This window comes from Rhodoferax saidenbachensis, from assembly GCF_001955715.1.
GTDB lineage: Bacteria > Pseudomonadota > Gammaproteobacteria > Burkholderiales > Burkholderiaceae_C > Allorhodoferax > Allorhodoferax saidenbachensis.
On the sequence record NZ_CP019239.1, the window covers coordinates 165,626 to 222,562 of the forward strand.

Annotated in this window: 48 protein-coding genes and 2 riboswitches (2 of these 50 only partly in view); of the genes, 26 read left to right on the forward strand and 22 right to left on the reverse strand. The window is 62.7% G+C overall.

Annotated elements, in window-relative coordinates; translation table 11 throughout:
• The 3 genes in view from RS694_RS00860 to RS694_RS00870 are tightly spaced (at most 5 nt apart) and all read left to right on the forward strand, a layout consistent with a single transcriptional unit that may run on beyond the window.
• Positions 1-396, forward strand: the 3' end of a protein-coding gene (locus tag RS694_RS00860; protein WP_029707983.1) for an ABC transporter permease. The gene continues 567 nt to the left of window position 1, outside the view; only the last 396 of its 963 coding nucleotides appear in the window; its start codon lies off the left edge, out of view; the stop codon is at positions 394-396.
• On the forward strand, positions 393-713 hold the full coding sequence (rhaM, locus tag RS694_RS00865; protein WP_029707981.1) for an L-rhamnose mutarotase: 321 nt from the start codon (positions 393-395) through the stop codon (positions 711-713). Before RS694_RS00860 ends, rhaM begins: the two co-directional genes overlap by 4 nt.
• Before the next feature lie 5 nt (positions 714-718).
• The gene (locus RS694_RS00870; protein WP_081708639.1) at positions 719-2,167 is read left to right on the forward strand and encodes an acetate and sugar kinases/Hsc70/actin family protein; all 1,449 of its coding nucleotides are present in this window, start codon (positions 719-721) and stop codon (positions 2,165-2,167) included.
• A gap of 20 nt (positions 2,168-2,187) precedes the next feature.
• Here RS694_RS00870 and RS694_RS00875 read toward each other — a convergent pair whose 3' ends face one another.
• From RS694_RS00875 to aptA, 5 genes are all read right to left on the reverse strand, one after another.
• Positions 2,188-2,643 carry a hypothetical protein gene (locus RS694_RS00875; RefSeq protein WP_037247385.1) on the reverse strand — a complete coding sequence of 152 codons (456 nt, stop codon included), beginning with the start codon at positions 2,641-2,643 and terminating at the stop codon, positions 2,188-2,190.
• Positions 2,644-2,680: 37 nt separating this feature from the next.
• Entirely contained in the window at positions 2,681-4,642 is a 1,962-nt protein-coding gene (locus RS694_RS00880) for an ATP-binding cassette domain-containing protein (RefSeq protein WP_029707976.1), read from the reverse strand.
• Positions 4,643-4,816: 174 nt separating this feature from the next.
• The gene (locus tag RS694_RS00885; protein ID WP_076069205.1) at positions 4,817-5,992 is read right to left on the reverse strand and encodes a GGDEF domain-containing protein; all 1,176 of its coding nucleotides are present in this window, start codon (positions 5,990-5,992) and stop codon (positions 4,817-4,819) included.
• Positions 5,993-6,226: 234 nt separating this feature from the next.
• The gene (locus RS694_RS00890) at positions 6,227-7,732 is read right to left on the reverse strand and encodes a CoA-acylating methylmalonate-semialdehyde dehydrogenase (RefSeq protein WP_029707974.1); all 1,506 of its coding nucleotides are present in this window, start codon (positions 7,730-7,732) and stop codon (positions 6,227-6,229) included.
• Between the two features lie 94 nt (positions 7,733-7,826).
• Positions 7,827-9,203, reverse strand: a complete 1,377-nt coding sequence (gene aptA / locus RS694_RS00895) for an omega-aminotransferase AptA (protein WP_029707973.1) — start codon at positions 9,201-9,203, stop codon at positions 7,827-7,829.
• Between the two features lie 108 nt (positions 9,204-9,311).
• Between aptA and RS694_RS00900 the strand changes: the two genes are divergently transcribed.
• Positions 9,312-10,253 (forward strand): LysR family transcriptional regulator, encoded by a 942-nt coding sequence (locus RS694_RS00900; RefSeq protein ID WP_029707972.1) that lies wholly within the window; start codon positions 9,312-9,314, stop codon positions 10,251-10,253.
• A gap of 3 nt (positions 10,254-10,256) precedes the next feature.
• On the opposite strand, the gene RS694_RS00905 is transcribed toward RS694_RS00900, so the two are convergent.
• The 5 genes from RS694_RS00905 to RS694_RS00925 are packed head-to-tail and all read right to left on the reverse strand — an operon-like array spanning position 10,257 to position 15,268.
• Complete coding sequence (locus RS694_RS00905; RefSeq protein WP_029707971.1) at positions 10,257-10,718, reverse strand: MarR family winged helix-turn-helix transcriptional regulator; 462 nt, start codon at positions 10,716-10,718, stop codon at positions 10,257-10,259.
• Positions 10,719-10,760: 42 nt separating this feature from the next.
• Complete coding sequence (locus tag RS694_RS00910; RefSeq protein ID WP_029707970.1) at positions 10,761-11,747, reverse strand: tripartite tricarboxylate transporter substrate-binding protein; 987 nt, start codon at positions 11,745-11,747, stop codon at positions 10,761-10,763.
• 42 nt (positions 11,748-11,789) lie between these two features.
• The gene (locus RS694_RS00915; RefSeq protein ID WP_029707969.1) at positions 11,790-12,575 is read right to left on the reverse strand and encodes an SDR family NAD(P)-dependent oxidoreductase; all 786 of its coding nucleotides are present in this window, start codon (positions 12,573-12,575) and stop codon (positions 11,790-11,792) included.
• 11 nt (positions 12,576-12,586) lie between these two features.
• Positions 12,587-14,455, reverse strand: a complete 1,869-nt coding sequence (locus RS694_RS00920; RefSeq protein WP_029707968.1) for a feruloyl-CoA synthase — start codon at positions 14,453-14,455, stop codon at positions 12,587-12,589.
• Between the two features lie 30 nt (positions 14,456-14,485).
• The gene (locus RS694_RS00925; protein WP_029707967.1) at positions 14,486-15,268 is read right to left on the reverse strand and encodes a crotonase/enoyl-CoA hydratase family protein; all 783 of its coding nucleotides are present in this window, start codon (positions 15,266-15,268) and stop codon (positions 14,486-14,488) included.
• Between the two features lie 122 nt (positions 15,269-15,390).
• On the opposite strand from RS694_RS00925, the gene RS694_RS00930 reads away from it, so the two are divergent.
• The gene (locus tag RS694_RS00930; protein ID WP_029707966.1) at positions 15,391-16,254 is read left to right on the forward strand and encodes an amidohydrolase family protein; all 864 of its coding nucleotides are present in this window, start codon (positions 15,391-15,393) and stop codon (positions 16,252-16,254) included.
• 18 nt (positions 16,255-16,272) lie between these two features.
• Here the strand turns inward: RS694_RS00930 and RS694_RS00935 are convergent, their stop codons facing one another.
• Positions 16,273-17,574, reverse strand: a complete 1,302-nt coding sequence (locus tag RS694_RS00935) for a D-amino acid dehydrogenase (RefSeq protein WP_076069222.1) — start codon at positions 17,572-17,574, stop codon at positions 16,273-16,275.
• Positions 17,575-17,706: 132 nt separating this feature from the next.
• Between RS694_RS00935 and RS694_RS00940 the strand changes: the two genes are divergently transcribed.
• Together RS694_RS00940 and RS694_RS00945 are read left to right on the forward strand one after the other, a co-directional pair.
• Complete coding sequence (locus tag RS694_RS00940; protein WP_051391902.1) at positions 17,707-18,675, forward strand: LysR family transcriptional regulator ArgP; 969 nt, start codon at positions 17,707-17,709, stop codon at positions 18,673-18,675.
• 47 nt (positions 18,676-18,722) lie between these two features.
• Complete coding sequence (locus RS694_RS00945; protein ID WP_029707963.1) at positions 18,723-19,340, forward strand: TetR/AcrR family transcriptional regulator; 618 nt, start codon at positions 18,723-18,725, stop codon at positions 19,338-19,340.
• Positions 19,341-19,383: 43 nt separating this feature from the next.
• Here RS694_RS00945 and RS694_RS00950 read toward each other — a convergent pair whose 3' ends face one another.
• Complete coding sequence (locus tag RS694_RS00950) at positions 19,384-20,301, reverse strand: aldose 1-epimerase (protein ID WP_029707960.1); 918 nt, start codon at positions 20,299-20,301, stop codon at positions 19,384-19,386.
• A 363-nt stretch (positions 20,302-20,664) separates the two neighbouring features.
• Here RS694_RS00950 and RS694_RS00955 point away from each other — a divergent pair, with 363 nt between their 5' ends.
• The 5 genes from RS694_RS00955 to RS694_RS20945 all read left to right on the forward strand — a co-directional run bounded on the left by RS694_RS00955 (position 20,665) and on the right by RS694_RS20945 (position 27,322).
• Positions 20,665-21,630, forward strand: a complete 966-nt coding sequence (locus RS694_RS00955; protein WP_029707959.1) for an ABC transporter substrate-binding protein — start codon at positions 20,665-20,667, stop codon at positions 21,628-21,630.
• A gap of 98 nt (positions 21,631-21,728) precedes the next feature.
• Positions 21,729-23,258, forward strand: coding sequence for a sugar ABC transporter ATP-binding protein (locus RS694_RS00960; protein ID WP_029707958.1), 1,530 nt, complete (start codon positions 21,729-21,731; stop codon positions 23,256-23,258).
• Positions 23,255-24,331, forward strand: a complete 1,077-nt coding sequence (locus RS694_RS00965; RefSeq protein ID WP_029707956.1) for an ABC transporter permease — start codon at positions 23,255-23,257, stop codon at positions 24,329-24,331. The genes RS694_RS00960 and RS694_RS00965 overlap by 4 nt, the downstream gene beginning before the upstream one ends.
• Positions 24,328-25,290: a galactofuranose ABC transporter, permease protein YjfF gene (gene yjfF / locus RS694_RS00970; protein ID WP_051391901.1), complete on the forward strand. Its 963-nt coding sequence runs from the start codon at positions 24,328-24,330 to the stop codon at positions 25,288-25,290. The genes RS694_RS00965 and yjfF overlap by 4 nt, the downstream gene beginning before the upstream one ends.
• 448 nt (positions 25,291-25,738) lie before the next feature.
• Positions 25,739-27,322, forward strand: coding sequence for a methyl-accepting chemotaxis protein (locus RS694_RS20945; protein WP_051391900.1), 1,584 nt, complete (start codon positions 25,739-25,741; stop codon positions 27,320-27,322).
• A 124-nt stretch (positions 27,323-27,446) separates the two neighbouring features.
• On the opposite strand, the gene RS694_RS00980 is transcribed toward RS694_RS20945, so the two are convergent.
• Positions 27,447-27,869, reverse strand: coding sequence for a universal stress protein (locus tag RS694_RS00980; protein WP_029707949.1), 423 nt, complete (start codon positions 27,867-27,869; stop codon positions 27,447-27,449).
• Positions 27,870-27,963: 94 nt separating this feature from the next.
• On the opposite strand from RS694_RS00980, the gene RS694_RS00985 reads away from it, so the two are divergent.
• Positions 27,964-28,875, forward strand: a complete 912-nt coding sequence (locus RS694_RS00985) for a DNA ligase (protein ID WP_076069225.1) — start codon at positions 27,964-27,966, stop codon at positions 28,873-28,875.
• Positions 28,876-28,918: 43 nt separating this feature from the next.
• Here RS694_RS00985 and RS694_RS00990 read toward each other — a convergent pair whose 3' ends face one another.
• Positions 28,919-29,749: a metallophosphoesterase gene (locus RS694_RS00990; RefSeq protein WP_029707947.1), complete on the reverse strand. Its 831-nt coding sequence runs from the start codon at positions 29,747-29,749 to the stop codon at positions 28,919-28,921.
• Positions 29,746-30,702: a LysR family transcriptional regulator gene (locus RS694_RS00995; RefSeq protein WP_029707946.1), complete on the reverse strand. Its 957-nt coding sequence runs from the start codon at positions 30,700-30,702 to the stop codon at positions 29,746-29,748. The genes RS694_RS00990 and RS694_RS00995 overlap by 4 nt, the downstream gene beginning before the upstream one ends.
• Positions 30,703-30,830: 128 nt before the next feature.
• Between RS694_RS00995 and RS694_RS01000 the strand changes: the two genes are divergently transcribed.
• Positions 30,831-31,235, forward strand: a complete 405-nt coding sequence (locus tag RS694_RS01000; protein ID WP_029707945.1) for a hypothetical protein — start codon at positions 30,831-30,833, stop codon at positions 31,233-31,235.
• A gap of 159 nt (positions 31,236-31,394) precedes the next feature.
• Here RS694_RS01000 and RS694_RS01005 read toward each other — a convergent pair whose 3' ends face one another.
• Both RS694_RS01005 and RS694_RS20950 read right to left on the reverse strand, forming a co-directional pair.
• Positions 31,395-33,272 (reverse strand): phosphoenolpyruvate carboxykinase (GTP), encoded by a 1,878-nt coding sequence (locus RS694_RS01005; protein ID WP_029707944.1) that lies wholly within the window; start codon positions 33,270-33,272, stop codon positions 31,395-31,397.
• 409 nt (positions 33,273-33,681) lie between these two features.
• Positions 33,682-33,816, reverse strand: coding sequence for a hypothetical protein (locus RS694_RS20950; RefSeq protein WP_276324434.1), 135 nt, complete (start codon positions 33,814-33,816; stop codon positions 33,682-33,684).
• Between the two features lie 180 nt (positions 33,817-33,996).
• Here RS694_RS20950 and RS694_RS01010 point away from each other — a divergent pair, with 180 nt between their 5' ends.
• Positions 33,997-36,324 carry an ATP-binding protein gene (locus RS694_RS01010; RefSeq protein WP_029707943.1) on the forward strand — a complete coding sequence of 776 codons (2,328 nt, stop codon included), beginning with the start codon at positions 33,997-33,999 and terminating at the stop codon, positions 36,322-36,324.
• Between the two features lie 21 nt (positions 36,325-36,345).
• Here RS694_RS01010 and RS694_RS01015 read toward each other — a convergent pair whose 3' ends face one another.
• On the reverse strand, positions 36,346-37,410 hold the full coding sequence (locus RS694_RS01015) for a DUF2804 domain-containing protein (protein ID WP_206538104.1): 1,065 nt from the start codon (positions 37,408-37,410) through the stop codon (positions 36,346-36,348).
• A gap of 178 nt (positions 37,411-37,588) precedes the next feature.
• On the opposite strand from RS694_RS01015, the gene RS694_RS01020 reads away from it, so the two are divergent.
• Complete coding sequence (locus RS694_RS01020; RefSeq protein WP_029707941.1) at positions 37,589-37,879, forward strand: hypothetical protein; 291 nt, start codon at positions 37,589-37,591, stop codon at positions 37,877-37,879.
• Positions 37,880-37,986: 107 nt separating this feature from the next.
• On the opposite strand, the gene recQ is transcribed toward RS694_RS01020, so the two are convergent.
• A complete protein-coding gene (recQ, locus tag RS694_RS01025; protein WP_420805936.1) occupies positions 37,987-39,888 on the reverse strand; it encodes a DNA helicase RecQ in 1,902 nt (633 codons plus the stop codon).
• A gap of 184 nt (positions 39,889-40,072) precedes the next feature.
• A riboswitch (S-adenosyl-L-homocysteine riboswitch) is annotated at positions 40,073-40,165 on the forward strand.
• A 291-nt stretch (positions 40,166-40,456) separates the two neighbouring features.
• Between recQ and RS694_RS01030 the strand changes: the two genes are divergently transcribed.
• The gene (locus RS694_RS01030; protein ID WP_029707939.1) at positions 40,457-41,533 is read left to right on the forward strand and encodes a homocysteine S-methyltransferase family protein; all 1,077 of its coding nucleotides are present in this window, start codon (positions 40,457-40,459) and stop codon (positions 41,531-41,533) included.
• Between the two features lie 30 nt (positions 41,534-41,563).
• On the opposite strand, the gene RS694_RS01035 is transcribed toward RS694_RS01030, so the two are convergent.
• Positions 41,564-42,922 (reverse strand): vanadium-dependent haloperoxidase, encoded by a 1,359-nt coding sequence (locus RS694_RS01035; protein ID WP_051391898.1) that lies wholly within the window; start codon positions 42,920-42,922, stop codon positions 41,564-41,566.
• Positions 42,919-44,547 (reverse strand): CRTAC1 family protein, encoded by a 1,629-nt coding sequence (locus RS694_RS01040; RefSeq protein WP_241464036.1) that lies wholly within the window; start codon positions 44,545-44,547, stop codon positions 42,919-42,921. The genes RS694_RS01035 and RS694_RS01040 overlap by 4 nt, the downstream gene beginning before the upstream one ends.
• 220 nt (positions 44,548-44,767) lie before the next feature.
• Between RS694_RS01040 and xylF the strand changes: the two genes are divergently transcribed.
• The 6 genes from xylF (at position 44,768) to xylA (ending at position 51,870) form a co-directional block, all read left to right on the forward strand.
• Positions 44,768-45,787: a D-xylose ABC transporter substrate-binding protein gene (gene xylF, locus RS694_RS01045; protein ID WP_029707930.1), complete on the forward strand. Its 1,020-nt coding sequence runs from the start codon at positions 44,768-44,770 to the stop codon at positions 45,785-45,787.
• 137 nt (positions 45,788-45,924) lie between these two features.
• Entirely contained in the window at positions 45,925-47,061 is a 1,137-nt protein-coding gene (locus RS694_RS01050) for a sugar ABC transporter permease (RefSeq protein ID WP_051391912.1), read from the forward strand.
• On the forward strand, positions 47,058-47,846 hold the full coding sequence (locus RS694_RS01055) for an ATP-binding cassette domain-containing protein (RefSeq protein WP_029707926.1): 789 nt from the start codon (positions 47,058-47,060) through the stop codon (positions 47,844-47,846). The genes RS694_RS01050 and RS694_RS01055 overlap by 4 nt, the downstream gene beginning before the upstream one ends.
• A gap of 24 nt (positions 47,847-47,870) precedes the next feature.
• Positions 47,871-49,046: an ROK family transcriptional regulator gene (locus RS694_RS01060; RefSeq protein WP_029707925.1), complete on the forward strand. Its 1,176-nt coding sequence runs from the start codon at positions 47,871-47,873 to the stop codon at positions 49,044-49,046.
• Between the two features lie 18 nt (positions 49,047-49,064).
• On the forward strand, positions 49,065-50,513 hold the full coding sequence (gene xylB, locus RS694_RS01065; RefSeq protein ID WP_029707923.1) for a xylulokinase: 1,449 nt from the start codon (positions 49,065-49,067) through the stop codon (positions 50,511-50,513).
• A 43-nt stretch (positions 50,514-50,556) separates the two neighbouring features.
• Positions 50,557-51,870 (forward strand): xylose isomerase, encoded by a 1,314-nt coding sequence (xylA, locus tag RS694_RS01070; protein WP_029707921.1) that lies wholly within the window; start codon positions 50,557-50,559, stop codon positions 51,868-51,870.
• 19 nt (positions 51,871-51,889) lie between these two features.
• On the opposite strand, the gene RS694_RS01075 is transcribed toward xylA, so the two are convergent.
• Positions 51,890-52,474, reverse strand: coding sequence for a Crp/Fnr family transcriptional regulator (locus RS694_RS01075; RefSeq protein WP_051391897.1), 585 nt, complete (start codon positions 52,472-52,474; stop codon positions 51,890-51,892).
• A gap of 92 nt (positions 52,475-52,566) precedes the next feature.
• A riboswitch (S-adenosyl-L-homocysteine riboswitch) is annotated at positions 52,567-52,650 on the forward strand.
• 22 nt (positions 52,651-52,672) lie between these two features.
• On the opposite strand from RS694_RS01075, the gene metH reads away from it, so the two are divergent.
• The 3 genes from metH to RS694_RS01090 form a co-directional block, all read left to right on the forward strand.
• On the forward strand, positions 52,673-55,432 hold the full coding sequence (gene metH, locus RS694_RS01080) for a methionine synthase (RefSeq protein WP_076069227.1): 2,760 nt from the start codon (positions 52,673-52,675) through the stop codon (positions 55,430-55,432).
• Positions 55,433-55,566: 134 nt separating this feature from the next.
• On the forward strand, positions 55,567-56,313 hold the full coding sequence (locus tag RS694_RS01085) for an outer membrane lipoprotein (RefSeq protein WP_051391896.1): 747 nt from the start codon (positions 55,567-55,569) through the stop codon (positions 56,311-56,313).
• A gap of 47 nt (positions 56,314-56,360) precedes the next feature.
• Positions 56,361-56,937: the 5' portion of a GspE/PulE family protein gene (locus RS694_RS01090; protein WP_276324433.1), read on the forward strand. Its footprint extends 1,187 nt past the window's final position; only the first 577 of its 1,764 coding nucleotides appear in the window; it begins with the start codon at positions 56,361-56,363; its stop codon lies off the right edge, out of view.

Below are 56,937 nucleotides of genomic sequence, written 5' to 3' on the forward strand. Positions count from 1 at the left end.
CGACGCATCTATGCGATTGGCGCCAACCCGGTGGCTGCACGTTTCTCCGGTATCGAGGCCGACCGCTACCGCTTTGCGCTGTTTGTGTTTGCCGGCCTGATGGCGGCGGTGGCTGCCATCTTGCTGACGGGCCGCATTGGCAGCACCCGCCCCAATATTGCGATGGGCTGGGAGCTGGACGCCATCACCATGGTGATTCTGGGTGGCGTGGCCATTGAAGGTGGGCGCGGCAGCATCGTGGGCACCATGCTGGCGGTCTTGCTGTTGGGCCTGTTCACGTTTGGCATGGGCATGGCCAATGTCACCGGCATCGTGATGTCGATGGTGGTGGGGGTTTTGTTGATCGTCTCCATGGTCTTGCCGCGCCTGCTGCGCCGCCGGGGAGCCATGGCATGAGCACGGAAAAAATTGCCTTTCGCATGTTCCTGAACCCCGGCTGCGTGGAGGAATACAAGCAACGGCACGACACCATCTGGCCCGAGCTTTCGGCACTGCTGAAGACAGCAGGTGTGCGTGACTACAGTATCTATCTTGATGAAGAACACCACGTGCTGTTTGCCGTGTTGCGCCGCACTGCGGGCCACACCATGGATACGCTGCCTGCGCACCCGGTGATGCAGCGCTGGTGGGCCTATATGACGGACATCATGCGGTCCAACCCCGACGGTTCACCCGTGGTGGAAGCGCTGCCCTGCATGTTTCATATGGACTGACTGCCGTGGCTCTGAACGACACACTGATCGACGCCCTCACACTGGTCATCGATATTGGAAAAAGCCACGCCAAGCTGCTGATGGTGGATGAGCGCGGCCATGTGGTGGAACGCCATGGCCGTGACAATGCCAGCGTGATCTCGCCGCTGGGCTACCCGGCGTTGGACGTGTATGGGCTCGAAGACTGGATGCGCACCACGCTGCGTGCCTCATCCAACACCGCACGTTGCAGCCATGCCATTGCCTCCACCCACGGCGCTGCACTGGTGGCGCTGGGTGATGAAAGTCTGGCCTGGGCGCCGGTAGATTACGAGTTTGACGGGCTCGCGCAATACCCCTTACTGGCGCGGGCGTTTGATGCGGCGGCCGATGGTTTTACGCAAACCCTGTCGCCCGATCTTCCTGCAGGCCTGAATGCCGCGCGCCAATTGTTCTACGTGCAAAACCTGCACACAGACGCCTGGCGGCGCACGCGCTGCCTGTTGCCATACGCCCAGTATTGGGCCTGGCGCCTGTGTGGGCAGGCTGCCAGTGAGGTGTCTTCCTTGGGTTGCCACACGCACCTTTGGCGTCCGCAGGGAGGTGACTTTTCCGCACTGGCACAGGCTAAAGGCTGGGCCGCATTGTTTGCCCCACTGCGTTCTGCCTGGGAAGTACTGGGCACCGTCAGTCCAGACATAGCCATGGCCTGGGGCCTGCCTGCAGACTGCCAGGTGCATGTGGGGGTGCACGACAGCAATGCCTGTCTGGCACGGTACCTGGACGCCTCGGCGGCAGCATCGTCAGCTTTGACGGTGGTGTCGTCAGGAACTTGGACCGTGTTGATGGCGCCCGGTGCGCCCACGGCCAGCCTGCAGGCCGAGCGCGACATGCTGGCCAATGTGGATGTGCTGGGCCGCGCCACGCCGACCGCACGTTTCATGGGTGGTCGCGAATTTGCGGCGCTCCTGGACGGCGCCGTGCCCGATGCGGGCACGCTGGTTGATGTGCAGGCGCTGGTGGATTCCGCCACGCTGGCCACGCCCTCGTTTGCCGAGCACGGTGGTCCGTTCATGGGGCGCCAGGGGCAGGTGTTGCGCGGTGGACAAGCGCTGCCACGGCCATGGTCAGCCGCTTTGCCTCCGGGCCAGCGCGCCGCATTGGCGGCGCTGTACTGCGCCCAAACGACGGCATGGCTGGTGGACCGGCTTTGGGAGCGTGTGCAGCGCCCCCGCACACTGGTGGTGGAAGGCCCACTGGCGCAGAACCCGCTGTACCTGACGCTGCTGCAAGCCTTGCTGCCCGACTCCCAATGTCTGGTAAGCCACGATGACCTGGAAGGCACGGCACGAGGCGCCTGGGCGCTATGCCGTTGGGGGGTGTCCGCGCCTACCTACCATTTGAAGCCTGTGGCGCCTGTGACCATCCCTGGGCTGGAAAAATACCACGCGGCCTGGTTACATACCTTGGCTTGAACCCGTAGCGTTCAACCGGTTTATGCGTCTGTATCCGCAATGCGGATGGCCGCAAACTGGAGGTGGTGCATGAACTCACGCAAGATCAGTAGCGTGGCCGCGAACTCCCGGGTGTTGGGCAGCCCGGCGCTGGAAGCAGGGCGGCCTTGCACCAGTGCGGCCAGCAGGTCAAACATGCGCTCCACGGCCTCTATCGATAGTTCCATCACGGGCTGATCGCGCACACCGGCCAGCAGCGCAATCTCGCGGATTGCCATGCCCGTGGTCTCTAACGTCGGGTCACCGGCCACCAGACTGCGCGCACGCGTGACCTCGTCTTCCACCGCCATGATGGCGTTTTCCAGCTCGCCCAGTGTGGGGGGTGTGTGGCGGAAAAATGCATGGGCGGTACGGGTGCTGCCCAGGTCCAGCACCAGTGTGGAAGCATCGGATGTGACGGTGGTCTGCTCCTGGCCAATATGCAGCGTGATCGACATGTCCTGCTCCTTGTGGGCCCTTGAAAGGCAACGCCTTTTAGACGCCGCCCAGCGCTTCCCAGCGTTCCAGTGCGGCCATCAGTTCATCGTCGATCTGCGTGTTGCGCTCGGACAGCTGCACGGCACGCGCGTTGTCACTGCCGTACAGGCTGCCGTCTGCCAGCGCTTCGGTGATGTCCTTTTGCTCGGCTTCCAGTGCAGCAATCGTGGCCGGCAAGCTGTCCAGCTCGCGCTGTTCCTTGAAGCTGAGCTTCTTGGCCTTGGCAGGCGCGGGGGCAGCAGGTGCCTGTGCGTTCACCTGGGCGCTGGCTTGCTCCTGTTTTTGTAGCTGCTCACGCTCGTAGTTAAAGGGCTTAGCCGTGGTTTTGCCTTGGGCCGCGTTGATCGCATTGGCACGTTTGGTCTGGATCAGCCAGTCGCTCACGCCACCTTCGTACTCGCGCCATTTGGCGTCGCCCTCGTACGCAATCGTGCTGGTGACCACGTTGTCGAGGAAGGTTCGGTCATGGCTGACCAGGAACACCGTGCCGTCGTAGTTTTGCAGCAGGTCTTCTAGCAGTTCCAGCGTGTCGATATCCAGATCGTTGGTTGGCTCATCGAGTACCAGCACGTTGGCCGGGCGGGCGAACAGGCGGGCCAGCAGCAGGCGGTTGCGCTCGCCACCGCTCAAGGAGCGAACAGGCGAAGTCGCGCGCGCAGGCGAGAACAAAAAGTCACCCAGATAACTCTTGCGGTGCTTCTTCTGGTTGCCGATCTCGATCCACTCGGAGCCGGGGCTGATGAAGTCTTCCAGCGTCGCGTCCAGGTCCAGCGCGTTGCGCATCTGGTCGAAGTAGGCGACGGTGATGTTCGCACCCTGGCGTACCGTGCCCCAGGGGCTGTGGCCGGGTTCTGGCTTGGGCGAGTTGGCGGGTGCCGGGTCGGCCTTGTGGTCGCCCAGGATCAACTTCAGCAGCGTAGTCTTGCCGGCGCCGTTCGGGCCCAGCAGGCCAATCTTGTCGCCGCGCAAAATCGTCGCTGTGAAGTTGTCAACGATCTTGCGGTCGCCGAAGGTCTTGCTCACGTGCGTGAGTTCGGCCACCAGTTTGCCGCTCTTGTCGCCGGTGTTCACATCCATGTTCACGCTGCCGACCACGTCGCGACGGGCTTCGCGTTTGCTGCGCAGCTCGTCCAGGCGCACGATGCGCGCGGTGGCGCGGGTGCGGCGCGCTTCCACGCCCTTGCGAATCCACACTTCTTCCTGTGCCAGTAGCTTGTCGGCTTTGGCGTTGATCACTGCTTCCTGTGCGAGTTGTTCTTCCTTTTGCAGCAGATAGGCGGCAAAGTTGCCGGGGTAGCTCATCAGCTTGCCGCGGTCCAGTTCGACGATGCGGGTGGCCACGTTGTCCAGGAAGGAACGGTCGTGGGTGATGGTGATGATGGAGCCTTTGAAGTCCACCAGCAGGCCTTCGAGCCATTCGATGGAGTCCAGATCCAGGTGATTGGTCGGCTCGTCGAGCAGTAGCACGTCGGGTTGTGCGACCAGCGCCTGGGCCAATGCCACGCGCTTTTTGGTACCGCCGGACAAGGTGTTGACGATGGCATCCGGGTTCAGGTGCAGGCGTTGCAGGGTTTCGTTGACCCGCTGTTCCCAGTTCCAGCCGTCCAGCGTTTCAATCTCGCTTTGCATGGCGTCTAGGTCGCCGTGGCCCAGGCAATACTCTTCAATCAGGCCGATAACCCGCTCCAGACCTGCGCGAACAGCTATAAAAACAGTAGCATCTGCGTCGAGCTGCGGTTCCTGCGCGACGTAGGAAATACGTGTGCCGGTTTGCACCTGCAGCGTGCCGTCATCGGGCCGCTCCATGCCGCCCAGGATTTTGAGCATCGAGGATTTGCCGGCGCCATTGCGGCCAATCAGACCCACGCGCTCTTGCGTTTCGAGGGAAAAATCAGCGTGGTCGAGAAGCGGGACGTGTCCAAATGCGAGTTGGGCGTCGAGAAGGGTAATGAGTGCCATAGGGTTCCGTGTAACCCTCGATTATCCCAGTTGACGTGAAAGGCGGTTGTCAGCGGCTGCGGGGGGCTACAACTTCACCCTGAAAGGGGGGTGTGCGGGGCCGATTTGGGCGCATTTGGCACCGTGCAGCCTCCTTTCCCGGTGCGCCCACCAGAGTAGTTGGGGCGACGGTGTTCAGACCACCCGGTTGCGCCCGCGCTGTTTGGCCAGGTAGAGGGCTTTGTCCGCTTCGGTGTAGAGCGTGTCGAAGTCGCGTTTTTCCTTGGCCGTGGTGCTGGAGAGGCCGATGCTGGCGGTGACCGGGATGCGGGTGCCCTCCCACACCACAACCGAGGCCTCCAGCCGTTCACGCAGTTTTTCGGCCAGCCTGCGCCCGGCCTCGGCCGAGGTGTTGGGCAGCAGCACGATGAACTCCTCACCGCCCAGGCGCCCCACCAGGTCGGTGCTGCGCACGGTGCTGCTGGCCAGCGTGGCCACATGGCGCAGCACGGCGTCACCCGCGGGGTGGCCCCAGGTGTCGTTGACGCGTTTGAAGTGGTCCAGGTCCAGCAGCAAGATGGTGGTGGCACTGCCCTGGCGCTGGGCGCGGTCCAGCTCGCGGCGGCTCAGTTCGACAAAGGTGTTGCGGTTGAACAGCCCGGTCAGGCCATCCTGGCGCGTCAGGCGCTCCAGGTCGCGCTGCTTCTGGTTCAGTTCGGCATTGGCTTTTTCCAGTTGCCGTTGCTGAAGCCGGATGGTGCAGAACTGGCGCCACATGAAACAGGAGCCCACGCACCCCAGCACACAGGCCGCCAGGCCGTTGATGCGGTTGGACAGCAGCAGCTCGGGCTGCAATTGGGTCCACCCCATCACCTTGAAGAAAGCCAGGTACGACAGGGTGTACAACACCGCTGCCACGCGGGGCCGCAGGTACATCACGCCACCCGCCACCAGACAGGCAAGCAGGAAGGCCGTGATATTGGGCGTGATGGCTTGGTCGACAGCCACCAGCAGCAGCCCGATCAGCATGGTGAGCGCTGCATTGCCGGTGCCCAGCCAGCGGGCCACGAGCGTGTGGCGGCGTTGGCCCGCCTTGTGCGCCAGCCAGCCCATGCCCAGTGCCACGGCAACGATGAACAGATGGGTCCAGACCAGCCGCAGATTCCAATCGGCTTGCGCGGGGGGCGGCTCTGTGCCCAGCCAGCGCCACAGGAATACGATCAGGAGCACGCCGTTCAGCGCGACGGCCACGGGCCACATCATGCGCAAGCGGAATAGATTGACGCCTGTTGCGTCGTCTGCAACCAGAGCGTCTTCGGTGCGCCAGCGCGCCGTTGTCTTTCGCAGGGAATTTAGGAAGATTTGGTCCATGGCGGAAGCCGAGACTGTAGCAGCGATGGTGTGACACAACGGAGTCCGCAGTCATAGCCTTGCCTGGATGCCCGTATCCGGTGCCAGCATCCCCGCGTCCAGGACCCAAATGACGGCGTCACTGTCCGCCGCATCCAATGCGCTGGACGATCAAAACGCATGTTTCTGCACCCCTTCAAGTTCAAAGGGCTTGCCGGATGGCAAGCCCTTTGAACGGTTTAGGGAGGTTCCAGTTCAGCGGCTGCTGGGGAAGCTGAACACCGCCCCCTCACGCACGCCAGCCGAGGGCCAGCGCTGGGTGATGGTCTTGCGCTTGGTGTAGAAGCGCACGGCGTCGGGGCCGTAGGCGTGCAGGTCGCCAAACAACGAGCGCTTCCAGCCGCCAAACGAGTGGTAGGCCACGGGCACGGGCAGGGGCACGTTCACGCCCACCATGCCGACCAGGATGTTGTCGCTGAAGTAGCGGGCTGCCTCGCCGTCGCGGGTGAAGATGCAGGTGCCGTTGCCGTACTCGTGCGCATCGATCATGTCCATGGCCTCTTGCAGCGTCTTCACGCGCACCACACCCAGCACCGGGCCAAAGATTTCTTCCTGGTAGATCACCATGCCGGGTTTGACGTTGTCAAACAGGCAGGGGCCGAGGTAGTAGCCGTCTTCGTGGCCCGCCACCTTCAAGCCGCGGCCATCGACGACCAATGTGGCGCCTTCTTTCACGCCCTGGTCCACATACCCCTTCACCTTCTCGAAGTGCGGCTTGGTGACCAGCGGGCCCATGTCCATGCCGGGGGTGGTACCGGGGCCGACCTTCATCTTCGCGATTTCGGTCTTCAGGCCGGCAATCACGGCGTCGGCCGTGGCATCGCCCACGGCCACCACCAGCGGAATCGCCATGCAGCGCTCGCCGCAGGAGCCGTAGGCCGCGCCCATCAGCGCGCTGACCGCATTGGCCAGGTCCGCATCGGGCATGACCACGGCGTGGTTTTTGGCGCCACCCAGCGCCTGCACGCGTTTGCCGTGTGCGCAGCCGGTGGCGTAGATGTATTCGGCAATGGGGGTGGAGCCCACAAAGCTCACGGCCTTCACGCGCGGGTCGGTCAGCAGGGTGTCCACGGCTTCCTTGTCGCCGTTGACCACGTTCAGCACGCCGGGTGGCAGGCCGGCCTCCAGCGCCAGTTCGGCAATGCGCAACGTACTGCTGGGGTCACGCTCCGACGGTTTCAGGATAAAGGTGTTGCCACAGGCCACGGCCATGGGCCACATCCACAAGGGCACCATGGCGGGGAAGTTGAAGGGCGTGATGCCAGCGGTGACGCCCAGCGCCTGGAACTCGGACCAGGAATCAATGGCCGGGCCGACGTTTTTGCTGTGTTCGCCCTTGAGCAGTTCGGGGGCGTAGCTGGCGTATTCGACGTTTTCGATACCGCGTTGCAGTTCGCCCAAGGCGTCGCTCAGCACCTTGCCGTGTTCGGCAGTAATCAAGGCGCAGAGTTCGTCGGCGTGTTTCTCCAGCAGCACCTTGAGGTTGCCCATCACGCGGGCGCGCTTGAGCGGGGGGGTGTTGCGCCAGGCGGGGAAGGCGGCTTGCGCATTGGCAATGGCTTCTTCCACGGTGGCTTTGGGGGCCAACAGCACCCGTTTCTCTGCTTTGCCCGTAGACGGGTTGAAGACGTCTTGTGCGCGCTCGCCGGTGGTGATGAGCTTGCCGCCAATGAGGTGGCCGACGGTTGGGAGTAAGGACATAGGGTGTTTATAAGGAAAATGGGCTGCCAGCCCACATGGAATGTGCGCTGGCAGCTATGAAATTAATAGTAAATGGCGATGCGGTGAAACCGGCTTACGCCGTCTCGTTGATCGCCTCACCCAGCGCGTTGACCAGGCTGTCGATCTCGGCCTCGGTGGTGATGAAGGGCGGCGCCAGCGCAATGCAGTCGCCCGCGTAGCGCACGTAGAAGCCCTTGTCCAGGCAGCGCATGGCCACCTCATAGGGGCGCTTGGCGGGTTCACCGGGCACCGCGGCCAGGGTGAAACCGGCCGACAAGCCGAGGTTGCGGATGTCGGTGATGTGCTTGGCGCCACGCAGGCTGTGCACGGCTTTCTCAAAGTAGGGTGCCAGTGCGTTCACACGCTCGATCATGTTTTCCTTGACCAGCAGGTCCAGTGCCGCAATGCCGGCCGCGCAGGCCACCGGGTGGGCCGAGTAGGTGTAGCCGTGGGGGAATTCCAGCATGTAGTCCGGCCCGCCCTGGTTGATGAAGGTGTCGTAAATCTCTTTCTTGGCCACCGTCACGCCCAAAGGCTGCGCGCCGTTGGTGATCTGCTTGGCCGCGTTCAGGATGTCCGGCACCACGCCAAAGTAGGCCGCGCCGGTGTAGGCACCCAGGCGGCCAAAGCCGGTGATGACCTCATCAAAAATCAGCAGGATGTTGTTCTGCGTGCAGATCTCGCGCAGGCGCTGCAGGTAGCCCACGGGTGGCACCACAATGCCGGCCGAGCCGGACATGGGCTCGACGATGACGGCGGCAATGTTGGACGCGTCGTGCAGCGCGATCAGGCGCAGCAGCTCGTCCGCCATGTCACCGCCTTTTTCGGGCAGGCCCTTGCTGAAGGCGTTGCTTGCGAGCTGGGTGTGGGCCAGGTGGTCGGCCTCAATGCCCTGACCGAACGTCTTGCGGTTGGCCGGCAGGCCGCCCACCGAAATGCCGCCGTAGTTCACGCCGTGGTAACCCTTCTCGCGGCCGATCAGGCGGGTTTTGCTGCCCATGCCCTTGGCACGCCAGTAGGCGCGGGCCATCTTGAGCGCGGTGTCGGCCGACTCGGAGCCGGAGCCGGTGTAGAACACATAGTCCAGGCCATCGGGGGTGAGCTCCACAATCTTGTTGGCCAGCTCAAACGACAGCGGGTGGCCGAACTGGAAGGCAGGCGAGTAGTCCATCGTCGCCATCTGCTTGCTCACCGCCTCGGTGATCTCGCGGCGGCCATGGCCCAGGCCCGCGCACCACAGACCGGAGAGGCCATCAAAAATCTTCTTGCCGTTGGAGTCGGTGAAGTAGGCGCCCTGGGCGCTCACCATCATGCGCGGATTGGCCTTGAAATCGCGGTTGCCGGTGAAGGCCATCCAGTGCGACTCCATCCATTCGCGGCTCATGGGGAAGGTGGATGCGCTGGTGACGGCTTCACCAATGGCGGGGCTGCTGGTGTCGTTGAGCTTCATGGGGAACTCCAGTGGGTGGGATGGGTAAGCCTGGTCGGGCGATGGTGCATTGTGGGTGGCTCTGTTACTCTTATAAAGTTACAAATATCACTATTTACTTCGCAATTTATGAAAGTAACCTCCCCCACGAAAGCTAGGGCGGTCTTAGGCCAGATCAGCGACATGGACCTGCGCCTGTTGCGCGTGTTCAAGGCGGTGGTCGATTGCGGGGGCATGGCGGCGGCGGAGCTGGAACTCAATATAGGCACGTCCACCGTCAGCCGCCACATCAAGGATCTGGAAACCCGGCTGGGGCTGACGCTGTGTCGGCGTGGACGGGCCGGTTTTGCGCTCACGCCCGAGGGCGAAAAGATCTACGCCCAGACCACCGCTTTGCTGGCCGCCACCGACGCTTTCCGCAACAGCGTGGACGAAATCCACCAGCGCATGGGCGGGCAACTGCAGGTGGCGGTGTTCGACAAAACTGCCAGCAACCCGGCCAGCCACATTGCAGAAGCCATTGCGCACTTTCATGTGGAAGCACCGGATGTGGGATTGAACCTGCACGTGGCCACGCTCACAGCGATTGAGCGCGGCGTGCTCGACGGCCAGTTCCATGTGGGCATCATCCCCGGCCACCGCAGCTCCGACGTGCTGGATTACACACCGCTGTTTGACGAAGCCATGCTGCTTTACTGCGGCACACGCCACGTGTTGTGGAATGCCGACCACAGCGCGCTGAACTGGGACACCTTGCCCAAACACGAATTTGCCGGGCTGGGCTACCACTCACCCAATATGGAGTTGAGCCAGCGCATGCGCCTGCCGCGCCGCGCCACAGGGTTTGACCAGGAGTCGATTGCCACGTTGATCCTGTCAGGCCAATTTCTGGGCTTTCTGCCTGACCACTACGCCGAGAGCTTTGTGCGCCGCGGCCTCATGCAGGCCGTGCGGCCCGATCTGCTGAACTACGCCTGCCAGTTTTTTGCCATCACGCGCAAATCACCCCAAGCCAGCCGGGCGACACGGGCGTTTCAGGAGTGTCTGGCGCAGGCGCATGCAAGCGTCTGAACGTCAGACATAAATCTTCCGCAGCAACTGCATCAGCGTCTTGCGTTCCGCCACACTGAGCCGGGCCGTGGCTGTTTCTTCCAGCTCGAACGCAGTGACCTCGGCCTGTTTCATCATTTTTTTACCAGCGGGCGTCAGGTGCAGGCCCATGGCGCGGCCATCGTGCGGATGGGGCCGGCGCAGGATCAGTTCACGGGTCTGCAACTGGTTCACCATGCCGACCAGGTTGGGCGGCTGCAGGTTCAGGGTCGCACAGAGTTGGCGCGAGGTGATGCCGGGGTTGTGCCCGATCAGCGAGAGCACGGAAAAGTCGACCGGCCGCAGGCCGTAAACCGCCATGTTGCGCAAAAAAGCGTCGACAATGACCAGCGTCGCGCGCCGGGCGTTGTAACCCACCAGGCTGTCCAGGAAGCCGGTGTCTATCTGTTCGACGCTGGGGTCGGGAGAGGGCTTGCGGGTGGCCATGGCCGATCATAAAGGGCCGCAAATCTGCGGCCCTTTTTCCCATCAGGATTCGGCGGTGAAGCCGATCTGCTTGACCAGAGGCCCCCAGCGTTCGTACTCGGCCTTTTGGTCTGCGGCCATTTCCTGCGGTGTGCTGCCGCGGGCGACCAGGCCGACGATGGCGAGCGCATCGATGACCGTCTTGTCTTTCAGCGCTGCCGTGATGGCGGCGTTGGCTGTGGCAATGGTGGCGGCCGGTGTCTTGGCGGGCGCGTAGAAGCCGAACCATTCTTCCGAGGTCACGTCTGGGTAGCCCAGTTCCGTGAAGGTGGGGACATCAGGCAGGTAGGGCGAGCGCTTGCGGCCCGAGGTGGCCAGTACGCGCACCTTGCCGGTCTTCATGTGTTGCAGGTAGTCGCCGCTCGGGTTCATCGCAGCGGCGATCTGGCCACCGACCAGGTCGGTGATGCTGGGCACCGTGCCGCGGTAGGGGACTTGCTTGAGTTCCACGCCGGCACGCAGGCCCAGCAGCGCACCCAGCAGGTGGGGCATGGAGCCCGCGCCCGGCGTGCCGTAGTTGGCCTGTGTGGGGTTGGCCTTGGCCCAGGCGAGGAAGTCCTTCAGCGTCTTGACTTCAGCGGGCACGGCCGGACCGACGGCCAGGCCGTGGAACATGATGGCGCCGATGGACACTTGGGTCACGTCTTCCGGCTTGTAGGTCAGGTTGGGGTAGATGTAGGGGTAGACGGCCAGGGCCGATACGGGCGCCAGGGCCAGGACCGAGCCGTCGGCGGGCGAGTTCTTCAGCGTTTCGATGGCGATGCGGCCGCCGGCGCCTGGTTTGTTTTCCACGAAACCGGAGATCTTGCTGTACGGTGTGCCGGCGAGTTTCTCGGCGACGCGACGCGCCACGCTGTCACCAGCGCTGCCGGCCGGGAAGCCGTAGAAGATCTTGACTTGGTCCACCGCCTGGGCGATGGCTGAAAAAGGGGCCAGTGCCCCGAGGGCGGTGGCGCTGGCGGCGGCTTGGATGAGTTGACGGCGTTGCATGGTACTTGTCTCCTTGTAATAGATCGTGGGTCGGGAACGGGGTCAGCGCGGCGCCATGCGCAGCGCACCATCGAGACGGATCACCTCTCCGTTGAGGTGGCCGTTGGTGACGATATGGCAGGCCAGTTGGGCGAACTCTTCAGGGTGGCCCAGGCGTGGCGGGAAGGGGATGGAGGCGGCCAGCGACTGCTGCACGGCCTCAGGCAGTTCTTTCATCAGCGGCGTGGCGAACAGGCCGGGCGCCACGGTGCAGACGCGGATGCCGTGCTGCGCCAGGTCGCGCGCCATGGGCAGGGTCATGCCGACCAGGCCCCCCTTGGAGGCGCTGTAGGCCTGCTGGCCGACCTGGCCGTCGAAGGCGGCGACCGACGCCGTGAACATCATCACGCCACGCGCGCCGTCTTCCAAAGGTGGCAGCTTCACGCACTGGGCCGCGAAGAGGCGGCTGATGTTGTAGCTGCCGATCAGGTTGACTTTGATCACGCGCGCAAAGTCTTCCAGCGGCGCGGGGTTGCCGTCTTTGCCGACGATGCGTTTGGCGCTGCCGATGCCGGCAATGTTCATCAAAATGCGCGCGGGGCCATGGGCGGCTGCGGCCTGCGCCAGTGCGGCGGAGACGCTTTCGGTGTTCGTGATGTCACAGACGCATGCCACGGCGCAGCCGTTACCGTATTGCGCGCCGATGTCGGCAGCCACTTTGGCGGCCAGTGCGGCGTTCACATCCAGCACGGCGACCTTGGCGCCCAGGCGTGCCAGTTCGCGTGCCGTGGCCTCACCCAGGCCCGAGGCGCCGCCGGTGACCAATGCTGCTTGTCCTTCGATCTTCATGTTGTATGTCCTCAGGGCTGGGGCTGCAGGATACCGGGTGCGCTGCCGTCGTGCAGGGCCTGTACCAGTGCATCGCGGTGCTTGAGCACGGCGCGCTGGTTGATCGAACCCTTGTCGGTGACCTCACCCTTGTCGATGGAGGGCGGCTCGGCGAGCAGCAGCGCGCGCGCGATGCGGTTGGCGCTGCCAGTCGCCTGGCGGGCCAGTTCGTTGAGCACCGCCTGGAGCCGATCACGCACGGGGGCACTGGCCAGCACGTCCGCCCAGGGCGCGTCGGCTGGCAGGCCACTGACGGCGCGGCAAGCGGGCGAGGGAAAGATCAGCGCGCCGACTTCTTTCATGTTCAGGCCCGTGAGCACCACGTCCTGCACGTAGGGGGCTCCGGTGACGATGAGCTTGGCACGCATCGGCCCCACGCTGACGAAGGTGCCGGTAGACAGCTTGAAGTCTTCGGCGATGCGGCCATCGAATTTGAGGCCGCGGTGCAGGTCGTCGGGGTTTATCCATTGCACGGCATCGCCGGTGCACAAATACCCTTCCTCGTCGAACGTGTCGCGTGTGGCCTGTTCGGAGCGCCAGTAACCGGGCGTCACATTGGGGCCTTTGTAGCGGACCTCGATTTTGTTGTCCACCTGCACCAGCTTGAGCGTCATGCCCGGCACCGGCACACCGATGTCGCCAGCTTTGACATTCGGGCTGTTGACAAACATGGCCGAAGGGGCGGACTCGGTCATGCCCAGCCCTGTGGCCATGACGATGCGTTCGCCCACCTCGGACTCGGCGGTCTGGTGCAGGCTGTCCCAAACGGGTTGCGCGAGTCCCGCACCCGAATAGAAGAACATGCGCACGCGCGACAACAGGTTGCGGCGCAATGCGGCGTCGGTCTGCATCGCCTGGGCGATCATTTCGAACCCGGTGGGTACGTTGAAGTACAGCGTGGGGGCAATCTCGCGCAGGTTGCGCAGGGTCTCACCGACCAGTGCAGCGGTGGGCTTGCCATCGTCGATGTAAAGCGTGCCGCCGTGCTGCAGGGTCAGCCCTACATTGTGGTTACCACCAAAGGTATGGTTCCATGGCAGCCAGTCCACAAAGATGGGGGGCGCCTCTGCCAGCACGGGCAGGGACAGCGTGATTTGCTGCAAATTGGCACACCACATGCGGTGGGTGTTGATCACCGGCTTGGGCATCTTGGTCGAGCCCGAGGTGAACAGGAATTTGGCAATGGTGTCGGGACGTACCGCATGCATGGCAGCATCCACCGCCGCACTGGCAACGGTGTTGCGCAGCAGATCAAACGCCGTGGTCTGGCGGCCTTCGATGGCACCTTGTGCCAACACCACTTCCACGTCCGCACCCACGGTGGCCTGGATGGCGCGTCCGTAGCGCGCACCGTCGGCCGCGAACACCATGCCGGGTGTCAGCGTGGTCAAGACATGGCGCAGCTTGTCGTAGTCCTGGCTGACCGTGGCATAGGCCGGGGAGACCGGGCAGTACGGAATGCCGGCGTAGATGCAACCCAATGCGAGCAATGCATGTTCGAGCGTGTTTTCGCTGAGGATCACCACAGGGCGTTCGGCGTTCAGTTGTCGGTCCAGCAGGGCCTGGCCGATGCGGCGCGCGCTGTCCAGTGCCTGCGCGTAGCTGATGTGCTGCCAGTCACCCGTACGGCCTTCGCCGAGTTGCGCGCGGCGGGCCATGAAGCTGCGATCGGGTTCCGCTTCTGCCCAGTGCACCAGAAAGTCGCTGAGGCGCCGGGCATAGGCGCCCAGGGGTAAATCGGCTTGCACGTAGTGCGTGCCAGGCGTGCCTTCGCGTACCGAGACGCGGGTGACCCCAAAGGGCACCGGTCGGTAACGCGGGGTGGTGGATGTCTCGCTCATGGGTTTTCTTTTTGTTTGCGGTGGCGGGGATCAGCCTTTGCTGACCTTGGCGGCCTTGCCGTCTAGGAAGGCGCGTACGCGCTGTTTGGCTTCAGGGGCGCTTTGGGCGATGGCGGCCATCATGGCTTCGGTCAGGAAACCCTGGTCGGCCGGTTGTTCGGCAATGCGTGGCAGGGCATGGATCAGTGCATAGTTGGTCAGCGGGGCGTTTTGTGCCACGCGTACGGCCAGTTCCAACGCCTTGTCAAAGGCCGTGCCTTGTGGGACGAGGTACTGCGCGAAGCCGACTTTTTCACCGTCAACGGCGTTGTAGACGCGGCCGGTCAACATCATGTCGCTCATGCGCGCCGCACCGATCAGGCGCGGAATGCGCACCGCCCCGCCGCCTCCGACGAAGATGCCGCGCGAGCCTTCGGGCAGCGCATAAAAAGTGGACTCGTCGGCCACACGAATGTGGCAGGCGCTGGCCAGCTCCAGGCCGCCGCCCACCACGGCACCATGCAGGGCAGCGATTACGGGCACCGGGCCGTACTGCACGCGTTCCAGCGCGCTATGCCACATGCGGGAGTGGTACAGGCCCTGGCCTGCGTCACGCTCTTTGAGCTCGCTGAGGTCCAGGCCGGAGCAGAAGTGATCGCCCTCGCCGGTGAGGACCGCAGCGCGTACGCCTTCGGGCATGTTGTCAAACAGGTCACGCAGGGCGAGGACGAGTCCGTCGTTGAGCGCATTGCGCTTGGCAGGGCGCGTCAACCGGATGACGGCTACTTCCTGTTGCTCGCCGCGGCGTTCGAAATGGAGGTCGGGGTTCTTCATGTTGCGTTTCTTTCTGGAATTGATTATGGTTATAAAATATAACCATATCAAGCGCTAAACGCTCGCTTTTACTAGCGTTTTCCCTAGGGTGCCAACACGGCATCTGCTGCAAGGATGCCGTCATGGACCACAAAAACCTCGTCGCCATTGATATCCACACGCACGCTGAAGTCAGTTGCCGGAACCCGTTTGACAACTACGGTGAGGAGTACGACCGCGCGGCGGACAAGTACTTCCGTTCCAGCCAGCGTCCGACCATTGCGGAGACCATTGCCTACTACCGCGAGCGCAAGCTGGGTCTGGTGATGTTCACGGTGGACAGCGAGTCGCAACTGGGGCGCCGCCGCATCCCGAACGAGGAAATCGCTGACGCGGCCAAGGCCAACAGCGACATGATGATCGCCTTCGCCAGCATCGATCCGCACAAGGGAAAGATGGGTGCGCGGGAGGCACGCCGCCTGATTGAGGAACACGGCATCAAGGGCTTCAAGTTCCATCCCACGGTGCAGGGCTACTACCCGTACGACAAGATGGCCTGGCCAATTTACGAAGTGATTGCGGAGTACAAACTACCGGCCATCTTCCACACCGGCCACAGTGGCATTGGCAGTGGCATGCGCTGCGGCGGTGGTTTGCGTTTGGAGTACAGCAACCCCATGCACCTGGACGATGTGGCCATCAGCTTTCCTGACATGCAGATCGTCATGGCGCACCCCAGCTTTCCCTGGCAGGACGAAGCGCTCTCCGTGGCCACGCACAAACCGAATGTCTGGATCGACCTGTCAGGCTGGAGTCCCAAGTACTTTCCCAAGCAGTTGGTGCAGTACGCCAATACGCTGCTGAAAGACCGCGTGTTGTTCGGCTCGGACTACCCGCTGATCACACCCGAGCGCTGGATGAAGGACTTCGAGGAAGCCGGCTTCAAGCCCGAGGTGATGCCTGGCATCCTCAAGGGCAACGCAGTGCGCTTGCTGGGCCTCGCTTAAGCCGCGCGGCCAGCACGCTTACATGCCGTAGAACTTGAAGTTCATCTCTGGCCGGTTGCCGTGGATCAGTTCGGCAATGGCCTTGCCGGACCCCGCGCCGTGCGTCCAGCCCAGCGTGCCGTGGCCGGCGTTGACCCAGAGTTTTTGCACCTTGGTCTTGCCGATGTAGGGAATGTTCGTTGGTGTGGCGGGGCGCAGGCCAGTCCAGAAGCGCGGGTTGCCACCTTCGGATTCCAGACGGGTGTCGCACACGCCGGGGAACACGGTCTCCACGCGGCGCGCGAGCATGTGGCAGCGCGCCTGGCTGAGCGCACTGTCCAGCCCGGTGTCGTAGCCGCCCACTTCGATGGTGCCGGCAATACGCAGCTCGTCGCCCAGACGGCTCATGGCGCACTTGACGGAGTCGTCGATGAAGCTGACTTGCGGCGCGAGTTCAGGCTTGAGGATCTTGAAAGTCGCGCTGTAGCCCTTGCCGGGGTAGATCGGCAGGTTCACGCCCACGGTGCGCAGCAGCGGCGCGGTGTAGGAACCCATGGACAGCACAAACTGATCGCTTTGCAGATCGGTGGTCTTGCCGGTGACCTGGTCACGCACGGTGACGGACTGCAACTGGTGGTTCTGCTGGTTGAGCGCCATCACGTCGTGTTGCCAGAGGAACTGCACGCCACGCTCAGCGCAGCGTTTGGCCAGTTCCTGCGTGAAGACGCGCGCGTCACCGCTCTCGTCGCTGGCGGTGTAGGTACCGCCCACGATGTGGTCGGCAAACTGCTTGAAGGCCGGTTCGATCTGCAGCAGTTCTTGTTTGCTGACCACGCGGCGGTTCACGCCGTATTTGATCATCAGCGCCGCGGCACCCGCAGCGCCGTCAAAGGATTCCTGGTCCACATAGTAGTGGGCAATGCCTTTTTCGAGGCGGTTGTATTCAATGCCTGTTGTATTCACCACGTCCTTGAGCGCGGCGTGGCTGTAGGAGCCCAGCGCCACGAGCTGCTGCACATTGCGCTCGAATGCAGCGTCATTGCAGTTGGCCAAAAACTCCAGGCCCCAGCGGTACTGGTGCCAGCCTTCGCCGATAGGGAATTGCGGCCGGAACAGCAGCGGAGCTTCCTTGCTGAACATCCATTTGAGGGCTTTCCACGGGGCTTCCTTGTTGGCCCAAGGCTCGCAGTAGCTCACTGAAATCTGCGCCGCGTTGGCAAAGCTGGTTTCCAGGGCGGCGTCGGCCTGGCGGTCGACCACGGTCACCTCGTGCCCGCGCTCGGCCAGGTGCCACGCGGTGCTCACGCCAATAATGCCTGCACCAAGAACAGTAATTTTCATCTTTGGAGTGTCCGACAAAGCTGCCTGAACTAAAAGCAAAATCACCGGGTTTGCGAAAACATTAGCATTGCTAATAATTCTGCGGGTCAGATCTTCAGCTCTGCCCCCTGCTGATAAAGGATGTTTAAAGCGATGCGCAACTTTGATACAGATGCCCTGGAGTGCCTGGCGGCCATTGTGGAGGAGGGCGGCTTTGAGCGCGCTGCAGTGCGTCTGTCCATCACCCAGTCGGCTGTCTCCCAGCGCCTGCGCGCGTTGGAGGCCCAGGTGGGCACGGTGCTGCTGGTGCGCAGCCGCCCGCTCAAACCCACGGCGGCAGGGCGCCTGCTGATACGCCATGCGCTGCATATGCGCCTGCTGCGCGCCGATCTGGACACCGATTTGCAGGACCTGACGCCAGGCATGGGCGCGGCGCGCGAGGAAGACCGTGTTTCGATCGCCATCAACGCCGATAGCATCGCCACCTGGGCGCTGCCCGCGCTGGGCCCGCTGGTCACCGCCGGGCTGCCGCTGGAGATCATCACCGACGACCAGGACTTCACCCATGAATGGCTGCGCGAAGGCCAGGTGCTGGGCTGTGTGACCACGCTCAAACAGGCGCTGCGCGGCTGCAAGGTGCTGCCGCTGGGGGCCATGCAGTATGTCGCCGTAGCCAGCGCGAATTACGCAGCGACGCATTGCCCGCAGGGCCTCACGCCACACAACTTCCGTGACATCCCGTTCATCGCCTTCAACCGCAAGGACGATTTGCAGACCGAGTTTGTCAGCCGTGCCTGCGGCCTGCGCCGCGTCAAGCTGAGCCAGCGTTTTGTACCCAGCTCGGAAGGCCAGGTGCGCGCTGCGCTGGACGGCTGGGGCGCCACGGTGGTGCCGGAGCTGCAGGTGCGTGCGCTGCTGGCCAGCGACGCGCTGGTCAACCTGGCGCCCGGCGTGACGCTGCCGGTCGACCTGTATTGGCACTGCTGGAACCTGGATTCGGCCGTGATTGACAGGTTGACCGCCGCGCTGGCCGGGGCCGCCGCGTCGGCACTGGCACTGAAGCCGGGCAAGTCCGCCAAACCAGCCGCACGGTCGACTGCCAAGAAAACTGCACGGTCATAAATTAACCCCACACTCCACATTTCGACGCCAATGGCTAAACTGTGGGCATGAAATCCAGCAACGTGGTCAAAGTGTCCTTCAAGGAGCAAATGCTCCAGGCGCGTGAAGACGCCATCATCCGCACCGTGAATCGCCTGCTCGCCGAGAAGGGCTTTGAGGCCATGACGGTGGACGAAGTCGCCGCCGACGTGGGCATTGCCAAGGCCAGCCTGTACAAACATTTCCCGAGCAAGGAAGACTTGGCCGCTGCCGCCATGGTGGGCGTGATGCGCCGGGCGCAGGACTACATCAAGGCCCTGCCTGCAGACGCCACGCCGCTGGAAAAGCTGCGCACCGTGGTGCGCTGGACCATGGAGCTCAAGCTGGCTGGCGAGATGCCTTCGCTGCCGAGCCAGAACTCCACGCTGCGCGCCACCCTGATCGCCAACCGGGACTATATGGACGGTCTGATGGAGGTCAGTGACCATCTGGGCGCGTGGATCGAAGCCGCGCAGGCGCACGGCGCGCTCAACCCGCAGTTGCCCGCCATCGCCGTGCTCTACACCCTGTACGCACGCGCTTGCGACCCGGTGCTGGAGTTCCTCAAGATGGGCGGACAACACAACGATGCGCAAATCATCGAACTCGTGATGTCCACCTGTTTTGATGGTCTAAACGCCCGTTAGTCCTGATGGAATCTGCGCAAGCAGCTATCAAAAGCAGAGCGCTTTAGGGCAAATTGGAGAAACGCCACTCCGTGTGCAACGTGAGTGTTTCACCGGTTTGCAGCACCCGCAGGCCCGGCTGGCCGTCCACATGGAACGCATCGATCGGGTGGGTGATGGGCTCAAAACAAAACGCCGGGCCTTGCGCCGGGCGGTAGAGCAGGCAAAAGCCGTCGTTCTGTTTGCGCGCTTCAATCTCGGGTACCCGCATCTCCAGTTGCAGCTGGTGTTCGGGCCAGGTGATGCGCGCCGCGCCGGACCAGCCGGTGTAGGCGTTGTCTACCAGCGTGCCGTTCACATTCAGCCCGTCACACGGGTCCCAACTGGGCGGAAACGCGGTGGTGTGGGCCACTGGCAGCGGGTCTACACCGCTGAGCCATACCCCTTGCACTGGCGCATGCAGGCGCGTGGCCGGCGTGCGTAAAAACCAGGGGTGTTGGCCCAGGCCGTAGGGCAGTGGTTGCGCGCCGGTGTGGGTGACGCTCAGGGTTTGGTCCATGCCACCTTTGCGCAGCACAAATCGCTGCAGTGCGCGGTAGGCATACGGGTTGCCTTCGAACTGCTGGGAGTGCAACGTCATCTCCAGTGTGTTCGCCGCGGGCTGCTCCAGCTTCCAGGCCTGCAGCCAGCCGTCGCCATGGATGGGGTAGGGCTCGCCGATGCGGTTGACCCGCATGCGGTGGAACACGTCGCCCTGGGTAAACCCACCCTGGCTAATACGGTTGGACCATGGCACCATGGCAAACGAGGCCAGCGAATAACGGTCCGGGTTGCGGCCGTCCCAGGGGCGCCACAGGTCCAGCGCACCCTGCGCGCGTTCGAGTTGCCAGGCGGCGACACCGCCGCCCAGACTGGGCACCAGCCCCAGCCGCTGCCCCGCGTGTTGCAGCCAGTGGATGGGGTGGGGATTGTTCGCGGACATCGGTGCAGCCTGTGGTGTGTGGGGTGGGACTGGCGCATGCTAGCAATCCGCTGCGATAAAAGAAAATCAAATAAATGGCATATCACATACGTAAACTGCAATGAATAAACGAGTGAATTCGGCCAATTTTTTGCGCCCTTCAGGAGAGAAGTACAAGGGTTTTCCTGAATCCCGTTTCCCATATCGATGGGCCTGAAATATCTATTGGATAGATATACGTTACCTCCGTATCATCCGCCCAACTTCTCTACGGCAACACCGTGCGACCACGGACTTGCAGTGCTTAAGTTGGGGGTGCTGGACACGGGCAACATCCCTTCGAAGATTGATCCCGTTTTTAACTACATACACGAGGAGACTTTGATGACACAGAAACGACGTACCCTGATTGCCACTATGGTTGCCGCTTCCTTCGCGGTAGCGCTGCCCATGAGTGCCATGGCCCAGAAGAAAATTGTGCTGGGCTTCAGCCAGATCGGTGCCGAAAGCGAATGGCGCACCGCCAACACCAACTCCATCAAGGAAACCGCTGCCAAGGAAGGCATCGACCTGAAGTTCTCCGATGCGCAGCAAAAGCAGGAAAACCAGATCAAGGCCCTGCGTTCCTTCATCGCGCAAAAGGTGGACGTGATTGCTTTCGCCCCCGTAGTCGAATCCGGTTGGGACACCGTGCTGAAAGAAATCAAGGCTGCCAAGATCCCCGTGATCCTGACCGACCGTTCGGTGGACTCCAAGGACACTTCGTTGTACGTGACCTTCATGGGCTCTGACTTCACCGAAGAAGGCCGCAAGGCGGGCCGCTGGTTGCTGGAAAAAGTGAAGAACACCAAGGGTGATGTGAACGTGGTGGAACTGCAAGGCACTGTGGGTTCCGGCCCCGCTATCGACCGCAAGAAGGGCTTTGAGGAAATCATCAAGTCCGAGCCCCGCATCAAGATCATTCGCTCGCAAACCGGTGACTTCACCCGTGCCAAGGGCAAGGAAGTCATGGAAGCCTTCCTGAAGGCCGAAGGCAAGAAGATCAATGTGCTCTACGCACACAACGACGACATGGCCATCGGCGCGATCCAGGCCATCGAAGAAGCCGGCCTGAAACCCGTCAAGGACATCACCATCATCTCGGTGGATGCCGTGAAGGGTGCGTTTGAAGCCATGATCGCTGGCAAGATGGACGTGTCCGTCGAGTGCAGCCCACTGCTCGGACCCCAGCTCATGGCTGCCGTCAAGGATCTGGTCGCTGGCAAAACCCTGCCACGCCGCATCGTGACGCAAGAAGGCATCTTCCCGATGGAAGTGGCCGCCAAGGAGTTCCCGAACCGCAAGTACTGATATCGTGATGTCGGTATAGCGTGGGTCCGCAGCGCAGGCTGCGGACAGATGGAAAGACAAGCCGCTTTGCGGCTTGTCTTGTATGAGGCACAAGAACAATGACCCAACAACCACAGGCCCAACCGGTGCTGGAGCTCTCCGGTGTGGCCAAGCACTTTGGCAGTGTCCAGGCCCTGCGCGGCGTGGACCTGCGCCTGTTTGCCGGCGAAGTGCATGCCCTGATGGGCCAAAACGGCGCGGGCAAATCCACGCTGATCAAGGTGCTGACTGGCGTGTACCAGGCCGACCAGGGCGAGATGCGCCTGTTGGGTCGCAGCATCCGCGCAGCCTCGCCCGTGGATGCGCAGCACCTGGGTATCAGCACCGTGTACCAGGAGGTCAACCTCTGCGCCAACTTGTCGGTGGCGGAGAATATTTTCGCCGGCCGTTACCCGCGCAAAGGCGCGCGCGGCGCCTGGGCCATCGACTGGGCCCGCATGCATGCCGAGGCCGCTGCACTGCTGGCACGCCTCAATCTGGATATCGATGTCACGCAGACACTCTCCAGCTACTCGGTGGCGGTGCAACAGATGGTGGCGATTGCCCGGGGCCTGAGTATTTCGGCCAAAGTATTGATCCTGGATGAGCCTACTTCGAGCCTAGACGATGAAGAGGTGGAGCGCCTGTTTGGTGTGTTGCGCCAGTTGCGTGACCAGGGGCTGGCGATTCTGTTTGTCACCCACTTTCTGGACCAGGTCTACGCGCTGTGTGACCGCATCACCGTGCTGCGCAATGGTGAGCTGGTGGGCGAATACCCCGCAGCCGAGCTGGGTCACAGTGCGCTGATTGCGGCCATGGTCGGGCGCGACATGGTGGCAGGGCTGGCACCCGTTTCCAGTGCGCAAGCCGACGCGACGGCGCAAGCCCCTGCGGTGCTTACCGTGACCGGTTTGGCACGGCGCGGGCAGGTGAAGCCGATGGACTTGACGCTGCACCGCGGTGAAGTGGTGGGCTTGGGCGGCCTGCTGGGCTCGGGGCGTACCGAGCTGGCGCGTTTGTTATTTGGCCTGGACCGCAGCGATGCGGGCGCCATGACGCTACAGGGCGATACCGTGCGCATGGATTCCCCCGCCACGGCCATCAAGCTGGGCCTAGGCCTGTGCCCCGAGGACCGCAAGGCAGAGGGCATCATTGCCGAGCTTTCGGTGCGTGAAAACATTGCACTGGCGCTGCAGGCGCGCCAAGGCCTGTGGCCTTTCATTTCCATGGCCCAACAAGTCGCCATGGCCGAGCACTATGTGAAGGCGCTGGGCATCAAGACCGCCAGCATCGACACCCCCATGGGCCAACTCTCGGGCGGCAACCAGCAGAAGGCAGTGCTGGCGCGCTGGTTGGCCACCAAGCCCTGCCTGCTGATACTGGACGAACCGACCCGCGGCATCGACATCGCGGCGAAACAGGAAATCATGAACGAAATTTTGACGCTGGCCCGCGATGGCATGGCTGTGCTGTTCATCTCGTCCGAGATGGAAGAGGTGGTGCGTGTCTCCGACCGCATCGTGGTGATGCGCGACCGCGCCAAGGTCGGTGAGCTGCCCGGCGGCAGTGCCGACCATGCGGTCTACGCCATGATTGCGGGGCAAGCATGAGCAGCACCAAAAAACTTCCGCTGTGGAAGCGCGCACAGGCGCACTCCCTGTTCTGGCCGTTGGCCACACTCGCGCTGATCCTGGCCGTCAATGCCAGCCTGAACCCCGGCTTCTGGGTGCTGCAATGGCGTGACGGCCACCTATATGGCAGCCTGATCGACATCCTGAACCGTGCCGCGCCGCTGATGCTGGTGTCGCTGGGCATGACGCTGGTGATTGCCACGCGCGGTATCGACATTTCGGTGGGTGCGGTAGTGGCCATCAGTGCCTCAGTGGCCGCACTCATGATTGGCGGCACACTGGTCATCAACAACGGTGTGCCCACGCATGTGAGCCGCTTTCCCATGCCGCTGGCGATTGGCTGCGCGCTGCTGGCCGCGCTGGCCTGCGGGCTGTGGAACGGTCTGCTGGTCGCCAAGATCGGCCTGCAGCCCATCATCGCCACGCTGATCCTCATGGTGGCCGGGCGCGGCATTGCGCAGCTGGTCACGGGCGGGCAAATCGTCACCGTGTATTACGCGCCGTATTTCTTCATTGGCAACGGCTTTTTGTGGGGCCTACCGTTTGCGCTGTTTATTGCGGCGGCGGTGTATGTGCTGGTGCACCTGGCGGTCACGCGCACGGCGCTGGGCCTGTTTATCCAGGCCATCGGTATCAACCCCGCTGCGGCGCGCCTGGCCGGTGTGCGGGAGCGGCTGATCAGCGTGTGTGTGTATGCGTTCTGCGGTCTGACCGCAGGCATTGCGGGACTGATCATCAGCTCCAACGTGAAGAGCGCCGATGGCAACAACGCCGGCAACCTGATGGAGCTGGACGCGATTCTGGCGGTCACGCTGGGCGGCACGCTGCTCACCGGCGGTCGCTTCAGCCTGGCTGGCAGCCTGATCGGCGCGCTGATCATCCAGACGCTTACCTCCACCATCTATTCGATCGGCGTGCCGCCCGAGATCAACCTGGTGGTGAAAGCCGCCGTGGTGTTTGTGGTCATGCTGCTGCAGTCGGCCGACTTCCGCCAGGCCGTGCGCGGTTGGGTGGTTCGCCCCCAAGCGGCCAATAAGGGAGGCCAGGCATGAAGCTGGAACCCAAATACATGCCACTGGCCGCCACGGTGTCGCTGTTTGCGGCGATGGTGGTGTTCGGCTCGGTGTCGTACACCGGCTTCTTCTCGGCCCAGGCCTTTTTGAACCTGCTGATCGACAACGCCTTCCTGGTCATCGTGGCGGTGGGCATGACCTTTGTCATCCTGACCGGAGGTATTGACCTGTCGGTGGGCTCGGTGGTGGCGCTCTCCACCATGGTGCTGGCCGCGTTGGTGGAAAAGCAGCACTGGAGCTTGTGGGTCGCGATTCCGCTGGTGCTGCTCATGGGCACACTATTTGGCGGCTTCATGGGCTGGCTGATCCAGCGCTTTCGGCTGCAGCCCTTTATCGTCACGCTGGCAGGTATGTTTCTGGCGCGCGGGCTGTGTTACCTGATCAGCATCGACTCCATCAGCATCACCGACGAGACTTACACCGGCATGGCCCAAATGCGCATACCCGTGTGGGGCGATGCCTTCCTGTCGCTCAGCGCTGTGCTGGCCTTGTTGGTGCTGGTGGCCGCGATCTTCATTGCCCGTTCCACCGAGTTCGGCCGCACGGTGTATGCGATTGGTGGCAGTGAACATTCGGCCACACTGATGGGCCTGCCGGTGGCGCGCACCACGGTGCTGGTTTACACGCTGAGCGGCTTTTGCTCGGCGCTGGGCGGCGTGGTGTTCACCTTCTACATGCTGTCGGGTTACGGCCTGCACGCCGTGGGGCTGGAGCTGGACGCGATTGCCGCCGTGGTGATCGGCGGTACGCTGCTCAGCGGCGGTGTGGGGTATGTGGCGGGTACGCTGTTTGGCGTGCTGACGCTGGGCATCATCCAGTCGCTGATCATGTTCGACGGGTCCTTGAGCTCCTGGTGGACACGTATCGTTATTGGCGCGCTGCTGTTTGTATTCTGCGTGCTGCAACGGGTCTTTGAAACCCGGCGCAAGCAAGGCTGATTTTCAAGAGAAATCGGGCTATAGCCCCGATGGATATTGCGCAAGCAGCTACTAAAAACATAGCGTTTTAGTTGAGGTGGCGGCATCTTGCATGCCCGCTGCCCCAAGGCCCGGACCAGGCGTACCCGAGCGCTCTTCCGCCCGTGGCGAGGCCGCGCCAAATAAAGTCCCCCAACCCGGCAGTTGTTGGGTACCATTTTGCTGTGTTCAAAAAATGACACGCGACCACCTCCCGCGGCAACGAAGCCAGCGGGACGACAAAGAGGGTTGTGTGGACAACAACAGCGATCACGTCGCTTGGATGCCAAAGGATTGGCAGGTAGTGGGCATACATAGAAAGCCGCAGGGCCGGGACTCTCCTGGAAGCACTGTGGATCCGTCGTTGGGGGGGGGCTTGGGCCCAGCCAGTGGGATACAGAAAGCCGTACCAACCAAGGGAGTCGATACCATGGACAACCACGCCACATCCGGTTTCAGTCTTGGGACCATCAAGGCCCGTCTCATCTTCAGTTACCTGATCCTGGCCCTGGCCGTGGTGCTGGTTTCAATGATGGCGATTCGCAACCTCAGCACCGCGCAGGCGAACTTCGAGCACCAGGTCACCGTGGTGGAGAAGGAGACAGCGCTGCTGGTCACCCTGTTCGATGCGGTGAACGCCCGCGCCGTGGCGGCCCGCAACATCGTGCTGCTGGACGATGCCGCGCAAATTGCGATCGAGACGAAAAGCATTGAAGTCTCGTTTGAGCGTATCAATACCTCGATGAAATCCCTGAAAACGGCATTGGCTGCGGAGGGGGCGGGTGCGGCGGATTTGCTGCGCAAGGTAGAAGCGATTGAGGCCATCGAAACCCGATACGCCGTGGTGGCCACCGAGATCGTGAAAACGGCGTTGGCGGGCAACCGGGAGCTGGCGTCCAAAAAGATTGCTACCGAATGTCGCCCGCTGCTGATGTCCCTGGTCGCTGCGGTGGAGTCTGCCAAAAAGGAAATTCGCGATATCGGTGAGCGTGATGTGGCGACTTCGCTGGCCCAGAACCAGAGTCTGCGCATGCAGATGTTCCTGGCCATCGCCGTGGCCCTGGTGGTGGCGGGCGTGCTGGCCGCCGTGATGACCCGCAAAATCACACGCCCGATTTCGCAGGCTGTGGCGATTGCACAAACCGTGGCTGCGGGAAACCTGACTTCGCATATCGATGTGAGCGCCAGCGATGAGACCGGCCAACTCTTGCGCGCGCTGCGCACCATGCAAGAGGGCCTGGTGACCGTGGTGTCCAGCGTACGCAACGGCTCTGAATCGGTGTCCACCGCCAGCAGCGAAATTGCCCAGGGCAACCATGACCTGAGCGCCCGTACCGAACAACAGGCCAGTGCCCTGGAAGAAACGGCGGCCAGCATGGAAGAGCTCAATTCTGCAGTCCAGCAAAACGCCGACAGCGCACGCCAAGCCAACCAGCTGGCCCAAAGCGCCAGTGCGGTGGCGGTCCAAGGGGGAGAAGTGGTTGGCCAGGTAGTGACGACCATGAAAGGCATCAACGACGCGAGCCACAAGATCAGCGACATCATCAGTGTGATTGATGGCATCGCTTTTCAGACCAACATCCTGGCCCTGAACGCTGCCGTCGAAGCCGCCCGCGCGGGTGAGCAAGGCCGGGGTTTTGCCGTCGTGGCTAGCGAAGTCCGCAGCCTGGCCGGACGTTCTGCCGAGGCAGCCAAGGAAATCAAGCAACTCATCAGCACCAGCGTAGAGCGCGTGGAACAGGGCACGACCTTGGTGGACAAGGCAGGTGAAACCATGACGGAAGTGGTGGCCTCTATCCGCCGGGTGACTGACATCATGGGGGAGATCAGCGCCGCCAGCACTGAGCAGAGCGCGGGCGTGTCGCAGGTAGGAGAAGCCATCACGCAAATGGACCACACCACCCAGCAAAACGCGGCACTGGTGGAGCAGATGGCCGCCGCCGCCAGCAGCCTCAAGGGTCAGGCCAGTGAGCTGGTGCAGACCGTGGCGGTGTTCAAACTAGCGATGGCTTAGAGGGGTCGCTCGTGCTGGCGAAGAGCGAAATTTTGATCAAAAAGGCCTCTAGCCCTTATGGGGTGTACGCAAGCGGCTATCAAAAAGAGAGCTGCTTGCGCGCCTGGAAATGCGTTTGATGCGTTCAGCGTACCAGCAGCACCGGTACGCCGCTGTGCGCCAGCACCTGGGTGGCCACCGAGCCCATCACCAGGTTGCCCAGCGCGCTGTGGCCGTGGGAGCCCATCACCAGCAAATCAAACTTGCCGGCATCGGCCAGCTTGGCAATGGTAGTGCCAGCGGGGCCGACTTTCCAGTCGGTCTTGGCGTTGATGCCGTGGCGCAGCAGGAACTTGGACACCGGGGCCAGCACCTTTTCGCTTTCTTCGGCGTGGTAACGCTCCACCACTTCCTTGCCCAGCGCCGTGCGCGCCCGCGGCGGCAGGGTGGGCTGGATGGTCAGCACGGTGTACTGGTGCACGGGGGAGAGCAGGGCCTCGTGGGTGCTCAGGTAGGCGAGCATTTTCTTGCTGTAGGCACTGCCGTCAACGGCCAACAAAATCTTCATGGAGGACTCCCGGGCAAAAAGGCCAGTGTAGTGGTGCGCCCCGTACACTGGAATTGCGCCATATCAAGAAGCCTTCATTTTTCAAGGAGTCACGATGCCTGTCACCATCGCCCCCGCTGATCTTCCGGCCCCCCATTTACAACGCCGCCAACTGGTGTTCGGTTTGGCCGCATTACTTCCCGCCACATTTGCTTGGGGTGCAGCCGCCAGCACACCACCGGCACTGATGCTGGCCAAGAACTTCGAGGCTGGCACGCCATTGGCCGGCTTTTGGGTCAGTGAGAAATACGATGGTGTGCGCGGTTACTGGGACGGCCGGCAGTTGTTGACCCGTGGCGGCAACCCAATTGCGGCTCCGGCCTGGTTCACCGCGGGCTGGCCCGCCACGCCACTGGACGGCGAGTTGTGGGCCGGGCGCGGCCAGTTCAGCCAGGCCGTGTCCACGGTGCGCCAGCAAACGCCGGATGATGCCGCGTGGCGCGCCATCCGTTTCATGGTGTTTGACCTGCCCGTGCACAGCGGCACGTTTGCCGAGCGCCTGCCGGCCTTGCAGGAGACCGTGGCTCGCATCGGCCAGACCTGGGTGCAAGCCGTGGCGCAGTCAACGGCCACCACCGCGCAGGCGTTGCAAACCCGGCTCACCGAGACAGTACGTGCCGGGGGCGAAGGGCTCATGCTGCACCGCGGAGCCGCCCACTACCGCGCGCAGCGCAGTGATGACCTGCGCAAACTCAAACCCTTTGTCGATGCCGAAGCCCGTGTGGTCGGCCACGTCGCGGGGCAGGGCAAACATGCGGGCCGGCTCGGCGCGTTGTGGCTGGAGTTGCCGCAGCCGGATGGGCGCGCGCCACTGCGCTTCAAGTTGGGTACGGGATTCAGCGACCCGCAACGCACAGATCCGCCAGCGGTAGGCCAATGGGTGACGTTTCGTTACCGTGGCGAGACGGCGGCGGGCGTGCCGCGGTTTGCCAGTTTCCTGCGGGTGGCGCCTGATCCGGCTATGTAATTTGCTACTAATTCAGTAGCGGCTCGCGCATATCCCATGAGGGCTAGGGGCTGATTTCTATCAGAATATCAGGCACAAACGCGGCCTGCTCGTTCTTGCGCGCATACCCCAGCGGATTGGCCACCACGCGGCAGCCGCCCGCCGTGTAGTCGCTGGGCGCGTGCAGGTGGCCGTGCAGCCAGAGCTGCGCGTGCGGCAGCAAATCGTCCAGCGCGTTGCAGAAACCCGCCGTGCCCGGTGTCAGGCCGTAACGCGGGTCGGCACTGCGCAGGCTGGGCGCGAAATGGGTGATGGCCACGGTGGGGCCGTCAAACGATGTGGCCAGTGCGCCGCGCAGCCACTCCTGGCATAACAGGCCCTGCGCGCGCACGCCCTCGGCCAGCCAGGGCACGCCGTCGCGGGTGGTGCCGGTTTTTTTGAGGTAGTAGTTGGCCGCGCGGCTGGCCTTGTCGCGTGCCTTGAGCTGTTGCGCCAGGGCATGGTCGGCACGTGGGCCACGCACCGCCTCGGCCGCCAGCGCGTCAAAGTCGGTCCACAGCGTTGTGCCCAGCAGGCGCACGCCCATGAACTCCAGGCTTTCGCGCTCCAGCCACAGCAGCCCCAGGCGCGCGCAGGTGGCCTGCAGGCGCGCGTGGGCCACGTCAAAGTCCATGCCGTCGTATTCGTGGTTGCCCGGCACAAACACCACCGGTGTGGGCCAGCCGTGCAGCGGCGAGAACTGGCCCAGGCCAAAGTCGTCGTCCAGCAGTTGCGAACCCGGCTGGTACGAGCCCACGTCACCCGCCAGCACCAGCAGGTCGGCGCCAGGCGCGGGATGGGCCTTCCAGTGCGGGTGGGCTTCAAGGTGAAGGTCGGACAGAAGCTGGATTTTCATGGGGGAAAGGCTTGGGCCGCGAGTGTGGCGATTTGCGTGCGCAGCCAAGCGTGTGCATTGTCGGCGTCCTTGCGCTGGTGCCACAACGCATCCACCTGGATGGGAGATACGTTCAGCGGCAACTCGCGTTGCACCAGCTGGTCGGCAAAGCCGGTGACTTTGACAAAGTGACGCGGCAGTACGGTCAGCAGGTCCGAGTGGGTGACCACCTTACCCGCGGTGAAAAACTGGTTGACCGTGAGCACCACGTGGCGGCTGCGGCCTACGGCGGCCAGGGCTTCGTCGATGAAACCAAAAGCCCGCCCGGAAAAACTCACCAGCAGATGGCGTGCGGCACAGAAGTGGTCCAGCGTGAGCGGGCCTCCGGCCAGCGGATGGTCCTGGCGCATCACACAGACGTAGTCGCCCACGAACAGGCGGTGGTGGAGGTAGGACGGTGTTTCGCCTGCCTGCACCCGTGCGGTCAGGTCGGTCATCACGGCGGGGAAGTGGCCTATGGCCAGATCGGCCTGTCCTTCGTCCAGCAGGCGGCGCGGGTCGCGGGTGGTCAGCGGCACCACGCGCAGCGAAACGCCGGGGGCCTGTGTGGCGATGGCTTCCACCAGGCCGGGCAGGAGTTCTGCTGCGGTAGCGTCGGCCATGGTCAGTTCAAAGCTGGTGGTGGCCGTGGCCGGCTCGAACACGCTGGGCAGCAGCGCACCCTGCAGCCTTTGCAAGGTGTCACGTACGGCGGGCCACAGCTCCAGCCCGCGCGGTGTGGGTTCCAGTCCGCGGCCCTTGCGCACCAGCAAATCATCACCCAGTGCCTCGCGCAGGCGGCGCAAGGCGTTGCTTACGGCCGGCTGGGTTAGCGCCAGGTGGTGCGCCGCACGCGTGAGGTTGCGCTCGGACATGACCACGTCAAACACCTTGAGCAGGTTCAGGTCGAAAGTGCGGAGATTGAGCGGTGTCATGGTCAATCATTAGTTTAATGAATAGTTGGCATCACTAACATAAAGTTGAACAATACTAGTAAAAACCCTAGTATCACGCCATCTTCACGTCGAACCCGCATTCCGCTTCCCCGTCCAAGGAGTTCACCATGGCACGTTTCATCTCTTCCCCGCTGGTCGCTTCGGCTTCTGCTGGCTCGTCTACGGGCGCGCGCACTGCGCGCCGTGACCTCGATGGTTCCCGTACGCTAGCCGGCATGTTGCTGGCAGCTGTGTTGGCGGCCTTGCTGGTGGTGGCTGATCAGGTGATCGATACGTGGGCCGACGGCCACTTGCTGGTGGGCTGGGTTGCCTTGTGGACCGTGGCGTTTGCCGCGCTGGCCATTCTGGCACCTCCGCTGCGCCAACTGGCCAGCAGTATGGCCGCTGTGGTGGCCCGCTGGAGCCACGCGGCCCGCCAGCGCCGCATGGAAGAAACCATGTGGGAACATGCCAAGCAAGACCCACGCATCATGGCTGAGTTGCAAGCCGCCATGACACGCGAGCGCAGCTAAGCGCTTAGGCGATTCTTCGCTCCCAACAAAAAAGCCACCGGATCGGTGGCTTTTTTGTTGTCAGGTGCACCGGGTATTGTCCGATTCACCTTTCAGACTGTCTGCAGCGCAGGGTGTGTGCCGCAGAAGCAATGGCGGAAGTCTTGTTATTCCCGTGGATCAGGCTGCCAGGCGCTGTTCCAGCTGGGTTTTGGTCTCTTCGAGTTCCTTCGGCAAATGGTAGGCAAGCTGGGTGAACAGCTCGGTGTGGAGTGCGATTTCCGCTTTCCAGTCGGCCTTGTTCAGGCTGGTGACAGAGTCAAACTGGGCTTGCGTGAAGTCCAGCCCGGTCCAGATGATTTCGGAATACTGGGGCGCGACGCCAAAGCCGGTTTCAGTTCCGGTGGCCTTGCCTTCAATGCGGTCGATCATCCACTTCAGCACGCGCATGTTCTCGCCGTAACCGGGCCAGACGAACTTGCCATCTTCACCCTTGCGAAACCAGTTGGTCGTGAAGATCTTGGGCTGTTTGGCGCCGGACGTGGCCAGTTTGTTGCCGATGTTGAGCCAGTGCTGGAAGTAGTCGCTCATGTTGTAGCCCATGAAGGGCAGCATGGCGAACGGGTCACGGCGCACCACGCCGGCCTGGCCGGTGGCGGCGGCTGTGGTTTCGGAGCCCATGGTCGCGGCCATGTAGACGCCTTCGGTCCAATTGCGCGCTTCGGTCACCAGCGGCACGGTGGTCGAGCGGCGGCCGCCGAAGATGAAGGCGTCGATGGGCACGCCATTGGCGTCGTCCCACTGGCTGTCCAGCGCGGGGTTGTTGCCGGCGGCCACGGTGAAGCGGGCGTTGGGGTGGGCGGCTGGTTTGAGTTTGCCGTCCACGCCGGTTTCCTTGGCAATCGCGGGGGTCCAGTCCTTGCCTTGCCAGTCGATCAGGTGCGCAGGCAGGCCGCCGGTGTCTTTTTCCATGCCTTCCCACCAGACGTCGCCGTCATCGGTCAGTGCGACGTTCGTGAAGATCACGTTTTTGTCCAGGCTGGCCATGCAGTTGGGGTTGGTGTGGAAGTTGGTGCCTGGTGCCACGCCAAAGTAACCCGCTTCGGGGTTGATCGCGTAGAGCTTGCCGTCGGCGTTGGGTTTGATCCAGGCGATGTCGTCGCCGATGGTGGTGACCTTCCAGCCTTCGAAACCTTCCGGTGGTACCAGCATCGAGAAGTTGGTTTTGCCGCAGGCGCTGGGGAAAGCGGCTGCCACGTGGTATTTCTTGCCTTCGGGATTCGTCACGCCGAGGATCAGCATGTGTTCGGCCAGCCAGCCCTGGTCACGGCCCATATTGGACGCGATGCGCAGCGCAAAACACTTCTTGCCGAGTAGCGCGTTGCCGCCGTAGCCGGAGCCATACGACCAGATTTCGCGTGTCTCGGGGTAATGCACGATGTATTTGGTCTTGTTGCAAGGCCACTTCACGTCAGCCTGGCCAGCTTCTAGTGGCGCGCCCACGGTGTGCACGCAGGGCACAAACGCACCGTCCACGCCCAGCACGTCATACACCGCGCGGCCCATGCGCGTCATGATGCGCTGGTTCACCGCCACATAGGCGCTGTCGGAGAGCTCAATACCAATGTGGGCGATGTGCGAACCCAGTGGGCCCATCGAGAACGGCACGACATACATGGTGCGTCCGCGCATGCAGCCGTCGAACAGCGGTTGCAAGGTCGCGCGCATCTCGGCCGGGGCCATCCAGTTGTTGGTCGGGCCCGCGTTTTCTTTTTTCTCGGAGCAGATGTAGGTGCGGTCTTCCACGCGGGCCACGTCGGTCGGGTCGGAGCAGGCCAGGAAAGAGTTGGGGCGCTTGACAGGGTTGAGCTTTTTGAAGGTGCCGGCATCGACCAGTTGCTGGCACAGGCGCTGGTATTCCTCGTCGGAGCCGTCGCACCAGTAAATGGCGTCGGGCTTGCACAGGGCCGCCATATCGGCGACCCAGGCGATCAGGTGTGCGTTTTTGACGTAGCTTGGCGTGTTCAGCTTCAGGCCTTGCATTGCGGGTGAGTTCATGAAAAAGCTCCTAAGTTTGAAAATCGTCTTTTCAAAACGGGCTAGGCAGCAGAGCAAGCCCCGGACTTTGAGAAAACGGCTTCCAACGAACCGCCAGATAGGCCCAAGCCGTACTGGTCAGTTTGAATTTTAAGAACTGGTACCGGAGTTACATGGCGATTACATGTAAAAGATATGCAAAACTTGCATGACTTTATGTTTGTGATTTGACGCGCCAGAGACGGGCGGTGGTCCGGCGACCAAGAGAAGTGCGGGGGGATGTGTGCGGTCGCTGACCGCAGGGTATCTGGCGGTACGCCAGAACGGGCCTATTGCAGGACCGGTATACCTATAAGAACAAAAGAGAAATTACTGGTGCAACCGCAGCGTGCGCTACACCAGCCAGGACGGCGCGGAGCGCCCGTCCCGTTCAGGCCATGAAGACGGCGATAAAGGCCAACAGGAAAATCAGCACAGCGCCAGCGATGGGCAAGACGATGGGCATCAACGGCACGACGGCCTCAACGGCGTCGACTTCGTGGGCTTCGTTGTGGGGTGCAGACATGGCGCTTCTTTCAGAATTTCAAAGGGATTGGCGTGGATTTTAACTACAAGCCATCGAAGCGGTGTCGGGGAGTGGTGCGCAAGGCGCGGCACCATGGGACAAATTTTTGCCGCGGCACTTCCATCTTGGTGCAGTCTGCGTTATCGTAAAACCGGCACGACACCGTGCTGGAGGCGTTTGATGGCCAAGCGTTCGCTGTTCCAGCCCCTCAATGGGCACCTGATCCCCTCTCCGGGCCTGCTCGAAGCCCCGGTGCTGGATCTGATGTGCTCCCATTTTGTGCTGACCCTGGCCGCCCGCCAGGGGGCGAGCTTCAACGTGCGCCGCGATTTCAATGGCGTGGTGGGGCTGGCCGGGCGGCATTTGTTGTGGCCGGTCTCGGTTTTGGGGCGACTGCGGGAGTTTTTGGGGCGGCGCTGTGTGGGCAATGAACTCTGGCGCGGCCATGAGGCTTTGCCCGCCAACGAATTCCTGGCCCGCCACGGCGTCTGGCGCGGCCCTTACGACGAAGCTACGCTGTTCTTCTTTCTGGACGAATACGCCAAAGACCAGGCCAAGGATTTGGTGTCGGTGTTGTCCAGCACCGGTGAATGGCTGGGCCATGCCCTCAAAAAACAGTCCACGCTGGTTGAAAAAAATATCAATGCACTGGCCGGTTTGCTGCAGCTCAACAAGGCCGAACGCGCGCTGCTGCTGTACGGCACGCTGGCACGCTACCAGCGCGACATGCGCAGCATTCTGGTGGAGTTCAAGGTCAACAACGCGCCCGAGGCCTATGGTGCGCTGGCCGAGGTAGCGGGCGTGAGCCCGCAGGAGCTGGGCGAAGCCTTGCGCGCGGGCTCGCGGCTGGAGCGCATTGGGCTGGTGGAAAACCTGATCTCCGAGCACAACATCACCGACCTGGCCGACCTCATGAAGGTCAGCGAAAAACTGCCACCGGTGCTGATGCGCCACTACCGCGATCAGGCCGAGCTGATGGCGGTGTTCACCCGCCTGTCGACCAAAAGCAGCCTGGTGATCGACGATTTCGCCTTTGTCGCCGAGGACGCGCAGGTGTTGTGCAAGTTGTTGGCCAACGCGGTGGCGCGCAAGGAGGCGGGCGTCAACGTGCTGCTGTACGGCCCGCCCGGCACAGGCAAGACGGAGCTGGCCAAAGTGGTGGCGCAAACCGCAGGGCTGGAGTTGTTTGAAGTGGAGTACGCGGACCGTGATGGCAATTCCCTGAGCGGGCGCGACCGCTACCGTTCGCTGCAAATCGCACAGGTGTTCCTCAAGGGCAGTGCCCAGGCAGCTCTGCTATTCGACGAGGTGGAAGATGTATTTCCACCGCTGTCCAGTGAAGCTGCGCATTTGATTGCCCGGGCCGATGCGTCGGCCACGCCGCCCAACAGCAGCGTGAGCGGCAAGGCCTGGGTCAACCAGATTCTGGAAACCAACACCGTGCCCACTATCTGGGTCACCAACCGGATCGAGCAGATCGACCCGGCGTTCCGGCGTCGCTTTGCCTACCACCTGGAACTGAAATCACCACCACCCGGTGCACGCGAAGGCGTAGTGCGCAAGACACTGGAAGGCGTGCAGGTGTCCGATGCCTTTGTCGCGCGCCTGACCAGCCGCAAAGGCCTCACGCCTGCGCAAATCCGTACGGCAGTGCGCTTTGCCGAACTGGCCTGTGCCAGCCCGGCGCAAGAGCCCCGTGAAAGTCTGGAGGGCTTGATTGAGCGTCAGCTCAAGAATGCCGATCTGGCGCTGGGCAACCGCACGGCGGCTCCGACCAATACCCACGCGTCCACCCAATACGACCTGGCGCACCTGAATGTACAGACCCGTTATGAAATCCCGCGCATGGTGCAAGCGCTGCAGGCGCGGGGCCACGGCACGCTGTGTTTCTATGGCCCGCCGGGCACGGGCAAGACAGCATTGGCCGAGCATATTGCCAGCACGCTGAACAAGCCGCTGATCGTGCGCCAGGCCAGTGACCTGATGAGCAAATACATTGGTGAGACCGAGCAGAACATGGCCGCGATGTTCCGCGAGGCGGAGTCCGAAGGTGCCATCCTGTTGCTGGACGAGGCCGACAGCTTCTTGCTGGACCGCCGGGGTGCCCAGCGCACCTACGAGGTGAGCGAAGTGAATGAAATGCTGCAGGGCATGGAGCGTTTCCACGGCATCTTCATATGCACCACCAATTTGATGGACCGCATCGACCAGGCGGCACTGCGCCGGTTCACTTTCAAGATCCAGTTCAAGCCGCTGACGGCGCCGCAGCGTCAGGCGTTCTTTGTGGCGGAGGCGTGTGGAGGGGACGCGCAGCAGTGCACGCCGGAGCTGGCCGCGCAGCTGGCTTTGCTCGACCAGTTATGCCCCGGTGACTTTGCTGCAGTGAAACGCCAGGCGCTGATTCTGGATACGTTGCTGTCGCCGCAGGAATTCATGGAGCAGCTGCAGGCCGAGCACCGCATCAAGCCCGAAGTGCGCGAGGCGCGCAATATGGGTTTCCTGCAATAACGTGCGCGCAACGCCGCTGGTTCACCACCAGTTCAATACGTCTTCGGCAAACCCGAGGAACCGGTCCACCGTAATGCAGCGTCCGTCGTCCAGCACCACCGTGCCGCTGTAGTACCCAAACACCTGGTGTTGTGTCGAGCGGATCAGGCCCAAATGGATGCTGGAGTTGCGGTCCACGATGGGCGTAAACGCCATTTCAAACCGTTGGTCAGAGCTGGTAAAGCGCCAAGGCTGCGTGTAGTCCTTGGTGTCCATGTGGAAAGTTACGTCCGCCAGCTTGTGCGCCACGCCATCCACAAACAGCATGTTTTCGCTGGCAGGGCTGCGGTCGGTGAAGCCATAACCAATGTTCCAGCCCAGCGCATGGCCTTGGGCGTGGCCAGAGGCAGAGCCCCAGTACCAGCGGTTTTTGTAGGTCCAGTGGCCACGGCCCCAGTCCAGCGCGCCCATGTCGCGTTCCGGCGCAAAGGTGTATTGCTGCTGGCCGATGGTGAAGCCGCCCTGTGCGGGCATACAGTTGACTTTGCGGTTGTAGTAAAAAGCGCGCCGGTTTTCGGCCCAGGAGGTGGCGATGTTCATGCTCTCCATGGCCGCGGGCTGCTCCAGCGTGATGCTGCCGGTGATGCCCTTGTCGCCCTGCGCGTTCACCAGACCGGGTGCCGAAAAATTCAGCACCCGCTGCCCGCCGTTGTAACTAAATTCCACCTGCAGTTTCTTGTCGCCAAAACGGACAGTGCCTTCGTCGCTGCCCGCCGGGAAGCCGGTTTGGCCCATGGGGAAGAGGCTCAGCGTGTCGACCTGGTGGAACGTGCCGCGCCCCAAGTCCAGAAAACAGATGGCCGCCATGCCGATGTAGCCCAGATCGGCCACGGTCAGTGCGATGCCAAATTGCTGGTCGGGCGACAACACGCTGAAGTAATCCCATTCCTTGATGCGCCATTTCGGTGCGCGCACGGCCTGGCGGTCGTATTGCCACAAGGGGTGGCGGGCCCAACCTTCCCGGGTGATATGGCCCTCAGCGTTCAGCAGGGGGAGGGGGGTGGTGATCTCGGTTTGCATGGCGAATAGCTTAGCGGCAGAAGACACAAACCTACCTTGGGGAAGCACCCGATTGGGGAAATTTTAAAAAGACTGTCAACCGTTTTGGGGCGTGGGGCGTGATAGGTGCAGGCAGATGCCATAAAGAAACAGCGCGTTGGATACCGAGCTGAACGTCTTTGAAAGCATTCTTTCTTTCATATTTCATTCATTTTGTACGGCTGATATGCACCAAGACACCATCAAGGTTCCCGAAAAAGGCACTTACAAGTGGCAATTGTTCAACTACTGGTCTGACGAGTTTCGCCAAACCCATGCCGACCATTCGGCCTACATTGCGCTGAACTTTGCCGGTGCACTGGACGCCTGCCGTACCAAGCTGCAGACCCTGGTGCAACGCCACAGCCAATTGGCAGCCGACGCCAGTTGCGGCGCCCGCCACCAGCGCGCCATTGCCCGCCTGCAAAACACCATGTCTGGCGCGGCCATGTCGTACGAAAGCTGCTACCGGAAATAATGGCCCCCGACGCTCCGCCGCTGAGCGTGGTCACTGCCCCCTTCTCAAGGGGGCATTTTTTTGGCAACCCGGTGGAAAATTGCACCGAGCTATCGCCCTAGTCGCTGCTACTGCAGTGACACCACGCGCAACACCTCGTGCGCGTAGGCTTCCAGTTTCTTCGCCCCAATCCCGCTGATCCCCTGCAGGTCGTCCAGGGACTGCGGCGCCCGCTGGGCAATTGCGGCCAGCGTGGCGTCGTGAAAAATTACATAGGCAGGCAGGTTGTGCTCCTTCGCCACTTCGGCGCGCCAGGCTTTGAGCGCGGAGTAGCGCAGCAGGGCCTCGCTGTCCAGCGCGATCGGCGCCTTGACCACCGCACCCAGGCGTGCGCTGCGTTTGCTCTTGCGCTCCGCCGGGCCCGAGGCGGATTCGCGCAAGCCCACCTGCACTTCGCCTTTGAGCACGGCGCGTGAGCCTTCCGTCAACTCCAGCGTGTCGAAACTGTGGCCGTTGTCCATCGCCACCTTGTGCAGGCCCACGGCCCCGGTGGCGATCAGCTGGCGCAGCACGCCGCGCAATTGCGTCTCGCTGAACGAGGCGCCCAGGCCAAAGGTGCTCAAGGTGTCGTGGCCGAACTGTGCGACCTTGTCGGTTTTCTTGCCGCGCACGATGTCCATCAAATGCCCGGCACCAAAGCTGATGCCGCTCATCTGCTGGATGCGGTAAATCGTGGACAGCAGCTTGCGTGCTGCGTCGGTGCCATCCCAAATTTCGGGCGGGTTGATGCAGTTGTCACAGTTGCCGCAAGGCTGGCTTGGCTCGCCAAAGTAGCTGAGCAGGCGCACGCGGCGGCAGTCGGTGGCTTCGGCCAAGCCCAGCAGGGCGTCGAGCTTGCCGCGCATCACCTGTTTGAATTCCTCGCCGGCCGGGCTCTCGTCGATCATGCGGCGCTGGTTCACCACGTCCTGCAGGCCATAGCCCATCCAGGCCTGGGCTGGCAGGCCGTCGCGCCCCGCGCGGCCGGTTTCCTGGTAGTAACCTTCGATGTTTTTGGGCATGTCCAGGTGGGCGACAAAACGCACATCGGGCTTGTCGATGCCCATGCCAAAAGCGATGGTGGCCACCATGACGATGCCGTCTTCGCGTAGAAAGCGATCCTGGTTGGTCTGGCGTACCTTCTGGTCCAGGCCTGCGTGGTAGGGCAGGGCCTTGATGCCGGCGTCCACCAGCGTTTGCGCCATGTCTTCCACCTTTTTGCGGCTCTGGCAGTAGACGATGCCGGCCTCGCCTTCGTGCTCGCGTTCGATAAAACGCAACAGTTGCAGCGTGGCGTCTTTCTTCTCGACGATGGTGTAACGGATGTTGGGGCGGTCAAAGCTGCTGACAAAGGCGCGTGCGTCTTCGAGCTGCAGGCGCTCCAGGATGTCGGCCCGGGTCAGGTCGTCGGCCGTGGCCGTGAGGGCGATGCGGGGAATGCCGGGGTAACGCTCGTGCAGCACCGTGAGGTTGCGGTAGTCGGGCCGGAAGTCGTGGCCCCACTGGCTGACGCAATGCGCTTCGTCAATGGCGAACAAGCCGAGCTTGCCGCGCTCAAACAGGGAATCCAGCAGCGCCAGAAAACGGGCATTGCTCACCCGCTCCGGTGCGGCGTAGAGCAGGGTGATCTCGCCGCGCAGCAATTGCTGTTCGATCTGGTAGGCCTCGTCGCCAGTGAGCGTGGAGTTCAGAAAGGCGGCGCTGACACCGGCCTCGTGCAGTGCGCCCACCTGGTCGTGCATCAGCGCAATCAGCGGCGAGATGACCAGGGTGATGCCGTGCCCGGCCTGCTGGCGCGCGATGGCGGGGATCTGGTAACAGAGCGATTTGCCGCCACCCGTGGGCATGAGCACCAGCGCATCGCCACCTTCGGCCACGTGTTCCACGATGGCCTGCTGCGGGCCGCGAAATGCGGGGTAGCCAAACACCGTGCGCAGAATGTCGTGGCAGGCGTCCAGCGTAGCGGTGGAAGAATCAGAATTTGCTATCAAAACAGGAGCTGGTTGCGCAATATGGACGAGGGCTGGAGGCCTAAAAGACCATTAATTCGGGATGGTGGGCCGCTTGGCCCTGTTGTTCCACCGGGGTCTATTGTCGGGCATGGCCGCGTCCAGCCCTGCGGCCAGCGTGGTCAGGCGGGCCACTGCCAACGGCGGTTGTGAACTAAAATCGATGCTTACCAAGGGGCGCTGCAGCTGGCGCCTGTCCAGACCCCGGTCCGGCAGGTTGTTCGGTCAGGCTTGGGGACTCCAACTGCGCTCACTTGTTTAAAACCAAGAGCCTGTTCAAAGCCTTTATAGGGTCACGTTGGGGCGCAATCGGGATGCGTTGACTGCCAACATTTCGCCGTGTGGGCTCATGCCCACACAAGGAATTTGGTGGGCAAATCGCCCGATTTCGTCCCAACCCGAAGGGCAAGTGCCTTTTCGGGCGATCTGCGGCGTTGCAAAGCCTTGCCGGGCATCAGCCCGGCTGCGTTTTGCGCCTAGCAGCCCATCCCGAAAAGGTACTTGCGTGACCCTATAAAGGTTTTGAACAGGCTCTCAGTGAGCCGCACCCATGAAGCCCATCACCTACACCCGCGCACAAGCCCTGCCAGGCATTCTGGAAAGCCGCATCGCCATCCTTGATGGCGCGATGGGCACCATGATCCAGCGCTTCAAGCTCGGTGAGGCGCAATACCGCGGTGAAGGTTATACCGGCCCCGGCAGCCAGGGCGACCGCTTCAAAGATTTCCATAAGGACGTCAAAGGCAACAACGAGTTGCTGAGCCTGACGCGCCCCGACGTGATCAGCGACATCCATGAGCGCTACCTCGCCGCAGGCGCCGACCTGATCGAAACCAACACCTTTGGCGCCACCACTGTGGCCCAGGCCGACTACGACATGGCCGAGCTGGCTATGGAGATGAATCGGGTGTCCGCCCAACTGGCGCGTGCCGCCTGCGACAAATACAGCACCCCCGACAGGCCGCGTTTTGTCTGCGGTGCCCTGGGCCCTACGCCCAAGACGGCCAGCATCAGCCCTGATGTGAACGACCCGGGCGCGCGCAATGTGACCTTTGAAGAACTGCGCGCCGCCTACTATGAACAGACCAAGGCGCTGGTCGAGGGCGGCAGCGATGTGATCCTGGTCGAAACCATTTTTGACACGCTGAACGCCAAGGCCGCGCTGTTTGCGGTGGATGAGTACTTTGAGGACAGCGGCCACCGCCTGCCCATCATCATCAGCGGCACGGTGACCGATGCGTCCGGCCGCATCCTGAGTGGCCAGACCGTCACCGCCTTCTGGCACAGCGTGCGCCACGCACAGCCGCTGGCCATCGGCCTGAACTGCGCGCTGGGTGCGGCGCTGATGCGCCCCTACATCCAGGAGCTCAACAAGGTGGCGCCTGACACCTTCATCAGCTGTTACCCCAACGCCGGTCTGCCCAACCCCATGAGCGACACCGGTTTTGACGAAACCCCGGACGTGACCGCACGCCTGGTGCGTGAGTTCGCGGCCGAGGGGCTGGTCAATATCGTGGGCGGCTGCTGCGGTACCACGCCCGACCACATTGGTGCGATCGGCGAGGCCGTGTCGCCGCTGGCGGCGCGTTCACGGCAGCGCAGTTTCTTCTACAAGGAAGCAGCCTAGGGCTGAAAGCTGCGTCGCGGCGCCTGGCCGTCAGTGCGCCAGCTTGAGCCCCAACACCTGTTGGGCCACGCAGCGCCCCTGCACCTTGCCGCTCTCGATCGCACTGCGGAAGTGGATGCCCGCGTACATGCGCGAGATCGCGGCCTCATCCGCCGCCGCGCGGAAGCTGGCGAAGGTGCGTGGGCCCCAACCGCGGTCGTTGTGGGTGTTGTCGGTGAAGGGCTTGTTGGCCCCGAACACCGCATCCAGCACATCTGCCGCCGCACCCGACTGCACCGAGTGCCCCGAGGGAAATTCAGGGAAGGCTGGCGTGTGCATCAGCGTGGGTACCCAGTTGCTGTCAATCACCAGTTGCACATAGGTCACCGGGCGGAGCAAATTCACGACGTACTTGGTTTTCCAGCCCGCAATGAAGGCGTCGCCCATGGCCATGTTCAGGCGCACCAGGGTCTGGGCAGCCTGGGCCAGGTTGGCTTTTTGCTGCTTGAGCAGGTCGTTGGCGATGTAGAGCCAGTGGCCCGCGGGCGTGGGGGTCTTGAGGGGGTCATCCGCCCAGTACAAGGCTACCTGGCGCTGCTCCTGGGTCGCCTTGTTGCTCACCTGGTAGACCTCGTTGGCTTCCTTGTAGAAGGCGGAGCCTGGGCTCTCGGAGTAGGGCGGAGGCAGCGGTGCGGCGCAGGTTGTGCTGGCTTTCAGCACAAAGGGGCGCACATCGCCCCACCAGGGCAACAGCGCCGGCGCAAATGCCGGGGGCGTGGCGGACCACTGGCCCTCGCCACTCGGGGGCACATAGTTTTGCTGGTTGCGACGCAGCGGGCCCCAGGCCTCGTGGCCGCCATCGGTGCGGGCCCAGGTCATGATGGCCATGGCCATGAGCTTGCCAAAGGTTTCGGACCGGTTGGTGATCTCGGGCGTGACGGTGTTGGGGTCAAAGTCCTGGCTGTACTTGAGCGGCAGGCTGCGCTCCAGCAGGTCAATGCGGGCCTTGTTCTCGGCACTGGCCGTGGGAAACATCATGCGCGTCATGGTGGCCATGGAGGCATTGGCCACGGTGGGCCAGTGCAGCACTTCATCGGGCTGGGCCCAAGGCAGCGACTGCAACTCGTTGAGCTGGCCGGCCAGGCTCTGGTTCTGCGGCATGCCGGGCACCACCGACTCGTACAGCGTGAGCCCCAGGTAAGCAAAGGCGCGCGACGCCACGGGCGGGCTGAAACCCGGCGTCTGCTGGGTCAGCAGCAGTGCCAGGCTGAACCACTCGGTGGCCACGCTGGCGCTGAAGGCGCTGGCTGGGGCCGCCACGGGCGGGGCCTGCTGAGCGTGCACCGGCAAGAAGGCGCTGGTCCAGGCGCAAGCCCATGCCAGACACAGAGAGAGCAATCGGTGTTTCATGGGGCTTTCCAGTTCACAAGGCCTTGGGGGCTGAGGGTGTAGAAGGCGTCGGCCTTGGCGGGCATCCAGTCGCTCCAGCCGCCATGGGGCCACTGCACGCGCAACTGGGCTGTGGCAGCGGTACCCAGGCCAAAGTGCATCCAGCCCAGGTGGCCGCTGGCGTGGCCACCACCCACCGTGAGTTCCTGGCGGATGACGGGGGCAGCATCACCCTCGCCGAGCTTCACTTCCACCCACGCGCCCACCGCGTCACGGTTGCCGGCAGGCTGCTGCAGGCGCAGCTGCAACCAGTGGCCCGCACCCGCCGTCGCACCGCTGCTGGTCTGGCGCCAGAGCTGGGCCTTGTCCCAGCGGTTCACCACCAGCACGTCCAGCAGGCCATCGCCATTCAGGTCCACCACCATGCCACCGCGCCCGCGCTTGAAGCTGGCCAAGCCGGCCTGGCTGCCCACTTCCACAAAATGGCCATCGGCCTTTTGCAGCAGCAGGTTGTTGGGGTCCAGCGTCGCAAAGTCGGGCATGGTGGAGACATTGCCCTTGACCACAAACAGGTCCGTCAAGCCGTCGTTGTTCATGTCGGCAAACTGCGCGTGCCAGGCGGTGCTGGGGTGCACATCGCCGCCCACATAGGGCCGGTGCGCGGTGACGCCGCGTTTGAACGCCATATCGGTGAAGCGCGGCTGACCAGCACCCGCCTCCAGCGTCTGCAGCTTGTTGTCCGACATGCTGGTCAAAAATACATCGGGGTAACCGTCGCCATTGAGGTCGTGGCTGGCAATGCCCATGCCCCAGATCTGCAGCGGCTTCCAGCCCTGGGCCGCGGTGTAGAGCGTGGGCGTAGCACCTGCGGGCACTTGCCAGAGTTGCTCTTCACCGCCCTTGTAGTACTCGCGGTCATTGCTTACGCGCAGCGCGGCCGTGCCCGAGCGGTTCCAGTCGGAGAACAGCATGGACAGCGCACAGTGGCCGGGCACCAAAGGCGTGGCCGGCTGGTAGCCGCCCCCCTCTTTGGGGCGCAGCAGCAGGCCGGGCGTGCAACTGCCCCAGGGGAACTCGGGCTTGCTGCGGTCGGTATAAGTGCCGATGGCCAGTGTGGGCCAGCTTTGGCCCTGCTCCCAGGTGGCAGATAACGCGGTGTGCCAGCCGTTGCCGGTGTGAATGTTCCAGGCATCGTTGGCGCGCTCGAACTTGCACTGGCCCAGGCCTTTGAAGACCTGCACCTCGCCCACGCGCAGCACCGCCAGGTCGGTCTGGCCATCGCCGTCGATGTCCAGCGGGTAGGCACCAATGGCGTTGGTCAGCTCCAGGCCCGAGCGCTCTTCCTGTAGTTTGAGCGCACCGCCGCGGGTACTGCGATTGCGGTAGAACTTGGCCTTGTTGACGCCGGCGGTGGCATAGACCTCGGGCAGGCCGTCACCGTCGCAATCGAAGGTGGCCACACCGCCGCCCACCATGTATTCGCCCTCACCTTCAAAGCGGCTTTGCAGGCCGGCGGTGTCGGTCTCTTCGGCAAAACGGGGGACGGCCGGCGGTGGTACATCGGCCGCCAGCGCCATCTGGGTCAGGAACAGACCCGCCACAGCGGCGCGCACGGCGGACCGCGAAATCCAATCCAGAGGGGCCACGCTGGAATCCTTTGTGAAAAATGAAAGAACTTTCCAATCTTATTAAGTTCGATCAATAAACTATGTCGGGTTTATCCCTATACGCTTCCATTTCAAGTCTCTTGATAATTAGTTTGTCGTTCTTACTAAATGCACCGTGTTGCATTTACGGCAGCACGATGACTCAGAAGAGTCCGTCCAAAACCATAGGCCTCTCACAGGCCAATTACCGGAGACAACGATGAAACTGAAGACAACATTGACCGCCTTTGCCCTGAGCATGGCTGCGGCTGGCGCATTTGCCCAAGTGGTGGGCGTGAGCTGGTCCAACTTCCAGGAAGAGCGCTGGAAGACCGACGAAGCCGCCATCAAGGCCCAGTTGACCAAAGACGGCGCCACCTACATCAGCGCAGACGCAGGCGGTTCTCCCGAGAAGCAGTTGGCCGACATCGACAGCCTGATCTCCAAAGGCGCCAAAGCCCTGATCATTCTGGCCATGGACAAGGACGCGATCCTGCCCGCCGTGAACAAGGCCAATCAGCAAAAAATCCCCGTGGTCGCCTATGACCGTTTGATCGAAGCGCCCGGCGTGTTCTACATCACCTTTGACAACGTGGAAGTGGGCCGCATGCAGGCACGCGCCATTTTTGCCGCCAAGCCCAAGGGCAACTACGTGATGATCAAGGGCTCGCCGACCGATCCCAACGCCAATTTCCTGCGCGGTGGCCAACAAGAAATCATTGACGCTGCTGTGAAAAAGGGCGACATCAAGATCGTCGGCGAGGAATACACCGACGGCTGGAAGCCCGAAGTGGCCCAGAAGAACATGGAACAAATCATCACCAAGACCGGCGGCAAGATTGACGCCGTGGTCGCGTCCAACGACGGCACTGCCGGCGGTGTGGTGGCAGCCTTGACTGCCAAGGGCATCAAGGGCATTCCCGTGTCGGGCCAGGATGGTGACCACGCTGCGCTGAACCGCGTGGCGCTGGGCAGCCAGACTGTGTCGGTATGGAAAGACGCACGCGACCTGGGCCGCGACGCTGCGGCTGCTGCCGTGGTACTGGCCAAGGGCCAGAAGGTTGCCGGAGCCCAGACCTGGAGCGGTGGCGAGAAAAAGGTGCCGTTGCAGGCCCAGTTCCTCAAACCCATTCCTGTAACCGCTGCCAACCTGGACCTGGTGGTCAAGGCCGGCTGGATCAAGAAGGATGAGTTGTGCAAGGGTGTGGACGCTGCCAAGGGGCCTGCTGCTTGCAAATAATGTGCGTGTCTCTCTGAGTTAGCCACCTCCAACCGCGGGCTGGGGTCAGCCCGCGGTTTTTTTATGTCCTGCGGAGAACGCATGTGAATCCCGTTTTGAATTCGCTCAAGCACGCGGCCATCGATTGGCGCCTGGTGATGATGGGTACGGTGCTGGCAGCCATTGCCATCGTCTTCAACATCCTGTCTGGCGGACTGTTTTTGTCCCCCGAGAATTTGTACAACATCGCCCAGCAGACGGCGGTGGTGGGTGTGGTCGCTACCGTGGTGGTGCTGATCATCGTGGCCCGCCACATCGACCTGTCGGTGGGCTCGGTCATGGGCTTTGTTGGCGTGCTGATTGCCACGCTGATGTACACCGCCAACTGGCACTGGGTGCCGGCCTCGTTGGCCGGGCTGGCCGTGGCGATTGTCGTATCCGTGTACCAGGGCGCACTGACGGCCAAACTGGGCGTGCCTTCGTTTGTCGTCACGTTGGGCGGCCTGATGTCGTTTCGTGGCGCCGCCTTTTTGGTGGCTGACGGCAAGACCCAGCCAGTCAATGACCAGTTTTTCCAGCGTCTGGGAGGTGGCTTTGACGGCGCCATTGGCGTGGGCCCGAGCTGGGTACTGGCCGCCGTGATTGTGCTGGCCCTGGTGGTCCAAATGTGGGCCAAGCGCCGTGCCAAAGCCTCGTATGGCGTGCCCAACAACCCGCTGTGGCTGGACGCCGCCATTGTGTTGGTGCCCGTGGCCATCGTGCTGGCGTTTGTGGCCTCCATGAACAGCTACCAGATCATGAACAAGGACGCCCCCCAGGGCATCCCGATTCCGGTGCTGATCTGGGCCGCCGTGGCCCTGGTGTTGTCCTTTATCGTGCACCGCACCCGTTTTGGCCGTTATGTGTTTGCCATGGGAGGCAACCCCGAAGCGGCCGCGCTGGTGGGCATTCCCGTGCGCAAGGTCACTCTGATGTTATTCGCGCTGATGGGTGTGCTCATCACCATCGCCGCCATGGTGTCGATTGCGCGCCTGAACGCGGGTACCAATTCGCTGGGCACCAGCATGGAGTTGTATGTGATTGCCGCAGCCGTGATCGGCGGCACTGCGCTGGCCGGGGGCAGCGGCTCCATCCTCGGTTCGGTACTGGGTGCCCTCATCATGCAAAGCATAGACAGCGGCATGTTGCTGCTGGACGTATCCATTGGCGTGCGCTACGTGATCATCGGCCAGGTGCTGATTGCTGCGGTGGTGTTTGACGTGATTTACCGCCGGCTGACAGGAGATACGGTATGAGCAGCATCGAACAACAGGCGTCGCAAGAGGTGCTGGTGGAGATGCGCCATGCTGGCAAGTCCTTTGGCGGCGTGCATGCGGTGGACGACGTGAGCATCAAACTCTACCCCGGCGAAGTGGTGGCCCTGCTGGGGCACAACGGCGCGGGCAAGTCCACACTGATGAAAATGCTGGCCGGTGCCTACCCGATCGACAGCGGCGACGTCTTCATCAGCGGCGAGAAGGCCAACATCCGCACCCCTGTGGATGCGCAGCGCTGCGGCATCGAATCCATTTACCAGACCCTGGCGCTGGCCGACAACCTCGACGCTGTGGCCAATCTGTTCCTGGGCCGCGAACTGTTGACGCGCTGGAACACGCTGGACGACCACCGCATGGATGCCGAGGCACGCAAGGTGTTCCACCGCCTGAACAAGAACTTCAAGAACGTGCGCACGCCGGTGCGCCGTCTCTCGGGCGGGCAACGCCAGGTGGTGGCCATTTCGCGTGCGATTTACTTCAACGCCAAGATACTGATCATGGACGAGCCCACGGCCGCGCTGGGCCCCGAGGAAACCGCGATGGTGGGCAATCTGGTGCGCCAGCTCAAGGCCGAAGGCGTGGGCATTTTTCTCATCACCCACGACATGCCCGATGTGTTTGGCCTGAGCGACCGTCTGGCCGTGATGAAAAACGGCAAGTTGGTAGGCACCTACCGCACTGGCGATGTGACCGAGGACGAAGTTCTTGGCATGATCATCGCAGGCAAACAACCCGAGGGCAAAGCGCAAACCCACAGCCTGTGAGGCTGCGCGACTTCCCGCACCACCATGAAAACCATTGGCGACCAACAACTTGTCAAACGCATCAACCGCAGCGTGTTGCTGCGGCTGCTGCGCAACCAGAGTGGCCTGTCGCGCGCCCAACTCGCGCAGGAAAGTGGGTTGACCAAATCTACCGTCAGCCTGCTGGTGCGCGAACTGATCGACGAAGGCTGGCTCAGCGAAACCGATGTGCCCGCAGCCCAGGGGCTGGGGCGCCCCTCCACCCCCCTGCAGATTGACAGCCGCAGCCGCGGCATGATCGGTGTGGAAGTGGCCGTCGAGGCCCTGCGTGTGGTGGGCGTGTCGCTCACTGGCCAGGTGTTGTGCGCACTGGAAGAGGCGCTGGGTGGCACCAAACCCGAAGACGTCTGCAAACAAGCCGCCCGTCTGGTGGCCCGCACCCATGCCCAGCTCACGCAGCGCGGCGTGCAGCTTGCCGGTGTGGGCGTAGGCTTGCCCGGCGCGTTTGACGAGGCCACCGGCATGTTGCGCTTTGCCCCCAACCTGGGCTGGCGCAATGTGGACTTTGTGCCGCTGATCACCCAGGCGCTGGCCCAGGCCGGCTTACCCCCGGTGGCCGTGCATGTGCAAAACGAAGCCGATACGGCCGCTCTCAGCGAATACGAATTCTCCGAGGGTGATGCCAAGGACTCGCTGATTTTTGTGACCTGCGGCGCCGGTGTGGGCGCGGGCATTGTGCTCAACGACCGCCTGTTTACCGGCATGCAAGGCATGGCTGGCGAAATTGGCCACAGCATTTTGCAGATCGACGGGCCCTTGTGTTCGTGCGGACGCAAGGGCTGTGCAGAAACCTTTTTTGGTGCCCGCACCCTGGCCAAGCTGCCCGAACCGGCCCAGGGCGGCCACTACCTGGGCGTGGTATTGCAAAACCTGTGGACCACCTTCAACCCCAGCATGCTGGTGGTGGGCGGCCCCTCGTGCGACACCTACCCCGGCATTGTCCAGGTCGCCCAAGACACCTTGCAAGCGTACGCGACCAGCGCTGGCATGACTGCCCCTACTGTGCGCGCTGCGCGTTATGGCTTGCTGGCTTCTGCCGTAGGTGCTGCCGCGCTGGTACTGCACCACGACCTGCGTCCTATGCATGCCCGCATGTCTGCGTTGGCGGCACGCCCGGCAGACGCAATAGAGATTTCTTCCACATCCACCATCGCGGCATAAATCGCCGCACACGTACGCATGTTTATTGGCATTGACATTGGCACCTCCGAAGTAAAGGTGCTGCTTTTGACCTCCGACCACACCGTGCTCGGCTCGGCGGGCACCGCACTCACCGTGCAGCGCCCGCACCCTGGTCATAGCGAACAGAATCCGCACGACTGGTGGGCCGCCACGCAGTCTGCACTGGCACAGCTGCGTGCTGCCCACCCGCAAGAATTTGCCGCGGTGCAAGCCATTGGCCTGTCGGGCCAGATGCATGGTGCTGTGCTGCTGGACGCGCAAGACCAGGTGTTGCGCCCCGCCATTTTGTGGAACGACACACGCTGCGCGGCTGAATGCGCAGAGATGATGGCCGAACTGCCCACGCTCACTGATCTGGCCGGCACGCTGGCCATGCCAGGCTTCACCGCGCCCAAGCTGCGCTGGGTGGCCAAGCATGAGCCCGCCGTCTTCCAACAAGTTGCCAAGGTGCTGCTGCCCAAAGACTATGTGCGCCTGAAGCTCACCGGCGAGTACGTGAGCGACATGTCCGACGCCAGCGGCACGCTGTGGCTGGACGTACAACAGCGTACCTGGTCAGACGCCCTGCTGGCGTTGACCGGCCTGACGCAGGCCCACATGCCGCGCCTGGTGGAGGGCAGCGCGCCCGGCGGCTACCTGAAGGCCGATGTGGCCCAGGCCCTGGGCCTGAATGCAGGCATCGTGGTGGCCGGTGGCGCTGGCGACAACGCAGCCAGTGCCGTGGGCATGGGTGCGGTGGACGCGGGCCAGGGCTTTTTGTCGCTGGGCACCAGCGGCGTGCTGTTCGTCGTCACCCCCAGCTACCAGCCCAATGCGGCCAGCGCCACGCATGCGTTTTGCCACGCCGTGCCCGGCCGCTGGCACCAGATGAGCGTGATGCTGTCTGCCGCCAGCAGCCTTCAGTGGGTCACCGACCTTCTGGGCGCACCGAACGCCGGTGTGGTGGCAAGCAAGGCCGCCGAGCTGTCGCTGGCGGACCGCGCAGCGTCACCCTTGTTTTTGCCCTATCTCGGTGGTGAGCGCACGCCGCACAACGATGCGAATGTGCGCGGCAGCTTTCACCAACTGAGCTTTGACACCGACGCGGCTCGCCTGGGCTACGCGGTGATCGAAGGCGTGACCTTTGGCCTCAAAGACGGCCTGGCCGCGCTGAATGCCGCAGGCAGCAGCGTGAGCCGCCTGTCTCTGGTAGGTGGCGGCGCGCGCAGTGCCTTTTGGGCGCAACAGTTGGCCTCCGCCCTAAATGCCGAAGTGGTCACCCATGGAAGCTCCGCTGTCGGTGGTGCCCTGGGTGCCGCCCGCCTGGGCTGGCTGGCCACCGGCGCTACCCAAAGCGCCGTGTGCTTGAGCCCCGAGGTAGAAGCCAGCTACCACCCCAACCCCGCCGAACAAGACCTGCTGGCTGTGCGCTACGCGCAGTTCCGCAGCCTGTACCGCCCAGCCTAATCCGACCCCACCCCTCAACACTTTTTTTTATTCCGAGAACACCATGAGTACCTACTTCTCCAACGTCTCCCCCATTGCCTATGAAGGCCCCACCTCCAGCAACCCGCTGTCGTTCAAGTGGTACGACAAAGACCGCATCGTGCTGGGCAAGCGTATGGAAGAGCAGCTGCGCTTCGCCGTCTGCTACTGGCACAGCTTCTGCTGGAATGGCCTGGACCCGTTTGGTGGCGACACCTTCCAGCGCCCTTGGCAACACATGGCCGACCCCATGACCGCGGCCAAGGCCAAGGCGGATGTGGCGTTTGAGTTCTTCAGCAAGCTGGGCGCGCCCTACTACTGCTTCCACGACCGCGACGTGGCCCCCGAAGGCGCCACTCCGCGTGACAGCGTGAATAACCTGCGCGAGATGGTGGACGTGCTGGGCGCCAAGCAGGCCGAGACCGGCATGAAGCTGCTGTGGGGCACGGCAAACTTGTTCAGCCACCGCCGCTTCATGTCGGGTGCGGCCACCAACCCCAACCCCGAAATCTTTGCCCTGGGCGCGCTGCAGGTGAAAGAAGCCATGGATGCCACGCTGAAACTTGGCGGCGCCAACTACGTGCTGTGGGGCGGCCGCGAAGGCTATGAGACCCTGCTGAACACGCGCATAGGCCATGAACTGGACCAGATGGGCCGTTTCCTCAACATGGTGGTGGAGTACAAGCACAAGATCGGCTTCAAGGGCACCATCCTGCTCGAACCCAAGCCGCGCGAACCGTCCAAGCACCAGTACGACTTTGACAGTGCCACGGTGTACGGCTTCCTGTGCCGGTACGGTTTGGAGAAGGAAATCAAGGTCAACATCGAAGCCAACCACGCCACGCTGGCTGGCCACAGCTTCGAGCACGAAATCGCCACCGCAGTCGACCTGGGCATCTTCGGTTCCATCGACATGAACCGCGGTGACATGCAGTGCGCATGGGACACCGATCAGTTCCCCAACAGCATTCCCGAAACCGCGCTGGCCATGTACACCATCCTGCAAGGCGGCGGTTTCGTCAACGGCGGAGTGAATTTTGACGCCAAGGTGCGCCGCCAGTCCATCGACCCCGAAGACATGTTCCACGGTCACATTGGCGGCATGGATGTGACCGCGCGCGCGCTGCTGATTGCGGAAAAAATGATCAACGACGGCAAGCTGGCCAAGCTGGTGGAAGACCGTTATGCGGGCTGGAAAGCCCCGTTCGGCCAAAACGTACTGGACGGCAAGATGACCCTGGAGGCAGTCGCCGCCCATGTGGTGGATCGCAATACCGACACCCAGCCCGTGTCCGGCCGCCAAGAGTTGCTGGAGAACCTGCTGAATACCTACATTTGAGGGGGTGGAAGTCCCCGCTCTAGTGGGCGGGGCCTATGGCCGAAGGGTGGGTGATGTGGGCCAGCTCTTCGCGCATGGTGGTGGCCAGACGGGCATAGAGCTTGAGCTGGCGGTTGGTGTCGCGCAGGCGTTCGGCGATATGGGCTGAAACGCCCAGCAGCAGCCGGGCTGCCACGGCCGGGTCTTTGACAATCATGGCGTCCACGGCCTCCCGTGTCAGGATGGCACACCACACATCGGTGCTGGCGGTGCACGAGGCGGAGCGCGGTTCGTTGTCGATCAGCGCCATCTCGCCGACCAGACTGCCCGGGCCCAGCACCCGCACGGTGACGGGTTCGGTGCGGCTCACGGTAATGCGCTCAATCACCACCTCGCCTTCGACCAGCAAGGCCATGAAACGGTTGTCGCCAACGTCCCCCTCGCGGATGAAGGTGGTGTTGGCGGGGAAAAACCGGGGCGTCATGTAGGCCACAACCGCGCGGGCCTCTTCGAGAGACAGGTGGGTCAGGGCGTCCGGGGCGGCCAGGAGCTCTGCCGCACGTTCTGCCCCCGGTGAGGGATTGCTCACGGGTTCCTGCGTGGCCGGGGACGCGTTTTCGGTCATGGTCCGCTCCTGCAGGAGCCCTCCTGTTGTGGTTTTGCGCCATCCTAGCCCAGACGGTCGCCCCGTGCACGCGGTTCGCCGTTAAAATGACAGCTTCCAAGGAGCGTTGCAGCGGGCCACACAGTGTCCGTCAGGCTTGGATGGCGTTTAACCGACCGCAACGACGCTCACCTGAATGCTGTTTTACAGGTGAGATGCATGCCCTCCAATTCCCCTAGCCCTGCGGCTGTCGCTTCCGTTGCCCCCATGATGCTGTCCGGCCTGGAGCCGGTCACGCTTGATTCTTCGTCGCTGTTTGTCAACATCGGTGAACGCACCAATGTCACGGGCTCCAAGGCCTTTGCCCGCATGATTCTCAACGGCGAGTTTGAGCAGGCCCTGGCTGTGGCGCGCCAGCAGGTGGAAAACGGCGCCCAGATCATCGATATCAACATGGATGAGGCCATGCTGGACAGCCAAGCCGCCATGGTGCGCTTCCTGAACCTGATTGCCAGCGAACCCGATATTTCCCGCGTGCCCATCATGATCGACAGCTCCAAATGGAGCGTCATCGAAGCCGGCCTGCGCTGCGTGCAGGGCAAAGGCATCGTCAACTCCATCAGCATGAAGGAAGGCGTGGAGCAGTTCAAGCAACAGGCCAAGCTGCTGCGCCGTTATGGTGCCGCCGCCGTGGTGATGGCGTTTGACGAGCTGGGCCAGGCAGATACCTACCAGCGCAAGATTGAAATCTGCGAGCGGGCCTACCGCATCCTGGTGGACGAGATCGGTTTTCCAGCAGAAGACATCATCTTCGACCCCAACATCTTCGCCATTGCCACCGGCATTGAAGAACACAACAACTACGCGGTGGACTTCATTGAAGCCACGCGCTGGATCAAACAAAACCTGCCGGGCGCCAAGGTGTCGGGTGGTGTGAGCAACGTGTCCTTTTCGTTCCGTGGCAATGACCCGGTGCGCGAAGCCATCCACACCGTGTTCCTGTACCACGCGATCCAGGCTGGCATGGACATGGGCATCGTCAACGCCGGCATGGTCGGCGTGTACGACGACCTGGAGCCCGAGCTGCGCACCCGCGTGGAAGACGTGGTGCTCAACCGCCGCCCCGACGCGGGTGAACGTCTGGTGGAGATCGCCGAAACCGCGAAAAGTGGCGCCAAGGACGATAGCAAACGGCTGGAGTGGCGTGGGACCGCCGAAGCGCCAGCGTCGGTTGGCCAGCGCCTGAGCCACGCGCTGGTGCATGGCATCACTGACTTCATCACCGAAGACACCGAAGAGGCTTACCGTGGCATTCTTGCCAAGGGCGGCCGCCCGTTGCACGTCATTGAAGGCCCTTTGATGGACGGCATGAACATCGTCGGCGACCTGTTTGGCCAGGGCAAGATGTTTTTGCCCCAGGTGGTGAAAAGTGCCCGGGTCATGAAGTCCGCGGTAGCGCATTTGATTCCCTACATCGAAGAAGAAAAGCGCCAGGACGAAGCCGCCGGGCGCGATGTGCGTACCAAGGGCAAGATCGTGATTGCCACCGTCAAGGGCGATGTGCACGATATCGGCAAGAACATTGTCACCGTGGTCTTGCAGTGCAATAACTTCGACGTGGTCAACATGGGTGTGATGGTGCCCTGCCACGAAATTCTGGCCCGTGCCAAGCTCGAAGGCGCCGACATCGTGGGCCTCTCGGGCCTGATCACGCCGAGTCTGGAAGAGATGCAGTACGTGGCCGGTGAGATGCAGAAGGACGATTACTTCCGCATCAAGAAAATTCCGCTGCTGATCGGTGGCGCGACCACCAGCCGCGTGCACACGGCGGTGAAGATTTCGCCCCATTACGAAGGCCCTGTGGTGTATGTGCCCGACGCCTCCCGCAGTGTCAGCGTGGCGCAAAGCCTGCTCTCGGACCAGGCGGCCAAATACGTGGACGAGCTGAATGCCGACTACGACAAGGTCCGCCACCAGCACGCGAATAAGAAGCAGACGCCGATGTGGTCGCTGGACAAGGCACGCGCGAATAAGACACCGGTGGACTGGAGCCACTACCAGCCGACACGTCCCAAATTCATTGGCCGCCGTGTTTTCAAGAACTTTGACCTGGGCGAGCTGGCCAAGTACATCGACTGGGGCCCGTTCTTCCAGACCTGGGACCTGGCCGGCCCGTTCCCCGCCATCCTGAAAGACGAAATCGTCGGCACTGAGGCTGTGCGTGTGTACGCCGACGGCCAGCGCATGCTCAAGCGCCTGATCGAAGGCCGCTGGCTTACAGCCAACGCCGTGGTCGCGCTGTACCCGGCCAACACGGTGAACGACGATGACATCGCGTTCTACACCGACGAGAGCCGCACGGACGTCGCCATGACCTGGTACGGCCTGCGTCAGCAGACCGAAAAGCAGGTGATTGACGGCGTGATGCGCCCCAGCCGCTGCCTGGCTGACTTTGTTGCGCCCAAGGGTGTGGCCAACGACTACGCGGGCCTGTTTGCGGTGACCGCAGGCATTGGTGTAGACAAGAAGGAAAAGTATTTCCTGGACGACCTGGACGACTATTCCGCCATCATGCTCAAGGCGATCGCCGACCGCCTGGCCGAGGCCTTTGCCGAAGCCCTGCACCACCGCGTGCGCACTGACCTGTGGGGTTATGCCAGCAACGAGGCGTTGAGCAATGAAGACATGATTGCCGAGAAATACAAGGGGATTCGCCCCGCGCCCGGTTACCCGGCTTGCCCGGACCATAGCGTCAAGAAGGACATGTTCGACCTGCTGCAATGCGAAGAAATTGGCATGGCGGTGACCGAAAGCCTGGCCATGACGCCCGCCGCCAGCGTGAGCGGCTTCTACATCGGCCATCCCGATGCCACCTACTTCAACGTGGGCAAGATTGGCGATGACCAGGTGCAAGACCTGGCGCGCCGGCGCGGCTTGCAGGCTGCAGCACTGCAGCGCCTGCTGGCGCCCAACCTCTAGGGTTCCACGGCGAGTGGGGCGCTGCGCTTTACGCTGTGTTACACAACAGACACGCAGCAGCCGACTGCGCTGTGTACCTTTGCAGGGCGACATCCGTTGAATACCAGCGGATACCGCCATTCAAGGAGAACAGTATGTTGATCACAAGCCCCTCACCTGGCCAGACCCTGGCCCCCTCCCCACGCGTTTTGTGGGCCGTGGTGGGCGCACTGGGCATCACCACCCTGGCTCTGGGTGCCACCGTGTTGCACCTGCGTGCGCCCAGCGCCGATCTGGCCGTGGCCCAGGCCGTCCCAGTAAGCACCGAGCCTGCTGCTGTGTTGGAGACCCCAGCGACGCCAAAGCAAGCCCCTGTTTCAGTGTCAAAAGTGCCTGTAGCCCCCGCCAAACATGCGCAAGCAGCTACTAAATCAGTAGCAAATAAGCGGCCTGTATCCAGCACGTCTACGGCTACCCAACCCAGGAATGAGGCCGTGTTGGCTTCGGATACGCGCCCTGCTGCGCCGGTGTGCGCGGTCTGTGGCACGGTGGAGGGGGTTACCCCGGTGCAGCGCGAGCAATCCCAAGTGGGGCTCGGTGCCGTGGCCGGGGCGGCGTTGGGCGGTCTGCTGGGCAACCAGGTGGGCAGTGGCACCGGCAAGGCCGCAGCCACCGTTCTGGGCGTGCTGGGCGGCGGCTGGGCCGGCCACACCGTGGAAAAACGCATGAAGCAGGAAACCCGCTACCAGGTTGACGTGCGCATGGAAGACGGCAGCCTGCGCAGCATTGAACAAGCCACACCTGCGACCGTGGGTGCGCGCGTCACGGTGGATGGCGATACCCTGAGCCCGGCTTCCAGGCCCCCAGTGCAGCAGACTGCCGTAGTCCAAACCACGTACTAAAGGGCCTCACGTGCTATCATTTTTGCAAACTGCAAAAGGATTAGCGCATGAACATGGCCGCTGCGGCGCCTAACGCGCCACTGGGAGCACGCCCCCCTTCGGGTCGACCCGAGAAACTGCGTCTGGGGGATGTGCTGGTCCAGCAGAAGCTCATTTCGCAGGAGCAACTGCAGCAAACGCTGGAGTTGCAGCGTACCACCGGCAAAAAAGTCGGTCGTCTGCTCATAGAGACCGGCGTCATCACTGAAGAGCTGCTGGCCAATGGTTTGGCGCGCCAGCTGCGCATCCCTTTTGTCAACCTCAAGACGTTTCCCTTCCGTGCGGACGTCGTGCGCCTGTTGCCCGAGTCCAGCGCGCGGCGCTTCAAGGCGCTGGTGCTGGAAGACAAAGGCGATGTTCTGCTGGTCGCCCTGTCCGACCCGTTGGACTTGTTTGCCTACGACGAACTCACCCGTATCCTCAAGCGCAACATCGGCATTGCGGCCGTGCCAGAGAGCCAGCTGGCCGCGGCGTTTGACCGCCTATACCGACGCTCGGAAGAGATCAGTGGCCTGGCCCGTGCGCTGGAAAAAGATCTGGGTGACACGGTCGACTTTGGTGAACTCACCGCAACGGTAGGCATTG

What these genes read in the sequence shown, in the direction of transcription:
- RS694_RS01035 (WP_051391898.1), bottom strand. Translation starts at nt 42,922, where the DNA reads ATGAAACACCGATTGCTCTCTCTGTGTCTGGCATGGGCTTGCGCCTGG.
- xylF (WP_029707930.1), top strand. Translation starts at nt 44,768, where the DNA reads ATGAAACTGAAGACAACATTGACCGCCTTTGCCCTGAGCATGGCTGCG.
- RS694_RS00950 (WP_029707960.1), bottom strand. Translation starts at nt 20,301, where the DNA reads ATGTCCGCGAACAATCCCCACCCCATCCACTGGCTGCAACACGCGGGG.
- RS694_RS01050 (WP_051391912.1), top strand. Translation starts at nt 45,925, where the DNA reads ATGATGGGTACGGTGCTGGCAGCCATTGCCATCGTCTTCAACATCCTG.
- RS694_RS00940 (WP_051391902.1), top strand. Translation starts at nt 17,707, where the DNA reads ATGCGCAACTTTGATACAGATGCCCTGGAGTGCCTGGCGGCCATTGTG.
- RS694_RS20945 (WP_051391900.1), top strand. Translation starts at nt 25,739, where the DNA reads ATGGACAACCACGCCACATCCGGTTTCAGTCTTGGGACCATCAAGGCC.
- RS694_RS00960 (WP_029707958.1), top strand. Translation starts at nt 21,729, where the DNA reads ATGACCCAACAACCACAGGCCCAACCGGTGCTGGAGCTCTCCGGTGTG.
- RS694_RS00945 (WP_029707963.1), top strand. Translation starts at nt 18,723, where the DNA reads ATGAAATCCAGCAACGTGGTCAAAGTGTCCTTCAAGGAGCAAATGCTC.
- RS694_RS20950 (WP_276324434.1), bottom strand. Translation starts at nt 33,816, where the DNA reads ATGTCTGCACCCCACAACGAAGCCCACGAAGTCGACGCCGTTGAGGCC.
- RS694_RS01005 (WP_029707944.1), bottom strand. Translation starts at nt 33,272, where the DNA reads ATGAACTCACCCGCAATGCAAGGCCTGAAGCTGAACACGCCAAGCTAC.
- RS694_RS01010 (WP_029707943.1), top strand. Translation starts at nt 33,997, where the DNA reads ATGGCCAAGCGTTCGCTGTTCCAGCCCCTCAATGGGCACCTGATCCCC.
- RS694_RS00875 (WP_037247385.1), bottom strand. Translation starts at nt 2,643, where the DNA reads ATGTCGATCACGCTGCATATTGGCCAGGAGCAGACCACCGTCACATCC.
- RS694_RS01000 (WP_029707945.1), top strand. Translation starts at nt 30,831, where the DNA reads ATGGCACGTTTCATCTCTTCCCCGCTGGTCGCTTCGGCTTCTGCTGGC.
- xylB (WP_029707923.1), top strand. Translation starts at nt 49,065, where the DNA reads ATGTTTATTGGCATTGACATTGGCACCTCCGAAGTAAAGGTGCTGCTT.
- metH (WP_076069227.1), top strand. Translation starts at nt 52,673, where the DNA reads ATGCCCTCCAATTCCCCTAGCCCTGCGGCTGTCGCTTCCGTTGCCCCC.
- xylA (WP_029707921.1), top strand. Translation starts at nt 50,557, where the DNA reads ATGAGTACCTACTTCTCCAACGTCTCCCCCATTGCCTATGAAGGCCCC.
- RS694_RS00955 (WP_029707959.1), top strand. Translation starts at nt 20,665, where the DNA reads ATGACACAGAAACGACGTACCCTGATTGCCACTATGGTTGCCGCTTCC.
- RS694_RS00920 (WP_029707968.1), bottom strand. Translation starts at nt 14,455, where the DNA reads ATGAGCGAGACATCCACCACCCCGCGTTACCGACCGGTGCCCTTTGGG.
- RS694_RS01075 (WP_051391897.1), bottom strand. Translation starts at nt 52,474, where the DNA reads ATGACCGAAAACGCGTCCCCGGCCACGCAGGAACCCGTGAGCAATCCC.
- RS694_RS00880 (WP_029707976.1), bottom strand. Translation starts at nt 4,642, where the DNA reads ATGGCACTCATTACCCTTCTCGACGCCCAACTCGCATTTGGACACGTC.
- RS694_RS00900 (WP_029707972.1), top strand. Translation starts at nt 9,312, where the DNA reads ATGAAAGTAACCTCCCCCACGAAAGCTAGGGCGGTCTTAGGCCAGATC.
- RS694_RS00910 (WP_029707970.1), bottom strand. Translation starts at nt 11,747, where the DNA reads ATGCAACGCCGTCAACTCATCCAAGCCGCCGCCAGCGCCACCGCCCTC.
- RS694_RS00905 (WP_029707971.1), bottom strand. Translation starts at nt 10,718, where the DNA reads ATGGCCACCCGCAAGCCCTCTCCCGACCCCAGCGTCGAACAGATAGAC.
- RS694_RS00890 (WP_029707974.1), bottom strand. Translation starts at nt 7,732, where the DNA reads ATGTCCTTACTCCCAACCGTCGGCCACCTCATTGGCGGCAAGCTCATC.
- RS694_RS01020 (WP_029707941.1), top strand. Translation starts at nt 37,589, where the DNA reads ATGCACCAAGACACCATCAAGGTTCCCGAAAAAGGCACTTACAAGTGG.
- RS694_RS01085 (WP_051391896.1), top strand. Translation starts at nt 55,567, where the DNA reads ATGTTGATCACAAGCCCCTCACCTGGCCAGACCCTGGCCCCCTCCCCA.
- RS694_RS01030 (WP_029707939.1), top strand. Translation starts at nt 40,457, where the DNA reads ATGAAGCCCATCACCTACACCCGCGCACAAGCCCTGCCAGGCATTCTG.
- aptA (WP_029707973.1), bottom strand. Translation starts at nt 9,203, where the DNA reads ATGAAGCTCAACGACACCAGCAGCCCCGCCATTGGTGAAGCCGTCACC.
- RS694_RS00915 (WP_029707969.1), bottom strand. Translation starts at nt 12,575, where the DNA reads ATGAAGATCGAAGGACAAGCAGCATTGGTCACCGGCGGCGCCTCGGGC.
- RS694_RS01055 (WP_029707926.1), top strand. Translation starts at nt 47,058, where the DNA reads ATGAGCAGCATCGAACAACAGGCGTCGCAAGAGGTGCTGGTGGAGATG.
- RS694_RS00985 (WP_076069225.1), top strand. Translation starts at nt 27,964, where the DNA reads ATGCCTGTCACCATCGCCCCCGCTGATCTTCCGGCCCCCCATTTACAA.
- RS694_RS00990 (WP_029707947.1), bottom strand. Translation starts at nt 29,749, where the DNA reads ATGAAAATCCAGCTTCTGTCCGACCTTCACCTTGAAGCCCACCCGCAC.
- rhaM (WP_029707981.1), top strand. Translation starts at nt 393, where the DNA reads ATGAGCACGGAAAAAATTGCCTTTCGCATGTTCCTGAACCCCGGCTGC.
- RS694_RS00925 (WP_029707967.1), bottom strand. Translation starts at nt 15,268, where the DNA reads ATGAAGAACCCCGACCTCCATTTCGAACGCCGCGGCGAGCAACAGGAA.
- RS694_RS00965 (WP_029707956.1), top strand. Translation starts at nt 23,255, where the DNA reads ATGAGCAGCACCAAAAAACTTCCGCTGTGGAAGCGCGCACAGGCGCAC.
- RS694_RS00995 (WP_029707946.1), bottom strand. Translation starts at nt 30,702, where the DNA reads ATGACACCGCTCAATCTCCGCACTTTCGACCTGAACCTGCTCAAGGTG.
- RS694_RS00980 (WP_029707949.1), bottom strand. Translation starts at nt 27,869, where the DNA reads ATGAAGATTTTGTTGGCCGTTGACGGCAGTGCCTACAGCAAGAAAATG.
- RS694_RS00935 (WP_076069222.1), bottom strand. Translation starts at nt 17,574, where the DNA reads ATGAAAATTACTGTTCTTGGTGCAGGCATTATTGGCGTGAGCACCGCG.
- RS694_RS00930 (WP_029707966.1), top strand. Translation starts at nt 15,391, where the DNA reads ATGGACCACAAAAACCTCGTCGCCATTGATATCCACACGCACGCTGAA.
- RS694_RS01060 (WP_029707925.1), top strand. Translation starts at nt 47,871, where the DNA reads ATGAAAACCATTGGCGACCAACAACTTGTCAAACGCATCAACCGCAGC.
- yjfF (WP_051391901.1), top strand. Translation starts at nt 24,328, where the DNA reads ATGAAGCTGGAACCCAAATACATGCCACTGGCCGCCACGGTGTCGCTG.
- RS694_RS00885 (WP_076069205.1), bottom strand. Translation starts at nt 5,992, where the DNA reads ATGGACCAAATCTTCCTAAATTCCCTGCGAAAGACAACGGCGCGCTGG.